Origin of the sequence: Micromonospora sp. DT53 (assembly GCF_049841535.1) — a bacterium.
Taxonomy (GTDB): Bacteria; Actinomycetota; Actinomycetes; order Mycobacteriales; family Micromonosporaceae; genus Micromonospora.
This window is the reverse complement of sequence record NZ_JBNCKM010000010.1, coordinates 1-56,538: the sequence shown is the minus strand read 5'-3', so window position 1 is coordinate 56,538 and position 56,538 is coordinate 1. Positions and strand designations below refer to the sequence as shown.

The 56,538-nt window shown below is 72.6% G+C and carries 52 protein-coding genes, 2 pseudogenes and 1 riboswitch (1 of these 55 only partly in view); of the genes and pseudogenes, 19 read left to right on the top strand and 35 right to left on the bottom strand.

Annotated features, from left to right (window positions below):
• A protein-coding gene (locus tag ACLQ3B_RS27220) for a PQQ-dependent sugar dehydrogenase (RefSeq protein ID WP_425783547.1) crosses the window boundary here: on the top strand, positions 1-1,018 show its end. 1,070 nt of this gene lie to the left of the window's left edge; the window shows 1,018 of its 2,088 coding nt (coding positions 1,071-2,088); its start codon lies beyond the left edge, outside the window; the stop codon is at positions 1,016-1,018.
• Positions 1,019-1,104: 86 nt separating this feature from the next.
• Here ACLQ3B_RS27220 and ACLQ3B_RS27215 read toward each other — a convergent pair whose 3' ends face one another.
• The 4 genes from ACLQ3B_RS27215 to pdhA all read right to left on the bottom strand — a co-directional run bounded on the left by ACLQ3B_RS27215 (position 1,105) and on the right by pdhA (position 6,553).
• The gene (locus ACLQ3B_RS27215; protein WP_425783774.1) at positions 1,105-2,784 is read right to left on the bottom strand and encodes a right-handed parallel beta-helix repeat-containing protein; all 1,680 of its coding nucleotides are present in this window, start codon (positions 2,782-2,784) and stop codon (positions 1,105-1,107) included.
• Between the two features lie 210 nt (positions 2,785-2,994).
• Positions 2,995-4,401, bottom strand: coding sequence for a dihydrolipoamide acetyltransferase family protein (locus ACLQ3B_RS27210; protein ID WP_425783773.1), 1,407 nt, complete (start codon positions 4,399-4,401; stop codon positions 2,995-2,997).
• Positions 4,386-5,390: an alpha-ketoacid dehydrogenase subunit beta gene (locus tag ACLQ3B_RS27205; RefSeq protein WP_425783772.1), complete on the bottom strand. Its 1,005-nt coding sequence runs from the start codon at positions 5,388-5,390 to the stop codon at positions 4,386-4,388. The genes ACLQ3B_RS27210 and ACLQ3B_RS27205 overlap by 16 nt, the downstream gene beginning before the upstream one ends.
• Entirely contained in the window at positions 5,387-6,553 is a 1,167-nt protein-coding gene (gene pdhA / locus ACLQ3B_RS27200) for a pyruvate dehydrogenase (acetyl-transferring) E1 component subunit alpha (protein WP_425783546.1), read from the bottom strand. Before pdhA ends, ACLQ3B_RS27205 begins: the two co-directional genes overlap by 4 nt.
• Positions 6,554-6,730: 177 nt before the next feature.
• Between pdhA and ACLQ3B_RS27195 the strand changes: the two genes are divergently transcribed.
• A complete protein-coding gene (locus tag ACLQ3B_RS27195; protein WP_425783771.1) occupies positions 6,731-7,165 on the top strand; it encodes an Lrp/AsnC family transcriptional regulator in 435 nt (144 codons plus the stop codon).
• Between the two features lie 4 nt (positions 7,166-7,169).
• Here ACLQ3B_RS27195 and ACLQ3B_RS27190 read toward each other — a convergent pair whose 3' ends face one another.
• Positions 7,170-8,141, bottom strand: coding sequence for a DNA polymerase domain-containing protein (locus tag ACLQ3B_RS27190; protein WP_425783545.1), 972 nt, complete (start codon positions 8,139-8,141; stop codon positions 7,170-7,172).
• A 46-nt stretch (positions 8,142-8,187) separates the two neighbouring features.
• Between ACLQ3B_RS27190 and ACLQ3B_RS27185 the strand changes: the two genes are divergently transcribed.
• From ACLQ3B_RS27185 to ACLQ3B_RS27170, 4 genes are all read left to right on the top strand, one after another.
• Entirely contained in the window at positions 8,188-9,459 is a 1,272-nt protein-coding gene (locus tag ACLQ3B_RS27185; protein ID WP_425783544.1) for a GNAT family N-acetyltransferase, read from the top strand.
• Positions 9,460-9,504: 45 nt separating this feature from the next.
• Positions 9,505-10,236, top strand: a complete 732-nt coding sequence (locus ACLQ3B_RS27180; RefSeq protein WP_425783543.1) for a histidine phosphatase family protein — start codon at positions 9,505-9,507, stop codon at positions 10,234-10,236.
• The gene (locus ACLQ3B_RS27175) at positions 10,220-11,089 is read left to right on the top strand and encodes an NAD(P)H-hydrate dehydratase (protein ID WP_425783542.1); all 870 of its coding nucleotides are present in this window, start codon (positions 10,220-10,222) and stop codon (positions 11,087-11,089) included. Before ACLQ3B_RS27180 ends, ACLQ3B_RS27175 begins: the two co-directional genes overlap by 17 nt.
• 79 nt (positions 11,090-11,168) lie before the next feature.
• On the top strand, positions 11,169-11,669 hold the full coding sequence (locus ACLQ3B_RS27170) for a hemerythrin domain-containing protein (RefSeq protein ID WP_196926788.1): 501 nt from the start codon (positions 11,169-11,171) through the stop codon (positions 11,667-11,669).
• Between the two features lie 60 nt (positions 11,670-11,729).
• On the opposite strand, the gene ACLQ3B_RS27165 is transcribed toward ACLQ3B_RS27170, so the two are convergent.
• On the bottom strand, positions 11,730-12,536 hold the full coding sequence (locus tag ACLQ3B_RS27165) for an SDR family NAD(P)-dependent oxidoreductase (protein WP_425783541.1): 807 nt from the start codon (positions 12,534-12,536) through the stop codon (positions 11,730-11,732).
• Positions 12,537-12,692: 156 nt separating this feature from the next.
• Positions 12,693-12,782, top strand: a riboswitch (ZMP/ZTP riboswitch).
• A 19-nt stretch (positions 12,783-12,801) separates the two neighbouring features.
• Between ACLQ3B_RS27165 and ACLQ3B_RS27160 the strand changes: the two genes are divergently transcribed.
• Positions 12,802-14,238 (top strand): glycine hydroxymethyltransferase, encoded by a 1,437-nt coding sequence (locus ACLQ3B_RS27160; RefSeq protein WP_425783540.1) that lies wholly within the window; start codon positions 12,802-12,804, stop codon positions 14,236-14,238.
• 101 nt (positions 14,239-14,339) lie between these two features.
• Here ACLQ3B_RS27160 and ACLQ3B_RS27155 read toward each other — a convergent pair whose 3' ends face one another.
• From ACLQ3B_RS27155 to ACLQ3B_RS27135, 5 genes and pseudogenes are all read right to left on the bottom strand, one after another.
• Positions 14,340-14,600, bottom strand: coding sequence for a hypothetical protein (locus ACLQ3B_RS27155; protein WP_425783770.1), 261 nt, complete (start codon positions 14,598-14,600; stop codon positions 14,340-14,342).
• Between the two features lie 88 nt (positions 14,601-14,688).
• The gene (locus ACLQ3B_RS27150) at positions 14,689-15,792 is read right to left on the bottom strand and encodes an alpha-hydroxy acid oxidase (protein ID WP_425783539.1); all 1,104 of its coding nucleotides are present in this window, start codon (positions 15,790-15,792) and stop codon (positions 14,689-14,691) included.
• Positions 15,793-15,886: 94 nt separating this feature from the next.
• A pseudogene (locus ACLQ3B_RS27145) lies at positions 15,887-16,801 on the bottom strand (alpha/beta hydrolase); the annotation flags it as partial.
• Positions 16,802-16,808: 7 nt separating this feature from the next.
• Complete coding sequence (locus ACLQ3B_RS27140) at positions 16,809-18,020, bottom strand: cytochrome P450 (RefSeq protein WP_425783769.1); 1,212 nt, start codon at positions 18,018-18,020, stop codon at positions 16,809-16,811.
• A 68-nt stretch (positions 18,021-18,088) separates the two neighbouring features.
• On the bottom strand, positions 18,089-19,366 hold the full coding sequence (locus tag ACLQ3B_RS27135; RefSeq protein ID WP_425783768.1) for an SGNH/GDSL hydrolase family protein: 1,278 nt from the start codon (positions 19,364-19,366) through the stop codon (positions 18,089-18,091).
• A gap of 312 nt (positions 19,367-19,678) precedes the next feature.
• On the opposite strand from ACLQ3B_RS27135, the gene ACLQ3B_RS27130 reads away from it, so the two are divergent.
• From ACLQ3B_RS27130 to ACLQ3B_RS27120, 3 genes are all read left to right on the top strand, one after another.
• Positions 19,679-21,238, top strand: a complete 1,560-nt coding sequence (locus ACLQ3B_RS27130; protein WP_425783538.1) for an AMP-binding protein — start codon at positions 19,679-19,681, stop codon at positions 21,236-21,238.
• Positions 21,235-22,458, top strand: a complete 1,224-nt coding sequence (locus ACLQ3B_RS27125) for an MFS transporter (protein ID WP_425783537.1) — start codon at positions 21,235-21,237, stop codon at positions 22,456-22,458. The genes ACLQ3B_RS27130 and ACLQ3B_RS27125 overlap by 4 nt, the downstream gene beginning before the upstream one ends.
• A 125-nt stretch (positions 22,459-22,583) precedes the next feature.
• The gene (locus ACLQ3B_RS27120; protein WP_425783536.1) at positions 22,584-23,507 is read left to right on the top strand and encodes an aminoglycoside phosphotransferase family protein; all 924 of its coding nucleotides are present in this window, start codon (positions 22,584-22,586) and stop codon (positions 23,505-23,507) included.
• A 21-nt stretch (positions 23,508-23,528) separates the two neighbouring features.
• Here ACLQ3B_RS27120 and ACLQ3B_RS27115 read toward each other — a convergent pair whose 3' ends face one another.
• Positions 23,529-24,104 carry a hypothetical protein gene (locus tag ACLQ3B_RS27115; RefSeq protein ID WP_425783535.1) on the bottom strand — a complete coding sequence of 192 codons (576 nt, stop codon included), beginning with the start codon at positions 24,102-24,104 and terminating at the stop codon, positions 23,529-23,531.
• Between the two features lie 240 nt (positions 24,105-24,344).
• On the opposite strand from ACLQ3B_RS27115, the gene ACLQ3B_RS27110 reads away from it, so the two are divergent.
• Positions 24,345-25,040, top strand: a complete 696-nt coding sequence (locus tag ACLQ3B_RS27110) for an SGNH/GDSL hydrolase family protein (RefSeq protein WP_425783534.1) — start codon at positions 24,345-24,347, stop codon at positions 25,038-25,040.
• A 142-nt stretch (positions 25,041-25,182) separates the two neighbouring features.
• On the opposite strand, the gene ACLQ3B_RS27105 is transcribed toward ACLQ3B_RS27110, so the two are convergent.
• The 20 genes from ACLQ3B_RS27105 to ACLQ3B_RS27010 form a co-directional block, all read right to left on the bottom strand.
• Positions 25,183-26,541, bottom strand: coding sequence for a hypothetical protein (locus ACLQ3B_RS27105; protein ID WP_425783533.1), 1,359 nt, complete (start codon positions 26,539-26,541; stop codon positions 25,183-25,185).
• Positions 26,538-27,506: an alpha-ketoacid dehydrogenase subunit beta gene (locus tag ACLQ3B_RS27100; RefSeq protein WP_425783532.1), complete on the bottom strand. Its 969-nt coding sequence runs from the start codon at positions 27,504-27,506 to the stop codon at positions 26,538-26,540. The genes ACLQ3B_RS27105 and ACLQ3B_RS27100 overlap by 4 nt, the downstream gene beginning before the upstream one ends.
• Position 27,507: 1 nt before the next feature.
• Positions 27,508-28,479, bottom strand: coding sequence for a thiamine pyrophosphate-dependent dehydrogenase E1 component subunit alpha (locus ACLQ3B_RS27095; protein WP_425783531.1), 972 nt, complete (start codon positions 28,477-28,479; stop codon positions 27,508-27,510).
• Positions 28,476-29,726, bottom strand: a complete 1,251-nt coding sequence (locus ACLQ3B_RS27090; protein ID WP_425783530.1) for a beta-ketoacyl-[acyl-carrier-protein] synthase family protein — start codon at positions 29,724-29,726, stop codon at positions 28,476-28,478. The genes ACLQ3B_RS27095 and ACLQ3B_RS27090 overlap by 4 nt, the downstream gene beginning before the upstream one ends.
• Positions 29,723-31,339: a class I adenylate-forming enzyme family protein gene (locus ACLQ3B_RS27085; RefSeq protein WP_425783529.1), complete on the bottom strand. Its 1,617-nt coding sequence runs from the start codon at positions 31,337-31,339 to the stop codon at positions 29,723-29,725. Before ACLQ3B_RS27085 ends, ACLQ3B_RS27090 begins: the two co-directional genes overlap by 4 nt.
• Complete coding sequence (locus tag ACLQ3B_RS27080) at positions 31,336-31,836, bottom strand: beta-ketoacyl synthase chain length factor (protein WP_425783528.1); 501 nt, start codon at positions 31,834-31,836, stop codon at positions 31,336-31,338. The genes ACLQ3B_RS27085 and ACLQ3B_RS27080 overlap by 4 nt, the downstream gene beginning before the upstream one ends.
• A gap of 104 nt (positions 31,837-31,940) precedes the next feature.
• The gene (locus ACLQ3B_RS27075) at positions 31,941-33,050 is read right to left on the bottom strand and encodes a beta-ketoacyl-[acyl-carrier-protein] synthase family protein (protein ID WP_425783527.1); all 1,110 of its coding nucleotides are present in this window, start codon (positions 33,048-33,050) and stop codon (positions 31,941-31,943) included.
• Entirely contained in the window at positions 33,043-33,288 is a 246-nt protein-coding gene (locus tag ACLQ3B_RS27070) for an acyl carrier protein (protein WP_425783526.1), read from the bottom strand. Before ACLQ3B_RS27070 ends, ACLQ3B_RS27075 begins: the two co-directional genes overlap by 8 nt.
• Positions 33,288-33,554, bottom strand: coding sequence for an acyl carrier protein (locus tag ACLQ3B_RS27065; RefSeq protein WP_425783525.1), 267 nt, complete (start codon positions 33,552-33,554; stop codon positions 33,288-33,290). Before ACLQ3B_RS27065 ends, ACLQ3B_RS27070 begins: the two co-directional genes overlap by 1 nt.
• A 197-nt stretch (positions 33,555-33,751) precedes the next feature.
• On the bottom strand, positions 33,752-35,101 hold the full coding sequence (locus ACLQ3B_RS27060; protein WP_425783524.1) for a class I adenylate-forming enzyme family protein: 1,350 nt from the start codon (positions 35,099-35,101) through the stop codon (positions 33,752-33,754).
• A gap of 334 nt (positions 35,102-35,435) precedes the next feature.
• The gene (locus ACLQ3B_RS27055; protein WP_425783523.1) at positions 35,436-36,263 is read right to left on the bottom strand and encodes a M55 family metallopeptidase; all 828 of its coding nucleotides are present in this window, start codon (positions 36,261-36,263) and stop codon (positions 35,436-35,438) included.
• A 328-nt stretch (positions 36,264-36,591) separates the two neighbouring features.
• Positions 36,592-36,909, bottom strand: coding sequence for an antibiotic biosynthesis monooxygenase family protein (locus tag ACLQ3B_RS27050; protein ID WP_425783522.1), 318 nt, complete (start codon positions 36,907-36,909; stop codon positions 36,592-36,594).
• The gene (locus ACLQ3B_RS27045) at positions 36,906-38,180 is read right to left on the bottom strand and encodes a beta-ketoacyl synthase N-terminal-like domain-containing protein (RefSeq protein WP_425783521.1); all 1,275 of its coding nucleotides are present in this window, start codon (positions 38,178-38,180) and stop codon (positions 36,906-36,908) included. The genes ACLQ3B_RS27050 and ACLQ3B_RS27045 overlap by 4 nt, the downstream gene beginning before the upstream one ends.
• Complete coding sequence (locus ACLQ3B_RS27040) at positions 38,177-39,451, bottom strand: beta-ketoacyl-[acyl-carrier-protein] synthase family protein (protein ID WP_425783520.1); 1,275 nt, start codon at positions 39,449-39,451, stop codon at positions 38,177-38,179. The genes ACLQ3B_RS27045 and ACLQ3B_RS27040 overlap by 4 nt, the downstream gene beginning before the upstream one ends.
• Positions 39,452-39,566: 115 nt before the next feature.
• Positions 39,567-39,974 carry a cupin domain-containing protein gene (locus tag ACLQ3B_RS27035; RefSeq protein ID WP_030492081.1) on the bottom strand — a complete coding sequence of 136 codons (408 nt, stop codon included), beginning with the start codon at positions 39,972-39,974 and terminating at the stop codon, positions 39,567-39,569.
• A complete protein-coding gene (locus ACLQ3B_RS27030; protein WP_425783519.1) occupies positions 39,967-40,722 on the bottom strand; it encodes an SRPBCC family protein in 756 nt (251 codons plus the stop codon). The genes ACLQ3B_RS27035 and ACLQ3B_RS27030 overlap by 8 nt, the downstream gene beginning before the upstream one ends.
• Complete coding sequence (locus ACLQ3B_RS27025; protein WP_425783518.1) at positions 40,719-42,149, bottom strand: acetyl-CoA carboxylase biotin carboxylase subunit; 1,431 nt, start codon at positions 42,147-42,149, stop codon at positions 40,719-40,721. The genes ACLQ3B_RS27030 and ACLQ3B_RS27025 overlap by 4 nt, the downstream gene beginning before the upstream one ends.
• A gap of 19 nt (positions 42,150-42,168) precedes the next feature.
• A complete protein-coding gene (accB, locus tag ACLQ3B_RS27020) occupies positions 42,169-42,687 on the bottom strand; it encodes an acetyl-CoA carboxylase biotin carboxyl carrier protein (protein WP_425783517.1) in 519 nt (172 codons plus the stop codon).
• On the bottom strand, positions 42,684-44,444 hold the full coding sequence (locus tag ACLQ3B_RS27015; protein WP_425783516.1) for an acetyl-CoA carboxylase carboxyltransferase subunit alpha: 1,761 nt from the start codon (positions 44,442-44,444) through the stop codon (positions 42,684-42,686). Before ACLQ3B_RS27015 ends, accB begins: the two co-directional genes overlap by 4 nt.
• On the bottom strand, positions 44,441-44,779 hold the full coding sequence (locus ACLQ3B_RS27010) for a TcmI family type II polyketide cyclase (protein WP_425783515.1): 339 nt from the start codon (positions 44,777-44,779) through the stop codon (positions 44,441-44,443). The genes ACLQ3B_RS27015 and ACLQ3B_RS27010 overlap by 4 nt, the downstream gene beginning before the upstream one ends.
• 422 nt (positions 44,780-45,201) lie before the next feature.
• On the opposite strand from ACLQ3B_RS27010, the gene ACLQ3B_RS27005 reads away from it, so the two are divergent.
• The 4 genes and pseudogenes from ACLQ3B_RS27005 to ACLQ3B_RS26990 all read left to right on the top strand — a co-directional run bounded on the left by ACLQ3B_RS27005 (position 45,202) and on the right by ACLQ3B_RS26990 (position 49,564).
• Positions 45,202-45,999 carry an AfsR/SARP family transcriptional regulator gene (locus ACLQ3B_RS27005; RefSeq protein WP_425783514.1) on the top strand — a complete coding sequence of 266 codons (798 nt, stop codon included), beginning with the start codon at positions 45,202-45,204 and terminating at the stop codon, positions 45,997-45,999.
• Positions 46,000-46,128: 129 nt separating this feature from the next.
• Positions 46,129-46,455 (top strand): annotated as a pseudogene (locus ACLQ3B_RS27000) (TcmI family type II polyketide cyclase); the annotation flags it as partial.
• Positions 46,456-46,621: 166 nt separating this feature from the next.
• Entirely contained in the window at positions 46,622-47,971 is a 1,350-nt protein-coding gene (locus ACLQ3B_RS26995) for an FAD-dependent oxidoreductase (RefSeq protein ID WP_425783513.1), read from the top strand.
• 327 nt (positions 47,972-48,298) lie between these two features.
• On the top strand, positions 48,299-49,564 hold the full coding sequence (locus tag ACLQ3B_RS26990) for a hypothetical protein (protein ID WP_425783512.1): 1,266 nt from the start codon (positions 48,299-48,301) through the stop codon (positions 49,562-49,564).
• A 646-nt stretch (positions 49,565-50,210) separates the two neighbouring features.
• On the opposite strand, the gene ACLQ3B_RS26985 is transcribed toward ACLQ3B_RS26990, so the two are convergent.
• On the bottom strand, positions 50,211-50,927 hold the full coding sequence (locus ACLQ3B_RS26985; RefSeq protein ID WP_425783511.1) for an isocitrate lyase/PEP mutase family protein: 717 nt from the start codon (positions 50,925-50,927) through the stop codon (positions 50,211-50,213).
• Between the two features lie 59 nt (positions 50,928-50,986).
• Between ACLQ3B_RS26985 and ACLQ3B_RS26980 the strand changes: the two genes are divergently transcribed.
• Positions 50,987-51,262 (top strand): TetR family transcriptional regulator C-terminal domain-containing protein, encoded by a 276-nt coding sequence (locus ACLQ3B_RS26980; RefSeq protein WP_425783767.1) that lies wholly within the window; start codon positions 50,987-50,989, stop codon positions 51,260-51,262.
• A 17-nt stretch (positions 51,263-51,279) separates the two neighbouring features.
• Here the strand turns inward: ACLQ3B_RS26980 and ACLQ3B_RS26975 are convergent, their stop codons facing one another.
• A complete protein-coding gene (locus ACLQ3B_RS26975) occupies positions 51,280-51,582 on the bottom strand; it encodes a GNAT family N-acetyltransferase (protein ID WP_425783510.1) in 303 nt (100 codons plus the stop codon).
• A gap of 131 nt (positions 51,583-51,713) precedes the next feature.
• Between ACLQ3B_RS26975 and ACLQ3B_RS26970 the strand changes: the two genes are divergently transcribed.
• The 3 genes from ACLQ3B_RS26970 (at position 51,714) to ACLQ3B_RS26960 (ending at position 55,844) form a co-directional block, all read left to right on the top strand.
• The gene (locus tag ACLQ3B_RS26970) at positions 51,714-52,406 is read left to right on the top strand and encodes a DUF1223 domain-containing protein (protein WP_425783509.1); all 693 of its coding nucleotides are present in this window, start codon (positions 51,714-51,716) and stop codon (positions 52,404-52,406) included.
• A 40-nt stretch (positions 52,407-52,446) separates the two neighbouring features.
• Positions 52,447-52,821: an MmcQ/YjbR family DNA-binding protein gene (locus ACLQ3B_RS26965; RefSeq protein WP_425783508.1), complete on the top strand. Its 375-nt coding sequence runs from the start codon at positions 52,447-52,449 to the stop codon at positions 52,819-52,821.
• 155 nt (positions 52,822-52,976) lie between these two features.
• The gene (locus tag ACLQ3B_RS26960; RefSeq protein ID WP_425783507.1) at positions 52,977-55,844 is read left to right on the top strand and encodes a glycosyl hydrolase; all 2,868 of its coding nucleotides are present in this window, start codon (positions 52,977-52,979) and stop codon (positions 55,842-55,844) included.
• A gap of 92 nt (positions 55,845-55,936) precedes the next feature.
• Here the strand turns inward: ACLQ3B_RS26960 and ACLQ3B_RS26955 are convergent.
• A partial coding sequence (locus ACLQ3B_RS26955) for a cellulose binding domain-containing protein (protein WP_425783506.1) occupies positions 55,937-56,538 on the bottom strand: 602 nt, incomplete at its 5' end.

The window sequence follows — 56,538 nt, the reverse complement described above, 5'->3', positions numbered from 1 at the left end:
CTCTCCGCACAACACCGGCAAGCGCGTGCTGCCGCCGGTCGAGCAGCCGCAGGTCTGGTACGCGGCCGCCGCCTCGGCCGAGTTCCCGCAGCTGGGCACCGGCGGCATCGCCCCGATGGGCGGCCCGGCGTACGAGTACGACGGCACCAGCACGTCGCGTACCCGCTGGCCGGCCTACTACGACGGGGTGCCGCTGTTCTACGAGTGGACCCGCGACTACATCAAGGAGTTCCGCCTCGACTCCGACGGCGACGTGCAGGACATCCGTCCGGTGGCACCGTCGCTGGTGGTGGACAATCCGATGGACATGGAGTTCGGCCCGGACGGCGCGCTCTACGTCCTGGAGTACGGCGACGGCTACTTCGCCGAGAACCCGGACGCCCAGCTGTCCCGGATCGACTTCGTCCGCGGCAACCGGACGCCGATCCCGAAGATCAGCGGTACGCCGACCGTGGGGCAAGCCCCGCTGACCGTCGAATTCTCCAGCGCCGGCACCACCGACCCGGACGGTGACAAGCTCAGCTACGCGTGGGACTTCAACGCGGACGGTTCGGTGGACAGCACCGCTCCGAACGCGACCTGGACGTTCCCGGAGAACGGCTCGTACACGCCGACGCTGAAGGTGACCGACCGCACCGGACGGTCCGCCTCGGCATCACTGCCGCTCGTGGTCGGGCCGACCGCGCCGGTCGTCGAGTTCGTCACCCCCGAGGCCGGGCAGCCGTTCCAGTTCGGGCAGACGGTCGCGTACGAGGTGAAGGTCACCGACGACCTGCCGGTGGACTGCTCCAAGGTGAAGGTCACCTACGTGCTCGGGCACGACGAGCACGGGCACCCGCTCTCCACCTCGACGGGTTGCTCCGGGACCATTCCCACGTTCCTCGACGGTGGGCACAGCGGTGCGGACAACCTGACCGCCGTGTTCGTCGCGGAGTACACCGACGCGGGCAACCCCGCGCAGTCGGGCTCGGCCACGGTCGTGCTGGACCCGACCCCGGTGGCCGGTCTGGCCGGCTGATCAGCTCCCTCAGGACAGCGGCGGCGGTCGGATCAACTCCGGCCGCCGCCGCACGTCGTTCAGCTTCGAGCCAGAAGCGGAGCCGCTCAGCTCCAGTCGCTGTCCACGTGGTTGTCCCGCCACCGTCCACCCACCGGCGGGGTGTCCAGTCGCATCCCCTCGTCGGCGTTGCCGGCCAGGTCGTTGTCCTCGACCCGGCAGTCCACGCAGCTACCACGTCCGGTGATCCACAGCCCGTGGGTCTGGGTCTGGTCGTCGTGGTTGTCCCAGATCCGGTTGCCCCGGATGGTGGCCGAGTCGAACGGCGCGTCGATGGTGATGCCGGCCCGCAGCTGGGGCGCGGCGGCCAGTTCGTACGCGCGTCCCGGCGGTGGCACGTCCCCGCTCCACGCGGAGAACGCGTCCGGGCGGACCGGGGCGAGCGTGAGTTCGTCGCCGGTGTTGGAGGCCACCATGGCAACGGTCTTCCCGACCCGCAGGACCTTTCCCCGGTGCCCGTCGTGCGGCCAGGCGGCCGACCGGTCCACCAGGCACCGCTCGCCGTAGCGGACGGCGTCACCCGCGCCCCCGGTGCCCTCGCCGTACTGCCGTCCGTTGTTGCGGATCCGGTTGTTGAGCAGCACCGCGTCGGTCATCTGGTGGTCGATCCGGACCGCGTCCAGCCCGTTGCCCCAGAACTCGTTGCTCTCGATCACCACGTCCCGGATCGAGCCCCGGTAGCCGCGCCCGAGGTCGTGCGCGTGATAGCCGTGCCGACCGTTGCCGCTGATCCGGTTGCCTCGGACGGTGTACGGGCCGGGGCTGTTGCCGAGGCTGACCCCGTCGCACATGTTGCCGTCGATGACGCAGTCGGTGAGCAGGCCGCCCCGACCGGCCACGGACGAGGTGCCCTGCGCCGACACGTCGAATCCGGTCTCCAGGTTGCCGGTCATCGTGCAGGCAGAGACGATCAGGCCGTCGGCGCCCCAGTCGGAGATGCCGAAGCGGTTGCCCTGACTGTGGCAGCCGATGATGCGGTAGCCGCGCGGTGGCGCCCAGTAGTCCTTCTGCAGTTCCAGGAAGATGCCGTTGGTGCCGTTGGCCAGGGCTGTGCAGTTGGCGATGGTCAGCCGCTCCACGTCTCCCCAGCCGCCGATGCCGATCCCGATGCCGGCGCCGCCCATCTGCTCGCCGTTGTCCAGTCGGCCGCAGCCGACCACGACCACGCCGTCGATCAGCGAGTCCTGGAGGAAGTCGCAGCCCAGCCCGGTGGCCGCGGTGTGGTGGATGTAGAGGTTGCGAAAGACGCCCCGCACCACGTACTGGAGGCCGAGGCCCTTGGCCAGGTAGTTGTACTCGGCCATGGCGACGCCGGAGCCGTCGATCTGGAAGTCGGAGAAGGTGCAGTCGGCGATGTGCCGGTCCCGGTCGGCGCCGTGCTGCACCGTGGTCCAGAAGGCCAACGGGGTGGGGTCGGCCCGGTTGCCCTCGTTGCTGAGCATGAACCGGGTCGCCGCCGGGCCGGCCCCGATCAGCGACACGCCGCTGCGCCACACCGTGCCCGCGTCCCGGATCGAGTAGATGCCCGGCGGGCAGTAGATGACCCGGGCTCGCCCGTCCGAGGCGTAGCCGGCGCCGAGGCGGTCCACGAGGGCGGCCAGCGCCGGCTGGTCGTTCGTCGAGCCGTCACCGGTCAGCCCGTACTCCAGCGCGTCGCAGTACAGCGGCGCGCCGGCCGAGGCGGGTCGTCGTACCCGGACCGAGTTCAGCAGCAGCTCGTTCGCCACGGCCACAGGCCGGCTCCCTTCGACGCGTTCGGTGCGCTCCGGCGGGGCCGACTTCCCGCTGGCACCGCCGGGAAACCCGGCCCGATGACACCGCCGGGAAACCCGGCCCGATGACACCGCCGGGAAACCCGGCCCGCTGGCACCGCCGGGAAACCCCGGACGTGCGCCGGCCCCGGCGCCGCACGGGCAGCGCCGGGGCCGGGGTACGCGTCAGACGGCGGCGATCAGCAGCGCCGGGCGCTCCACGCAGTCGGCGACGTGCCGCAGGAAGCCACCGGCCACCCCGCCGTCGCAGACCCGGTGGTCGAAGGTGAGGCTGAGCTGGGTCACCTTGCGGACGGCGAGTTGCCCGTCGACCACCCACGGCTTGTCCACGATCCGCCCGACCCCGAGTAGGGCCGCCTCCGGGTGGTTGATGATCGGCGTGGAGCCGTCGACGCCGAACACCCCGTAGTTGTTCAGCGTGAAGGTGCCGCCGGTCAGCCGGGCCGGGGGCAGGCTGCCGGCTCGCGCGGCGGTGGTGGTCGCTGCCAGTTCGGCGGCCAGCTCGGCGGTGGTGAGCCGCTGGGCGTCGCGCAGGACCGGCACCAGCAGGCCCCGGTCGGTCTGCGCGGCGATGCCGAGGTGCACCCCGGCGGACTGGATGATCCGCTGGCCCTCGGTGTCGACCCGGGCGTTGAGCTGCGGGAACCTGCGCAGTCCGCTGAGGCAGATCCGGGCCAGCAGGGCCAGGATGCTCACCGGCGCGTCGGGCGTCGCCGCGTTGATCGCGGCGCGGGTCTCCAGCAGCCCGGTGGCGTCCACGTCGACCCAGATGGTCACCTCCGGGATCTCCCGCCGGCTGCGGGAGAGCTTGTCGGCGATGACCTTGCGGACCCCGGTGAGCGGGACGATCACGTCGTCGTCCCCGACCGGCGCCGACCCGGGCTGCGGGTCCGGAACGGCGGCGAGCCGGGCGGCCGGCACGGTCAGCGCGGCCTCCACGTCGGCGCGCCGGATCACGCCGCCGGGCCCGGTGCCCCGCACCGTGGCGAGGTCGACACCGTGCTCGCGGGCCAGCCGCCGCACGATCGGCGAGATGACCAGGGCGGCGGGCGACCGCGCCGGGTCGCCCGATCCGGCACCCGCGTCGGGCGCGCCACCGGTGGCCGCGCCGGTGCCGCCGGTCGGGTCGCCTGTCGCGTCGCCGGTCGGGTCGGCGTCGGCTGGTTCGGGGGCCACCGCCAGCCGGGGCCGACGCCGACGGCGTGTGGTGTTGCCGTGGCCGGTGCCGTACCCGATCAGCACGTTGCCGGAGCCGGCCCGCTCCTCCTCGCGGTAGGTGGCGTGCCCGGCGGGCTCGTCGCCCCCGTCCAGCGGCGCGATGGTGATCAACGGTTGGCCGACCGGGCGTACCTCACCGGCCGCGCCGTGCAGGGTGACCACCCGGCCGGCGTACGGGCAGGGCACGTCGACGACGGCCTTGGCGGTCTCCACCTCGACCACGCTCTGGTCGACAGTGACCACGTCACCGACGGCGACCCGCCACTCGACGATCTCGGCTTCGCTCAGCCCTTCGCCCAGGTCGGGCAGGAGGAAGACCTGTGTCCGTCCGACGGTGGTCATGCCGCCGCCCAACGCGCGTCCGGCTGGTCGTCCCACTGCAGGCGGGCCACCGCGTCGAGCACCCGGTCCACGCCGGGCAGGTGGGTGTGCTCCAGCATCGGCGCCGGGTACGGGATGTCCAACCCGGCGACCCGCAGCACCGGGGCGTGCAGCGCGTGGAAGCAGCGCTCCTGCACCCGGGCGGCGATCTCGGCGCCGACGCCCGCGAAGCCGGGCGCCTCCTGGATCACCACGCACCGGCCGGTGCGTCGGACCGAGGCGGTGATGGTGGCGTCGTCGAACGGCACGATCGTGCGCACGTCGACGACCTCCAGGTCCCATCCCTCCTCCCGGGCGGCCTCGGCGGCCTCCAGCGCGACCGGCACCGCCGGCCCGTACGCCACAAGTGTGGCGTCGCGTCCGGGACGGCGCACGACGGCCCGGCCGAACGGTTCGGTGCGGGTCGGCAGCGACGCCTCGTCGCTGGCGAAGTAGAGCTTCTTGGGCTCCATGAAGACCACCGGGTCGGGGTCCTCGATCGCCTCGCGCAGCAGCGAGTACGCGTCGTCGACGGTCGCCGGGGTGACCACCTTCAGCCCGGGGGTGTGCGCGTAGTACGCCTCGGACGAGTCGCAGTGGTGCTCGACTCCGCCGATCCCGCCCGCGTACGGCACGCGGATGACGATCGGCACGCTCAGCGCGCCCCGGGTGCGGTTGCGCAGCTTCGCCACGTGCGAGGCGATCTGCTCGAACGCCGGGTACGCGAACGCGTCGAACTGCATCTCGACCACCGGGCGTAGGCCGGACATGGCCATGCCGACGGCGAAGCCGACGATGCCGGCCTCGGCGAGGGGGGTGTCGAAGCAGCGGTTCTCGCCGAAGCGGGCCTGCAGGCCGTCGGTGATCCGGAAGACGCCGCCGAGCGCGCCGACGTCCTCACCGAAGACGACGACCCGGTCGTCGGCGGCGAGCGCGTCGGCCAGAGCGGTGTTGAGCGCCTTCGCCATGGTGGTGGCCATCAGGCGTCACCCTGCTCGGCGTGGGCGGCGGCCAGCTCGGCGCGGACCTGCTCGCGCTGTTCGATCAGCTGCGGGGTGGGCTCGGCGTAGACGTGGTCGAAGAGGCTCAGCGGGTCGACCGTGGGCTGCTCGTTCATCCGGGTCCGCAGGTCCGCCGCGTACGCCTCGGCCTGCTCGGCGATCTCGGCGACCGCCGCGTCGTCGAGCACACCGCGGGCCCGCAGGTAGGTCTCCAGCCGGGCCACCGGGTCCCGGTCCCGCCAGGCGTCGACCTCGGCGCCGTCGCGGTAGCGACTGGCGTCGTCGGCGTTGGTGTGCGGCTCCATCCGGTAGGTGTGCGCCTCCACCAGGAACGGCCCCTTGCCGGCGCGGGCGTGGGCGACCGCGCGGGTGAGCACGGCGAGCACCGCGACCGGGTCGTTGCCGTCGACCTGCTCGCTGGGTACGCCGTAGCCGACGCCCTTGTAGGCCAGCGACGGCGCGGCGGTCTGCCGCGACAGCGGGACGCTGATCGCGTACCTGTTGTTCTGCACGAAGTAGACCACCGGCGCCTTGAACACGGCGGCGAAGTTGATCCCCTCGTGGAAGTCGCCCTCGCTGGTGGCGCCGTCGCCGATGAAGGCCAACGCGACGGTGTCGCGACCCTGGTACGCCTCGCCGTGCGCCAGCCCGGCGGCGTGCACGCACTGGGTGGCCAGCGGGGTGCACTGCGGGGCGGTGTGTACCTCGGTCGGGTCGTAGCCGCAGTGCCAGTCGCCGCGCAGGAGGGTGAGCACCTCGACCGGGTCGATGCCCCGGGCAACCAGCGCCATCGACTCGCGGTACGTGGGGAAGACCCAGTCGGTGTCGCGGACCGCGAGCACCGCGCCGACCTGACAGGCCTCCTGGCCTCGCGAGGACGGGTAGACGGCGAGCCGGCCCTGCTTGGTCAGGGCGGTCGCCTGGGTGTCGAAGCGGCGGCCGAGGACCATCCGGCGGTACAGCTCGCGCAGCACCTCGGCGGGTGGTTCGGGGTAGTCGGCACGGGCGGGCAGCGGCGTGCCGTTCTCGGCGAGCAGGCGGACCGGCTCGGCGTCCGGTAGCAACGAGCGCGCCGGGTCGGGCGGGGTGACCGTTCGACGGGCGCGCGGGGATGCCCTGCGGACCGCCTGGGGAGTGGTCGTCACGGCGGAACCTCCTGGGACGTGTGGTGAGCCTATGCTTCCGCTTGTGGATGATTGACTCAAGATCGACACGGAAGGCGGGACGGTTGGCATGCGGAGGTCCGGTCAGTGAGCCAGGAGACCGCCGACGAAGCGAGCCGGGGCGCGGGATCGGGACGATCGGCCCGAGCCCTGGACGAGGTGGACCGGCGGATCCTCGACGAGCTGGTCCGCGACGGTCGGACGTCGGTGCGCACCCTCGCCGAACGGATCCACATCTCCCGCACCAACGCGTACGCGCGGGTGGAGCGGTTGCTCCGCGACGGGGTGATCACCGGGTTCCGGGCCCAGGTGGCGCCCGAGGCGGCCGGGCTGGGCACGTCGGCGTACATCGCCCTGACCATCGAGCAGAACACCTGGCGGGAGGTGTCGGCCGAGCTGGCCCAGGTGCGCTACATCGAGCACGCCGCGCTGCTCGGCGGTGACCACGACGTGCTCGCGCTGGTGCGCGCGCCGGACAACGCGGCGCTGCGCGACGTGGTGCTGGGCCGGGTGCAGAGCATTCCCGGGGTGCTGTCCACCCGCACCTGGCTGGTCTTCGAGGAGTTCGACGGGGCGGGCAGCCCCTGGGCGTGACCGCTCAGCGCTCCGGCGGGGCCTCCAGCCCGTCGCGGTCGGCCAGCTCCAGCAGCGGTTCCAGCGAGTGCCGGTCACCGTCCAGGCCGGCGTGCGGGTCGCCGCGCTCGGCGAACCGGGCCGGCATGCTGAGCACGTCGAAGTCCTCCGGGCGGACGTGGTCCAGCTCCGACCAGTCCAGGGGTGCGGAGACCAGCGCGGCCGGCGTGGGCCGGATCGAGTACGCCGAGGTCACCGTGTGGTCGCGGGCCATCTGGTTGTAGTCGACGAAGACGGGCCGGTCCCTCTGCTCGCGCCACCAGGTGGTGGTGACCAGGTCCGGCAGCCGGCGCTGCATCTCCCGGCCCAGCGCGAGCACCGCCCGACGGCAGTCACCGAAGCTCCACCGCGGCTCGATCGACAGGTAGACGTGCAGGCCCCGACCGCCGGTGGTCTTCGGGTAGCCGGTCATGCCCAGCTCGGCGAGGAACGCCCGCACCTCGTGGGCCACCGGCACCACCTGCTCGAAGCCGACGCCGGGCATCGGGTCCAGGTCGATGCGCAGCTGGTCGGGGCGTTCCACGTCGGCGGCGGTGACCGGCCACGGGTGGAACCTCAGGGTGCCCAGGTTGGCGGCCCAGATGACCACGGCCAACTCGCTCGGCGCGACCTCGTCGGCGGTGCGGCCACTGGGGAAGGTGATGTGCGCGGTCCGCACCCACTCGGGCGCGCCCGCCGGCAGCCGCTTCTGGTAGAACGCGTCGCCCCGGTTGGTCTGCCGGGTGGCGATCGTCGCGCCCTCGAAGACGCCGCGGGGCCAGCGTTCCAGCATGGTCGGTCGATCCCGCAGCGCGCGCAGGATGCCGTCACCCACCGCCAGGAAGTAGCGGACCACGTCCAGCTTGGTCAGCCCTCGCTCGGGAAAGTACGGCTTGTCGGGGCTGGAGACGCGGACCAGCCGCTCCCCCACCTGGATCTCCGCCGGCGCCGTGGCCACGCCACGAGGGTACGCGGCGGTTGACCCGGTCGGGCAGGATGGCGTCGTGCGCCAGCAGAAAACCGGATCGGGCGGGGCAGCCACCGTCCGGATCGACGACGCGTCGACCGAGGACATCCCCGCCCTGCTCGCCCTCGACGCGCTCTGCTTCCCGCCCGGCGACCCGGCGTACGAGCCAGCGGCGCCGAGCGAGATCGAGAACGGCGTGGCGGCCGGGCACGTCCGGGTGGTCCGTGCCGGCACGCAGATCGTCGGCTTCCTCCAGTACGAGTTGCCGACCGCCCATCACCTCTACCTGAGCGGGCTCGGGGTGCACCCGGATCAGCGGCGCACCGGTGTGGGCGCGGCACTGCTCGACGACTTCGTGGCCCGGGCACGGGCGGTCGGGGCGCAGCCCCACCCGACCATCTCCACGGTGACCAGCCCGGAGAACCTGGCCATGCTCGGGTTGCTGCTGTCCCGCGGGTTCGTCGTGCGCACCATCGTGCCTGACTACTTCGGCCCGGGCCGCGACCGCTACTACTGCCAGCACAAGTCACGTGTGGAGTACGTCGACGCCGACGAGCGCTATCTGATCCCGGTTGCCGCGTCGGCGCAGATCGCCACGCTGCTGGCCGGCGAGCAGAACGTCATCACGGGACTGGTGAACCTGCCCGCCGGGCCGGCCCTGGAGCTGTCCCGGTTCGAGAAGGAAGACTTCGCGGCCCTGCAGTCCGACGAGAGCGCCGCCGGGATCACCTTCGCCAGCGGCATCCTGGCCTCGATCGCGTTCGTGCTCGGCCTGTCGTTCGCCTCCCCTGCCTATCCCGACGGGGTACGGGTGCTGCTGATGTGCTCGGCCCTGGCCACCACCGCGTCGCTGATCATCTATGCCAACACCTCCGGTGAGCTGGCCCGGCTGCGCACCAACAGTTTCGGCCGGTACACCAAGTGGGGCAACGTGCTGTCGGAGTTCGGCGGTGTCTTCCCCTTCCTCATCGCCCTACCTGTCACCTTCGCGAAGATCACCTCCTCGGTGGCCGTGGCCCTGGCGGCCGCAGCCCTCTTCGGCGCCGCCCTGCTCGTCTACGACCGGTCGACCTTCGCCATCTCGGCGCGCTTCCGACAAACCGTCAGCACGACCGCCCTGTCCCTCGTCGTCGCCGCCGCGCCGGTGCTCGGCGTCCTCGCCGTACGCCACTCCGCTCCGGCGGTCCCCTGGGCCTGGACGGGAGCGGTACTCCTGGCCCTGGCCGCCCAGTCCTTCACGTACCTCTTCCGCCGGCGCGACGAGTCGACAGCCCAGGCGGGGCCGCGTCCCTGGCAGAGCCGCCGCTAGACGGCGGTCCGATTACCGGATGCTCGCGCCGGGTAGGGGGGCCGCATGGCGGAACTGGCAACCCTCTGGATCGTCCGACACGGCGAGAGCACCGCGAACGTCGCGGCGACGCAGGCCGAGGCGTCGGGCGCGGAGCTGATCGACCTCACCCACCGCGACGCCGACGTGCCGCTCTCCCCGACCGGCGAGGAGCAGGCTCGGGCGACCGGCCGGTGGCTGGCCGACCTGCCGGACGCGAAGCGCCCGGATGTGGCGGTGGTGTCGCCGTACCTGCGCGCGGTGCAGACCTCCCGGCTGGCCCTGGCCGGCACCGACATTCCCGTCCACCGCGACGAGCGGCTGCGCGACCGGGAGCTGGGCATCCTCGACGGGTTGACCGGGCGCGGGGTGCGGCGGCGGTACCCGGACGAGGCCGACCGTCGGGAGCGGTTGGGCAAGTTCTACTACCGGCCGCCGGGCGGGGAGTCCTGGACGGACGTGGCGTTGCGGCTGCGGACGCTGCTGGGCGACCTGCGCCGCGACCACGAGGGTTGCCGGGTGCTGCTCTTCGGTCACGACGCGCTGGTCTTCCTGCTTCGCTATCTGGTGGAGGGGTTGACCGAGGACGAGCTGATGGCGCTCACCCGGCAGGACGTGATCGCCAACTGTTCGATCACCGAGTGGTCGGCGGACGACGAGGCCCGACTGAGGCTCACCGCCTTCAACGATGTCGAGCACCTGTGTCAGCAGGGTGCCCAGCCGACCAGGGAGGACGAGATCCATGCCGAGCCGGTCTGAGGTCAAGGTGATCACGCCGGGGCTGTTGCGGGACTGGGCGCTGCCGGTGCCGGTTGGTGGGAAGGAGAGTCGGGGCACCGTGCTGGTGGTCGGCGGTTCCCGCTTCACGCCGGGCGCGGTGCTGCTCGCCGGGGTGGCCGCGTTACGCGCCGGCGCCGGGGTGCTCCAACTCGCCGCCGCCGAGTCGAGCGCCGCCGCACTGAGCATCCAGGTGCCCGAGGCGCTGGTGGTCGGTCTGCCGGAGACCGCCGACGGCGCGGTGGCCGCCGACCGGGACGGCCAACTCGGTGACCTGGTCGCGCAGGCGGACGTGGTGACGCTCGGCCCGGGCCTGAAGGCGATCGACGAGACGAACCGCCTGTTGGGCCTGGTCCTGGAGGCGGCCCGTCCGGACACGTCGCTGGTGCTCGACGCGTACGCCCTCGGTGCGCTCAGCCACGCACCGGACCTGCTGGTCGGCTCGGGTCGGCCCGTGGTGCTCACCCCCAACGTCACCGAGGCCGCGCACCTGCTCGGACGGGACCCGGGCGACGACCTGGACACCGAGGCGGCCGAGTTGGCCGACCGGTACGAGGCGGTCGTGTCGCTGTACGGGCACGTGGCCGCCCCGGACGGGCGGGGTTGGCGGGAGGAGAGCGGCGACGCCGGGCTGGGCACCTCCGGCAGCGGGGACGTGCTCGCCGGGTTGTTGGCGGGGCTGCTGTCCCGGGGCGCCGACCCGGCGCAGGCGGCCTGCTGGGGCTCGTTCGCGCACTCGGTGAGCGGCCAGCGGCTGATCCCCCGCTACGGCCGGATCGGCTTCCTGGCTCGGGAACTGCTCGAGGAGATCCCCCGCACCCTGGCCATGGTCTGAGGTGGTTTCACCTGTTTCCGCATTCGGCGTGGGGGTACCGGAACTCCACCAACCGAGACTTTTCAGGGAGGTCATACCGGTGTCGACCGATGCCATCGTCCTGCTCAAAGAGGACCACAAGGAGATGCGCCGCCTGTTCAAGGCCTTCCAGGACGCCGAGGAGGGGCCGGCGAGCCAGCGGCAGAAGCTGGTGGACCAGATCCTGGAGGCGCTGACGGTGCACACCTATCTGGAGAACGAGGTGATGTACCCGGAGGTCCGCCGGCTGCTGCCCGACCTGGAGGACGACATCCTCGAGTCGTACGAGGAACACCACGTCGCCGATGTGCTCTGCGCCGAGTTGGCCAGCATGGACGCCGACGACGAGCGGTTCAACGCCAAGACGACGGTGCTGATCGAGAACGTCACCCACCACGTCGAGGAGGAAGAGGAGGAGTGGTTCCCCAAGGTCCGCGACGCGCTGGGCCGCAAGCAGCTTCAGGAGATCGGCGAGAAGATGATCGCGCTGCGCGCGGACGCGCCGCGTACCCCCACCGCGCCGAAGGCGATCAAGAAGGCGCTCGATGCGGTGACGGCCTGAGGCACCCGCTCACAGCGAAGGGCCCGGCATCCTGCCGGGCCCTTCGTCGTGCGCCGCGGGTCAGCTTCCCGATCCCGGCTCGGCCATCCTGCGGTGCTGCTCGGACTTGAGCTTGTCCGGAATGATCTTGCCGGCGGCGGTCTGCACCTTGTTCATCAGCGAGCCGGCGGTGACCGTCTGATCACCCTTCATCATCGCCTCGAAGCCCTGCGCGGCGACCTTCGCGGGGTCGTCCTTGCGGCCCGCGCCCACCCGGGTGTGCGCCATGTCGGCCCGCTCGAAGAACTCCGTGTCGGTCGGCCCGGGCATCAGCGCGGTCACCGTGACACCGGTGTCCTTCAACTCGTTGCGCAGCGCCTCGGCGAAGGACTGCACGAACGACTTCGACGCGTTGTAGACCGCCTGGAACGGCCCCGGCATGGTGGAGGCGATCGACGAGGTGAAGAGGACCCGGCCCGCACCCTGCTCGACCATCCCAGGCAGCAACCGCTTCGCCAGGTGCACCGTCGAGCGCACGTTGAGGTCGACGATCTCCAGCTCGTCGGCGAGGTCGGTGCCGCCGACGAAGGCCCCACCGGCGCCGCGACCGGCGTTGAGCGCCAGCGCGTCCAGCGGCCGTCCGGTCGCGGTGACGGCGGCCACCAGCTCCGCGACGCCCTGCTCCCGGGCCAGGTCGACGCGGATCGACCAGATCTGCGGGCCGCCGTCGCGGCGCAGCCTCTGTGCCGCCACGTCGATGCCGTCGTCCTCGGCGGCGATGACCAGGTCGAAGCCGTGCTCGACGAACTGCGCCGCCAGCTCGTACCCGATCCCGCTGGAGGCCCCGGTCACCAGCGCGAGGGGCCGGTTGGAGGTGGGTGTGGTCATGATCTTGGCTCCTTCTGTGCGAACCGTGCGAACCCTGGCCGCACCGCGGCGGTGCGGTGGTCACCTACCGAGTGCCCCGCGACGGACCGCCCAATCCCGTCGGTGGGCCGACACCCGGAGGGCGGCCCGAACGGCCAGGCCCGGCCCGGTAGGATCGGCGCAGGCCGTTACTGGCGCGTGGGGATGGACAACCATCGGGGAGCGGCCTCGTCACGTGGACGTCTGCCGAGCGCCTGGGCCTTCCCGCACGTCTGTTGGAGGTCGCATGTCCCGCAACGCCGAGTCCACCGCATTCCGTAGTGCCCTTGAGGTGATCCGGGCTGTCGAGCCGCGGGTGGCCGACGCCATCGGCGCCGAGCTGACCGACCAACGGGAGTCGCTCAAGCTGATCGCCAGCGAGAACTACGCCTCCCCGGCGACCCTGCTGGCCATGGGCAACTGGTTCAGCGACAAGTACGCCGAGGGCACCGTCGGCCGCCGCTTCTACGCCGGTTGTCAGAACGTCGACACGGTCGAGGCGCTCGCCGCCGAGCACGCCCGGGAGCTGTTCGGCGCCGCGCACGCGTACGTGCAGCCGCACTCGGGCATCGACGCCAACCTTGTCGCGTTCTGGGCGGTGCTGGCCGACCGGGTAGAGTCCCCCGCCCTGAAGAAGGCCCAGGTCCGTCAGGTCAACGACCTCACCGAGGCCGACTGGTTCGCCCTGCGCCGTGAGTTGGGCAACCAGCGGATGCTCGGCATGTCGCTGGACGCCGGCGGCCACCTCACCCACGGCTTCCGGCCGAACATCTCCGGCAAGATGTTCGACCAGCGCAGCTACGGCACCGACCCGGCGACCGGCCTGATCGACTACGACTGGGTGGCCGAGGCCGCCCGCGAGTTCAAGCCGCTGATCCTGGTGGGCGGCTACTCGGCGTACCCCCGGAAGGTGAACTTCCGGATCCTGCGCGAGATCGCCGACTCGGTCGGCGCCACCTTCATGGTCGACATGGCGCACTTCGCGGGCCTGGTGGCCGGCAAGGTGTTCACCGGCGACTTCGACCCGGTGCCGCACGCGCACATCGTCACGACCACCACCCACAAGTCGCTGCGCGGCCCGCGCGGCGGCATGGTGCTCTGCCAGCCCGAGCTGGCCGACCAGGTGGACCGGGGCTGCCCGATGGTGCTCGGTGGGCCGCTGCCGCACGTGATGGCCGCCAAGGCGGTCGCGCTCGCCGAGGCCCGCCGGCCCGACTTCGCCGACTACGCCCAGCGGATCGTCGACAACTCGCAGGCGCTCGCCGAGGGGCTGCTGAGCCGGGGCGCGACGCTCGTCACCGGTGGCACCGACAACCACCTGGTGCTCATCGACGTGTCCGGCTACGGGCTCACCGGCCGGCAGGCCGAGCAGGCTCTCCTCGACTCGGGCATCGTCACCAACCGCAACTCGGTCCCCCAGGACCCGAACGGGGCCTGGTACACGTCCGGCATCCGGATCGGCACCCCGGCGCTGACCACCCGGGGCCTCGGCGCCGCCGAAATGGACCAGACCGCCGAGCTGATCCACACCGTGCTGACCCAGACCACCGCCGGCGCCAACGCCGACGGCACCCCGTCGAAGGCGAAGTACACCCTGGACCCCGGCCTCGCCGACAAGGTCGCCCGCCAGGCCACCGACCTGCTGGCCACCTACCCCCTCTACCCCGGCATCGACCTGGCCTAGCCCCGCTTCCGTCGATCATGGAGTTGTGGTGCCCGATCCGGGCTGGTACGCGACAGTCGTCCACCACCACAACTCCATGATCGACGCGGGGGGCGCGACCGTCAGACCAGGGGGCGCTTCAGGTGGTATCGGTGGACTTCGGTGCTGCCCTGGACGTTGTTGACGTCCTCGGCGGCGGAGACGAGCTCCCACCCCTCCCGACCGGCGCGGTTGAGGTGCGCGATGGCGGTGTCGCCGTAGGCGGTGATGTCCTTACGGGACCCGTCCGGCGCGTACCAGACGAACGAGACGTGAAAATTGCGACCCTGTCCCTGATAGCGACGGACGAGCAGGGCGTACTCCCAGGCAACCATGCGGCTTATTATGACCGTCCATCCAGGACGTCGACACGCGGGTCGTCGCGCATTGCCATCCGATGAACGCGCTGTGTCAACCCGCCCGGTGCACCGCTCACCCCACCCCGAGGGTGCGCAGCTCGCCGGCCGCCACCGTGTGCGCGCAGCCGGCCAGGGTGAGCGCGTCGGTCAGCTCGGCGGCGAGCAGCGCCAACGCGTCCCGGGCGGCCGGTTCGCCACCGACGGCCAGCGCCCAGAGCAGCGGCCGGCCGACCAGCACCCCGGCCGCACCCAACGCCAGCGCCCGCAGCACGTCGGTGCCGCCCCGGATGCCGCTGTCCAACAGCACCTGGCAGCCGTCCCCCACCGCGTCGACGACCTCCGGCAGCATGGTCACGCTGGCTGGTGAGCCGTCCAGTTGCCGCCCGCCGTGGTTGGAGACGACCACCGCGTCCGCGCCGACCCGTACCGCCTCGATCGCGTCGCGCGGGTCCAGCAGCCCCTTGACCACCAGTGGCAGGTCGACCTGCTCGCGCAGCCACGCCAGGTCCGCCCAGCGCAGCGCCGGCGCGAACGACGCGGCGGTGTGCGCGGCGATCGCGGACACCCCGGGGGCACCCGAGTGCGCCAGCGCGTCACGACCGTCCGGGAGGTTCGCGGCGACCACCTCGGCCGGCAGCCGGAACGCGTTGCGCAGGTCCCGGGGACGTCGACCGAGCACCGGGACGTCCACGGTGACCACCAGCGCCCGGCACCCGGCCGCGACGACCCGGTCCAGCAGGTCGCGGACGAGAGCCCGGTCGCGCAGCCAGTAGAGCTGGAACCAGACGTCCGCGCCCGCCCCGGTGACCTGTTCGATGGGTGTGCTGCCCAGCGTGCTCGCCAGGTACGGGATCCCGGCGGCACCGGCCGCCGCCGCGAGACCCCGTTCCCCGTCCGGGTGCACGAGCCGCTGGTACGCCATCGGCGCCACCCCGACCGGCATGGCGTACCGACGGCCGAGCAGCCGGGTGCCGAGGTCGACCGTGTCCACGCCGCGCAGCACCCGGGGCAGCACCGCGACCCGGTCCAGTGCGTGTCGGTTCGCGGCGAGGGTCACCTCGGACGCGCTGCCGCCGGCCAGGTAGTCCCACACGTCCGGGGGCAGCACGGCCCGGGCGCGCTCGGCGTAGTCGGCGAGCGACACGGCCGGCGGGCCGGCCAGCACCTGCTCACCCATTGCCCGGGCCCGGCGCGGCCGCGGGCTCGGTCAGCTCAGCCGCCGCGCCCGGGCCGGTGGCTTCGCCGGCCTCGCCCGGCCCGGCCGGCAGCCCGAACCGTTCGCGGAGGAACGCCGCCGCGCTCCCCTGCGCCCGCCGCCCGTCGGTGAAGGTCCCCGGCATGGCGAAGAACCCGTGGATCATGCCCGGGTAGTGCTCCAGCCGGGTGGACACACCCGCGTCGCGCAGCCGCTCGGCGTACCGCTGCCCCTCGGCCTGGAGGGGGTCCAGTTCGGCGGTGATCACCAGCGCCGGCGGCAATCCGGACAGGTCGTCGGCGAGCAGCGGGGAGGCCAGCGGATCCCGGGCGTGGGCCGGGTCGGCCAGGTAGTGCGTCCGGTACCAGGCGATCGAACGGCGGTTGAACAGCGCCGGGTCGTCGTCGCCGGCCGGTTCGCCGCTCTGGTCGGTGTTCGGATAGACCAGCAGTTGCGCGGCGAGCGCGGGCCCGTCCGTCCGGCTGAGCAGGGTGACCGCGGCGGCCAGGTTCCCGCCGGCGCTGTCCCCTCCCACCGCCAGCCGGGTCGGGTCCACGCCCAGCCGGTCGGCGTGCCGGGCGACCCACGAGGTGGCGGCGTGGCAGTCGTGCACCGCCGCCGGGAAGGGGTGCTCCGGGGCGAGACGGTAGCCGACGGTGATCACCTGACAGGGCACGGCGTTGGCCAGGCGCCGGCAGATGCCGTCGGCGGTGTCGATGCTGCCGAGCGTCCAGCCGCCGCCGAAGAAGTAGAGCAGGGTGGGCAGCGGACCCGACCCGGCCGGCCGGTACACCCGCAGCGGCAGCTCCCCGGCGGGGCCGGGGAACCGCTCGTCGCGTACCTCGGTCACCGGCTCGACCGCGCCGCCGCCGGCGCGGATCGCGGCCAGGTCTGCGGCGCGCGCCTCGGAGAGGGTCTGCGCGTACAGCGGCGGGGTGCCGGCCGCGGCACGGGCCGCCCGGTACGCCGCGACCTCCGGGTGCAGGGCCATGTCGCTCCTATCCACGGGTGCTAACCAGTAGGTTGTCGATGCCGCGCAGGAAAAGGCTGCCGCTGTACGTCGGCGTTTCGGTGACCGTCAGCGCGGGAAACCGGGCGAACAGTCGGGGCAGCGCGAGGCGTCCCTCCAACCGCGACACCGCCGCGCCCAGGCAGAAGTGCAGACCCACCCCGAAGGCCAGCGACGGAGGGCCGGGACGGGACGGGACGAAGGTGTCCGGGGCCGGGAAACGGGCCGGGTCGCGGTTGGCCGCCCCGATCATGATCAGGACATTGTCGTCCTTCGCGACCGGCACGTCGTGCAGCACGGTGTCGGCCGGCGCGGCGCGGGCCAGGAAATGCACAGGGCTCGCCAACCGCAGCACCTCGTCGACGCAGCCCTGCGCCAGCGTGGCGTCGGTGGGCAGCGCCGCGACCGTCTCCGGGTGGGCCAGCAGCAACGGCAGCCCGTTGCTGAACATGTAGACGGTGGTCACGAAGCTGGCGTTGAACAGCACGATCAGGTTGCTGACCAACTCCTCCTCGGTCAGCTCCACCTCCCCGGAGTCGAGCGCCTCGACCAACCCGCTGAGCAGGTCGTTCCCGGGCACCCGACGGCGGTGCTCGATCAACTCCCGGTAGAAGACCCGCAACTCCCGCGCGGCGGTGTTGGCCGCGGCCAGCCGCTGCGGGGTCTTCCCCGCCACGTCCAGGAATTCGTCGATCCACTCCACCCGCTCGCGGTACCACGGCAAGTCGGCGGCCGGGATACCGATGAACTCGGCCATCACCAGGGCCGGGATCGGGTACGCGAAGTCGGCCACGAAGTCGACCACGCCCTCCCCGGCGTCCGCCATCCGGTCCAACAGCTCGTCGACCACCCGCAGGATCACCGGTTCCAGCGCGCCGAGCCGGCGCGGCGTGAAGGTGCGGGAGAAGACGTGCCGCATCCGGGTGTGATCGGGCGGGTTGACGAACATCATCGAGGTTTGGAAGGTACGCAGGATCTCCTGCTCCTCCCAGCCCGGCGGCGGCTGCTTCGTCCACTCCGGATCGCGCAGCAACCCGTCGACGAGGTCGTAGCCGACCGCGACGGCGCCCACCGTACGGTGCTCGGCGCGCGCCGGCACCGCGCTGATCGGGCCGAGCCGGTGCAGCGCGGCGTACCACGGGTACGGATCCTGCCTGCCCTCTTCGCTGTACAGGCCGGTGAGTATCTCCTCCACGTCCACGGCCAACTCCTCCCCAGGATGTCGGTGGCCGGGGGACGGCAGGGTCACCCGACGTCCCCCGGCAGTTGTCACAGGTCGAGCAGCCGCAGTGGCACGGCGTTGGCCAGTGCCTGGTTGCCGGCGTCGTTCGGGTGGATGTGGTCTCCCGAGTCGTAGGCGGGCAGCAGTTGGCCGGGCCGGGCCGGGTCGCGCAGCACCCGGTCGAAGTCGAGCAGCCCGTCGAACTCCCGACTGCCGCGCAGGTACGCGTTCACCGCCTGGCGGGTGGCCTCCTTCTGCGGCGTCCACACGCCCGGCGCTCCGTGCCCCTCGTACGGTGTCAGCGTGGCCACCAGGCTGGTCAGCCCGCGTTGCTGGAGCTGCTGGTTGATCTGCCGCAGGGTGCCGATGATCGCTTCGGGCGCGTCGTTCGACATCCAGATGTCGTTGATGCCCAGGTGGGTGACGACGGTACGCACCCCGGTCTGCTCGAAGACGTCCTCGTTGAGACGGGCCGCCGCGTTCGGGCCGAGCTGGTAGTAGCCGGGGTAGTTGCCGTCGCCCGGTTCGGTGCCCTCGTGGTTGAGCCGGTTGCCGGCCAGGCTCAAGTTGAGCACGCCCGGGGTGCGCTTGTCCGGCCGGTCGGCGAGCAACCGGTCGGAGAGCAGATCGGGCCAGCGCCGGTTGGCGTTGACGGTGCTGCCGTTGCCGTCGCCGATGGAGTCGCTGAGCACGACCAGCGCGCCGGGGCTGCCCTTGCGCTGCACGTCGACGCCGGAGAGGAAGAACCAGCAGCAGGTGGGGCGGGTGGTGAACCCGGCGCCTGCGGCCGCCCCGGTCAGATCCCCCGCGCCGATGAAGTTGGCCTGCTGGGACTGGCCGTGGAACGTGGTCGGGCCGGTCGGCGTCGGGAAGTGCAGGGTCACCACCAGGTCACTGTCGTCCGCGACCGGAAAGGCCAACGGCTCGCTGAGCAGCTCCGCGCCCCGGTTCATGATGGCCGTAGTGGCGCCGGTGAAGGTCAGCGGGCGCACCGACGCCGCGTCGATGTCGGAGAGGTCGTCAGGGGTCGCGGTGTTCGGCCGGGCGACGGTGGCGCGACCGACAGTGACCGCCTGCTCGCCGTAGAGGTTGCTCAGGCGTACCCGCAGCGCCGGGCCGCCCACCGAGACGTGCACGATCATCCGGACGCTCTGGTCGTTGAGGCCGGTGTTGGTCAACCCGACGGAGTTGCCCCGGGTGACCGCGGTGGCCCAGCTGCCCGCCCACTCGGCACGGTCGGGTCGGCCGGCGGCGGTGCCGGACGGACCGGCGCTGGCGACGACGGCGGGCGCGCCGGCGACCAACAGCGCGGTCGCGGCGGCGATGACATGCCATCTCTTCGGGGTTGCCGTTGCCATGGAACCTCCATCGTGTGGCAGCCCAGGGCCGTCCGCTGACGGCGCCCGCCTGGACGATGGTCCAGAAACCTAGCCGCCGCCGCTGACGGGCGTCAATCAACCTGATCGACGCGATCAAATGTCCGGCGGGCCGCCCGGATCGCCCGTCGGCACGGTTCCGACCAGCCGTTTCCGGCCTAGGCTTCCAGGCGGCGGCGGTGCGGTCGCCCAAGCGCGCCACCGTCGCGTCGTCACCGGGAGCTGCCCGGGACCGCCGCTTTCTCGGATGGGGGCTGCCGGATGACTGACGGACCCGCGCACACCACGACCTACGTGGACAGGGTGTTGGACCTGTTCGCCGAGTTCGGCGACCGGGAGGCGTTGGTCGGCGCCGATCGGCGACTCACCTACACCGAGGCCGCCGCGCTGGTCCGGGCGATGGCCGCGACGGTGACCCGGCACGGCGTACGGCCCGGGTCGGCGGTGCTGGTGACCGTCGCGAACGCGGTGGAGGGCCCGCTGCTGCAACTCGCCCTGCACCTGCTCGGCTGCCGGACGATGTGGGTCGCCCCGGTGACCGCGCGCCGGGAGGTCGACGAGTTCATCCGGTTGGCCCGCCCGGACGCCCTGGTCTACGACGCCCGGGACCGGGCCGGTCTGGGTCCCGAGTTGGCCGCCGCGCTGCCCGGCACGCCGGTGTGCTGTCTGGGCGCGGGCGGCGCCGGCCCCGACCTCACCGCCGACGCCGACGTGTCGGACCTGCCGGCGTCCGTGCCGGCGCCCGAGTCGTTCCTGCAGACAAGCGGCACCACCGGAAGCCCCAAACTGGTGCACCATCGGGAGAGCTTCTACGCCCAGATCCTCGCCCTGGCCGCCGACTTCCGCGCCGCCGGGTTCCCGCTGCTGCGGCACCTGTCGCACTCGCCGATGTGGCTGGCCAGCGGCCAGATCACCACATTGTTCAACCTGTTCACCGGCGGCGTGCTGTTCCTGCGCGACGACTGGGACCCGGTGGCCTTCGTGGACACCGTGCAGCGGGAGCGGATCAACTCGACATTCGTCACCCCGCCGATGCTCTACGAGGTGTTGGACCACCCGGCGCTGGTCGGGGCGGACTTCTCCGCCATGTTCATGTTCAACGTGGGCGCCGGACCCGCCGCGCCCGCCCGGCTGCGCCAGGCCATCGCGCGGTTCGGCCCGGTGCTGCGCATCGTGTACGGCCTCAGCGAGGCGGTCGTGATCACCGCGCTGCCCGGGTTGACCGATGATCCGGAGCACCCGGAGCGGCTGCGCTCCTGCGGGCGACCCTACGGCGACGTCCGCGTCGAGATCCGCGACGACGACGGCGGGGTGCTGCCGACGGGCCGCGACGGCGAGGTGTGGGTGCACACCCGACTGAGCTTCGCCGGCTACCACGGTCAGCCGGAGCTGACCGCGCAGACGCTCGTCGACGGCTGGGTGCGGACCCGCGACATCGGCCACCTCGACGACGACGGCTACCTCTACCTGGTCGACCGGGCGCACGACATGATCGTGACGCATCGACGGAACTGGGCGATCTTCTGCCGCCCCATCGAGGACGTGCTGGTCGGGCACCCGCAGGTACGGGCCGCCGCGGTGATCGGCGTACCGGACGAGACGGTCGGCGAGGTCCCGTACGCGTACGTGGTGCGCGGGCCGGGCGCGACGGTCACCGGGGCGGAGCTGATCGACCTGGTGACCGCCGACCTCAACGAGATGTGGGCGCCGGCCGCTGTGGAGTTCGTCGACCGGTTGCCGGTGAACCGGTCGATGAAGGTGGACAAGCGGGCGCTGCGCGAGCGGTACGCGGCCGGTCGAGCGGCGGCGGTCGGGGCGTGACCCCCCGCCGGCAACTGGTCGTCCTGGTCAGCGCCGACCTGATCTCCAACCTGGGCACCCGCATCTCGGTGGTGACCATTCCGTGGCTGGTGCTGGTCACCACCGGCAGCCCCACCAAGATGGGCCTCGTCGCGTTCGCCGAGACCCTGCCGTACCTGCTGTCCAGCGCGTTGGGCACACCCTGGGCGGACCGGATCGGCCTGCGCCGTACCTCGATCCTCTGCGACGCGGGCAGCGCGGTGGCGATGGTCGTCGTCGCGCTGACCCCGTGGTTGGGCTTCGTACCGCTGGTGGCGCTCGTCGCGGTGGCCGGGGCGCTGCGGGGCATCGGGGACCGGGTGAAGCACGTGATGTTCCGCCCGGTCGCGGAGGCCGCCGGGGTGCCGCTGATCCGGCTGACCTCCGCGTACGACGGGCTCAGCCGGGTGGTGACCCTGTTCGGCGCCGCCGTGGGCGGCCTGCTGATCGCCGCGTTCGGGGTGACCGAGGCGATCCTCATCGACGCGGCCAGCTTCGGCGTCTGCGCCCTGCTCATCGGCGTCCTGGTCCGCCCGCCGGCCGCCCCGACGCGACAGGCCCAACCGGAGAGCTACGGGCGCGCGCTGCGCGGCGGCTTCAGCTACCTGGGTCGGGATCGGCCGCTGCTCGGCATGCTGATCGTCGTGTCGGCCCTGAACATGGTGGCCAACGCCAGCGTGGCCGTGTACATCCCGGTCTGGGTGGCCCGGGAGCTGCACGGCCCGAGCGGGCTCGGCCTGGTGCTGGCGGCGTTCTCGGGGGGCGCGCTGCTGGGCAACCTGGTGTTCACCACGCTCGGAACCCGGCTGCCCCGGCGGCTGACGTTCCTGCTCGGCGCGCTGGTCGCCGGCACGCCCCGGCTGGTGGCGCTGGCGATCAGCGACGAACTGCCGGTGGTGCTCGTGGTGACGTTCCTGTCCGGAATCGGCATCGCCGCGGTCAACCCGCTGCTCGGGACGGCGCTCTACGAACGGGTGCCGGCGGAGCTGCAGACCCGGGTGATCGGCATCTCCGGTTCGGTGGCCTTCGTCGGGTTGCCGGTCGGGGCGCTGCTCGGCGGCTGGTCGGTGGACGCCCTGGGGCTCACCCCGGCCCTGCTGACCATGGCGGCGGTGTGCCTGATGGTCACCGCGTACCCGCTGGTGAACAGGACGTCCGGCCCGGAGACGCCGGCGCGGCCCACCCCCGTCACCACGTCCTGACGGGCCCCGACCTGCCTCGCGAGGTCGTACCGCACCTGTGCCCTCCAGGCCCGGCACTGCCGTCACCACCCGGACGGTCGGCAAACCGGTTGCGGGGTGTCCCCGGCTGCCGCAGGCTCGGACCGATGAACGCGCAGCCGCCGCCAGGCGTCCCCGTGACAAACGATGCCGTGGCCGACCGGATCGACGTGGCCCTGGTCCGCCGACTGGTGGCCGAGCAGTTCCCCCGGTGGGCGGAGTTGCCGGTACGCCCCGTCGATGTCGACGGCTGGGACAACCGCACCTTCCACCTGGGCGAGGAGATGAGCGTGCGGCTGCCCAGCGGCGCCGGGTACGCCCTCCAGGTCGCCAAGGAGCAACGCTGGCTGCCGGTGCTCGGGCCACAACTGCCGGTGCGGGTGCCGGCCCCACTCGGTCACGGCCGGCCCGGGGCGGGTTACCCGTACCCGTGGTCGGTCTACCGGTGGATCGACGGGCGGACCGCCAGCGGTGAGCGGATCGGCGACCTGACCCGGTTCGCCACCGACCTCGCCGCCTTCCTGCGCGCCCTGCGCGGCGTGGACGCCACCGACGGCCCGACGGCCGGCCCACACAGCGCCTGGCGGGGTGGCCCGCTGTCCACCTACGACGCCGAAACCCGGGCGGCGATCGAGACGAATCGCGAACGGGTGCCCGTCGACGTGGTCACCGGCATCTGGCAGGCCGCCCTCGACGCCACCTGGACCGGGCCGGCGGTCTGGTTCCACGGCGACGTCGCGGACGGCAACCTGCTGGTCCGCGACGGCCGGCTCGCCGCCGTCATCGACTTCGGCTGCTCCGGCGTGGGCGACCCCGCCTGCGACAGCGTGATCGCCTGGACCCTGCTGCGCGGTCCCAGCCGGATCGCCTTCCGCGCCGCGCTCGGCCTGGACGACGCCGCCTGGGCCCGAGGACGAGGCTGGGCGCTGTGGAAGGCACTGATCACCCTGGACGATCGGGACCCCGCCAAGGCCGAGTGGGCCGGACGAGTGCTCGGCGAACTCCTCGCCGAGCACAGCGTGGCCCGCTGAATCAGCACCGGCCGTGGCCCGTCAGCCCCCGGCCGCGGCCGGGGTGGCGTGTTCGGTACGACAACGCGGACAGCGCAGTCGCGCCCCCGCAGCCGTCCGGGGCACCCGCAGCCGCTGACCGCAGCCGCAGGTCAGCACCGGAGCCGACGCCCGTAGGTATTCGTCCCGCTCCCGGCGGGGCCACCGGCCGTGGCAGCGGGCACACCACTTCGGTGGGTAGCTGTGGTAGTGGGCCAGGCCGAACGCGCCCGCGACCATCAGCGCGGCGGGGACCAGCAGGCCGAGTGGCGCGAGCAGCGCTGTCGGCACTCCCCCGACGCCGTCGGACACCAGCGCGCCGACCACCGTGAGCACGACCACCGGCACGCCGAGCAGGGTGAACCCGAAACCCCAGGCGAAGGCCAGCAGGGACGGCAGGAACATCCACAGGCCGCCGGGCGCCCACCGGCGGACCCCGTACCCGCCGCAGCGCGGGCAGTTCGGTGCGGCGGCGTGCGGCACCGACCGCAGCGCCTTCGGCGCCAGCCACTGAACCAGAAGCTTGAGGATCTCCTCGACCAGCTTCGTCGCGAGAGCCTGCAGGAACGAACCGAGCATCGTCGGTCACCTCCTCCGCCACCGGGCCCGGGGCTCCCACCGTGCGGTCGGCCCACCCTCCATCGTGAGCGGCGGGCGCCAACACTCCACCCCAGCACGCCGACGCCGCGGCCCTCACGACGCCAATCCGACACCGCCCCGGTCCCGGCGCGTTGTTCGTCGGGCGTTCGGCTGCCGACCGGCTGACCAGCTGACCGGCTGACCCTGGCCGGCCGCCCGCCGGTCGGTTAGCGTGCCCGCATGCCATCGACGCTCACCGAATCGACGGACCCGTACTGTCTGCGCCCCGGGGAGGCCGGCGAACTGCTGCACGGGCACCCGTGGCGGCGGTTCGTGGCGCTCGGCGACAGCGTCGTGGAGGGCATGTGTGAGCCGACTCCGGGCTACCCGGACGTGCAGTGGGTCGACCGGGTCGCGGCCGAGCTGACCGCCGTCCGCCCCGAGCTGGCGTACCGGAATCTGGGTCGACGCGGGCTGCGCGCGCACCAGGTGCGGGCCACCCAGCTCGCCCCGGCGCTGGCCTTCGCACCGGACCTGGCGCTTGTCGTCTGCGGCGGCAACGACGCCTTCCACCCTGCGTACGACGCGGAGGCGGTGGACGCCGAGCTGACCGCGATGATCAGCGCCCTGCGCGACGTGGGCGCCGACGTGATCACCGTGGGCATGTTCGACGTCTCGCACAGCCCGGCGGTTCCCGCGCACCTCCGGCCCGGCCTAGGGGAACGAATGCGCCGCCTGTCGGCACACACCGCCAACCTGGCCGCGCGCCTGAACACGATCCACGTGCACCTGACCGACCATCCGCTGACGGCCGACCCCACCCTCTACAGCACCGACGGCCGCCACGGCAGCGCCCGCAGCGACGCCATCGCAACAGCCCAAACCCTCCGCACCCTCTCCCCCCACCCCCACCCCCGCCCCGGTCGACCCGGTTGATCATGAAGTTATTGTCACGACACGCCGCCGCGAAGGGCAATAACTTCATGATCAACGAGGGTCAGGGAGGGTCGACGAGGGTCAGGGAGGGTCGACGAGGGTCAGGGAGGGTCAGGGAGGGTCAGGGAGGTCAGGCCCGGGGTTAGTCGGTTAGGAGGATTCCGGTTAGGAGGACGCCGTGGGCCAGGTTGAGGATTCCGTCGCAGCCGGGATAGCCGACGCGGGCCAGGCCGCCGGAGGCTTGGCGGCCGAAGAGGTACGGGGCCAGGGAGTACGGGACGTCGGCGGTGACCGTGTCCCCGGTCTCGATCTGGACGAAGTCCATCGACACCCGGTCGGTCGGCAGGTACTCCTGCAGAATGGCGCCGCCCTGGTCGACGGCGGCCCGCACACCGTCGGCCCAGTCCGCCACGCTCAGCTCCGGGCCGAGCAGCACGCCGTGCCCGGCCGAACCGTCGGCCGGTTTCGCCACAAGCGTGGCCTGCTCGGCGATGGCCCGGTCGAGCACGGCGGCGGTCAACGGCACCGTGTACGGCACGTGTCGGCGGATCAGCGCCTGGTCGTCGGCGGTCAGGCCGTCCACGTCCTCCCACAGCCAGCCGAACGTGGTCTTGTTGCCGAGCAGCCAGGCCGCCGCCGACACGAACATCGGTAGGGTGCCGGCGGCGAGGGCCAGAGCCACCGCGTCCAGCCCGGCGGTCGGGGTGACCCGGTTGGGCACGAACAGCCGGAACAACGCGTCGACCGGCGCGCCGTCGACCACCAGCCGGTTGTCGGCGTCCACGGTGGCGGTGGAGACCGGGGCGATGACCAGGTCGATGCCGAAGTCCCGGGCCCGTACGGCGAGGGGGTCGAGGATCCGGATGAACGTCTGCGGGTCGTCGAGGCCCGGGTAGTCGGCGTCGAAGTCCATCAGCAGCGCCACCCGGGCGCCCTCGGGCAGCCCCAGCTCCTCGCGGATCGCCACGAACCTCTGGTCGAGCAGGGACGGCGCGGCCCGTACCGGCAGGTCGTCGAGGATGCCCTGCTCCCGGTAGAGGCCTGCGAACCGCTGGATGACGGTGTCGGCGTCGAACCCGCCGCCGAGGCTGCTGTCGATGTTGTACTCGACGAACTTGGGCACCCCGGCGGAGAAGATCACATCCGGGCGGTACGCGGCCAGCAGGGCCTCGGTCAGCGGCTCGGCCTCGTCCAGCAGCCGGGTCTCCCCCGCCGGCACGCCGAGCAGCCGGCGCAGCTCGCCGGCGGTGTCGGCCCGACGACGGCAGGCGTCGAGGATGAGCTGGGCGAGCCGGTCGCAGACCTCGTTGAGTTCCCGCCAGGCGTCGGCGGTGAGGACCGGGGGGCGGGCCAACCGCCACTGCTTGTTGTAGGTGGCCCGGCCGTGGAAGACCTGCTCCCAGGCGGCCGCACCACTGGCCACCATGGCCCGACGGGCCGGCTCCGGCAGGTCGGTCCAGGCCCGGTCGGCGGCCGGCCACGGGTAGTTCGGATCAGTCATGAGCCGTCCTTCATGGTCAGGTGGATGGCGGTGGCGAGCTGGTCCCGGCCGGGCTGGACGGCCCGGTCCAGTGCCGGGGCGAACGGCAGCACCGCCCCGTCCGGTCGGGTGACCCGGCGCGGCGGGGCGAGCAGCCGGACCCGTTCCACCACGCTCGCGATGATCTCGGCGGCCATCCCGCAGGAGCGGTTGGCGTCGTCGAGAACCACGAGTCGCCCGGTGCGGGCGACCGACTCGGTGAGACCGTCGATGTCGAACGGGTACAGGGTGCGCGGGTCGAACACCTCCACCGAGACCTGGTCGGCCAACTCCTCGGCGACCGCGAGCGCGTCGTGCACGAGGTGCCCGATCGCGACCACCGTGACGTCGTCGCCGAAGCGGTGGATCCGTCCCCGACCCAGTGGCACCGGCGCCAGGTCGTCGACGTCGTCGCGCACGTCCATCGCGGCGGCCGGCGCGAACACCACCACCGGGTCGTCGTGGCGGATCGCGGTGACCAGCAGCCCGTACGCGTCGGCCGGGGTGGCCGGCACGACGGTGACCACTCCGACGTGGGCGAAGAGGCTGTACGGGTGGTCGGAGTGCTGCCCGGCCCACCCGGTACGCGAACCGGAGCCGGGCACCAGGTAGGTGACCGGAACGCTGCACTGACCGCCGGTCATCAGCGGGAACTTGTGCGCGTGGTTGACGATCTGCTCGAAGACGAGGAACAGCAGCGACGGAATCTGGAACTCGATCACCGGCCGCAGCCCGGCCAGCGCCGCCCCGGTGGCGAAGCTGGTGAACGCCTGCTCCGACAGAGGGGTGTCGCGGACCCGTTCGGTCCCGAACCGCTTGGCCAGCCCGGTGGTCACCAGCGACGCCCCGACCTGGACGTCCTCGCCGAGCAGGAACACCGCCTCGTCGCGCGCCAACTCGTCGGCGAGGGCCCGGGTCAGCGCCCGGCGGTACGACAGGCGGGGCACCTCAGCCACCTCCGGTGCGGGCGGTCAGGCCGCTGGCGTACAGGTAGGTCAGCGCGTCGGCCGGGTCGGGTTCGGGGCTGGCCAGGGCGAACCGCACCGCCGCGTCGAGGGTCGCCTCGACCTCGGCGTCCACGGCGGCGCGGTCGGTGTCGCAGAGACGTTCACCCTGGATGCGCACCGGGTCCCGGGCCCGACCACGGGTCACCTCGTCGGGCGGGCGGTAGTCGAGGCGTACCGCGTGTTCGAAGGTGTGGTGGGCGTCGAAGCGATAGGTCCGGGCCTCGATCAGCTCGGGGCCACCCCCGGCGCGCATCCGGTCGACGGCGGCGGCCGCGGCGACGCGTACCGTCTCGGGGTCCTGGCCGTCGACCTGGACGGCCGGGAGGTCGAACGCGGCGGCCCGGCCGGCGATGCTGCCGGCCACCGCGCCGGTGACCGGCATGGTGGTGGCGTAGCCGTTGTTCTCGCAGACGAACAGCACCGGCACCCGCCAGAGCGCGGCCAGGTTGAACGCCTCCAGCAGCATCCCCTCGTTGACCGCGCCGTCGCCGAAGAAGCTCACCCCGACGGTGTCGCGGCCCCGGCGGCGGTGGGCCCAGACCGCGCCCGTGATGATCGCCCCGGAGGCCCCGACGATCGCGTTGGCGCCGAGCACGCCGATGCTCAGGTCGGCGGCGTGCATCGAACCGCCCCGGCCGGCGTTGAGGCCGGTGACCCTCCCGCACAGCTCGGCGAGCATCCGGGCCGGGTCGGCTCCCCGGGCCAGCACGTGCCCGTGGCCACGGTGGGTGCCGGCGAGCACGTCGTCGGGGCCCAACGCCGCGCAGACGCCGGCGGCGATCCCCTCCTGACCGAGGTACGGGTGGATGCCGCCGACGATCTGCCCGCCGTGGACCAGCTCCACCGCCCGTTCCTCGAACCGGCGGATCAGCCGGACCGTGCGGTAGAGCCGGACCGGGTCGGCGTCGCTCACGTCAGCCTCCCCGCCCTCGGCTCGGCGACACGCGCGAGCAGCAGGCTCACGTTCTGGCCGCCGAACCCGAACGAGTTGGTGACCGCGTACTCCGGGTCGGCCTTGCGGGGTGTGCCACGGATGTGGTCCGCCCGGCAGGCCGGATCCGGATCGTCGAGGTGGTAGGTCGGCGGCAGGAGCCCTCGGCCGAGCGCCAGCGCGGTGGCCGCCGCCTCCAGCACCCCGGAGGCGCCGAGCAGGTGACCGCTGAGCGCCTTGGTGGAGCTGACCGGCACACCGTCGACGCCGAAGACGTCGGCCAGGGCTGTGGTTTCCGCGATGTCACCGACCTTCGTGCCGGTGCCGTGCGCGTTGACGTAACCGACGGCCACCGCCGGCACACCGGCGCTGCGCAGCGCCCGCCGGATGCTCGCCGCCGCGCCGGCGCCGTCCGGGCGGGGCGCGGTCGGGTGGTACGCGTCGGTCGTCGCGCCGTAGCCGGCCACCTCGGCGTACCCGGCGACGCCCCGCGCCGCGGCGTGCTCGGCGCGTTCGAGCACCAGCAGCGCGGCGCCCTCGGACAGGACGAACCCGCTGCGGGAGGTGTCGAACGGCCGGCTCGCCCGGCCCGGGTCGGTGCCGGCGCGCGCCAACGCCCGCGCGTTGCCGAAGGTGTCGGCGAAGGTCGGAAAGAGCGGCGCCTCGCTGGCCCCGCAGAGCACCACGTCGAGCTCTCCGGTCGCGATGAGCCGCACCCCGTCGGCGACCGCCTGGGCACCGGAGGCGCAGGCGGTGCCGACCGACGAGCTGTAGCCCCGGATGCCGTGCGCGATGGCGATCCGCGCCGCCGGCATGTTCGGCAGGATCCCGGTGAGCAGGTACGGGCTGACGGCCGAGCGACCCCGGGCCGCCCGGGCCAACACCTGCGACTCCAGGGTGGCCATCCCCCCGACCCCGCCGACGATCACACCGATCCGGTCGGGGTCGACGTCGCGGCCCACCTCGATGCCGGCGTCGGCGAGGGCGTCGGCGGCGGCGAGCAGGGCGAGGACGACGACCCGGTCCAACACCCGGGTCTCCGGCCCGGACACGACGGTCCGCGGGTCGATGTCGGGCAGCAGGCCGGCGACGTCCAGCGACTCCCTCGCCGGGTGCCCCTCGGGCGGGCGGGTCAGCCCGGACCGGCCGGTGGTCAACGCGTCGAAGGTCTCCTCGACGCCCCGCCCGACCGGGGTGAACAGACCCATCCCGGTGATGAAGGCGGTCATGAGGTCGCCTCGGTGAGGTAACGCTCGCGCAGGACCACCTTGCGGACCTTGCCGGTCACGGTGACCGGGATGTCGGCGGAGCGCACCGGCACGACCCGGCGCAGTGTGGCGCCCACGTCCGGGCCGAGGGCGGCGCGGACCCGCCCGGTACGGTCCTCGGCCTCGTCGGCGCCGCCGGCCAACTCCAGCAGCACGTCGGTGACCACCGCGCCGGCCTCGGCGACGATCACCACGGTGCAGTCGGTGACGTCCGGGCAGGCGGCGAGGATCCGCTCCTCGGACAGCGCGGTGTAGAAGCGCCGCCCGGCACCGGCGTCGACCGAATCCACCGCACGGTCCAGGTGGTAGTAGCGGCCGTCGGCGTCGGCGCGGACCAGGTCACCGGTGAGGTACCAACCGCGTTGACGGAAGCGGTAGGTGGTGACCGAGTCGTTCCAGTAGCCCCGGAACAGCGACGGCGAGTCGATGCCCAGGAAGCCCACCTCACCGACCGGCACCGGTTCGCCGTCGGCGTCGAGCACCGCGACCTTGGCGAACTGGTACGGGCGGCCGATGCAGCGGCCGTACCTGTCGGTGTCGGCGCGATGGGTGATGTGGAACATCGAGTGCCCCATCTCGCTGGAACCCAACCCGTCGATGAAGACCGAACCGGGCACCTTCGCCACCCCGTCCCGGGTGACGGTGTCGTGCCACCCGACCGCGACGAGGCGGCGGATGTGCGGTTCGTGCGAGGCGTCACCGGTGTTGAACCACAGCCGCACCGAGTCCAGGTCGTACCCGGACAGGTCGAAGCGGGCCAGCTCCGCCCAGGTGACCGAGAAGCCGAACACCCCGTCGGGGCGCCAGCGTTGGATCGCGTCCAGCACCCGCTCGCCGCCCTGCTCGGACAGCAGGAACATCTGCGCGCGGTTGCCCAGCGCCTGGTTGACCATCAGCACCGTGGCGGTGTGCGGCGCGGGCAGCGCGTTGAGGATCCGGGTGGTGCCCTGCGCCTGCGGCATGCTGAGCAGGTGCCGGGTGGCCGCGAAGAGGCTGGCGTGCGAGTGCAGCACCGCCTTGGGCACCCCGGTCGTCCCGGAGGTGTGGGTGATCACGATGGGGTCGTCCGGGTGGTGCCGGTAGTCCGCCGGGGCAGCGGCCGGGTCGCCCGTGCCGGCCTGCGCGGGGGTGCCGAGCAGCGGTACGCCCAGGTCGTGCCCGGCCAGCAGCGCGGTGTGGGCGTCGTCGGCCAGCACACCGACACCCCGCAGGCGGCGGATGTACTCGGCGGCGATCTCCGGGCGGAGTTTGCCGTTCATCAGCGCCGGGATCGCCCCGAGCCGGGCCAGCGCCAGGAAGCTGAGCACCATGTCGGCGGCGGCGGTGGCCCAGACGGCGACCGGGTCGCGGGGGCGTACCCCACGCTCGTGCAGCCAGGCGGCGCGGGCGGCGACCCGCTCGTCGAGCCGCCCCAGGGTCAGTGGCGTCTCGGCGGGGTGCCCGTCGACGGCGGTGTCGAAGGTCAGGCCGGGCCCGTCCGGGTCGGCGCCGTGCGCCAGTACCCGGGCCAGCACGTTGCCCGCGCCCAGCTCGGTGTCGGCGGCAAGCGTGCCGCGCAGTCCCCGTGTCCTCATGGTCGTGCTCCTCCCCCCAGCAGCACCGCGACAGCCTCGGTCGGCCGGTCGAGTGCCTGTTCGATCAGGATCAGCAACACCTCGTCGGCGTCACCGTCGTCGCGCAGCAGGTCGGCCTCGGCGACGCCGTCGGTGTACGGGTCGCCGGTCGGGCTGAGACAGACCACCGGGCCGCGCAGGTCCCAGCGGGCCGCGAGGTGCCCGGCGACGCTGTTGGGCACGGACTGGAAGAAGAACAGCGGGCCAATCCTCCCGCCGGCCTCGACGGTCGCCCGTACGTGCTGGGCGCTGGCGAGGTCCCCGCTGGCACTGACCAGCACGATCCCCGTCCGCACCCCGGCGGGCACCCGCTCCGACCCGTACCCCCGCCGCAGACACCGCTCGGCGACGGCCACGACCACTGGCGCGAAGTCCGAGTGCACGAACCCCGGCACTCCCGGCACCCCGTCCCCGACACCCCCACCCTCCGGCCACCAGGCCCGCGCCCTCTCCCCCACCGTCTCCCTCTCCCCCGGCGATCTTGCGGTTTCGGTTGACGTTTCGGGTGCTTGGTCGGATTCGTCGGGACAGCAAGTGCAAGATCGCGGGGAATCGGGGGCGGTCACGGGGCGCCGACCAGGAGAGCGGTGTTGGCGCCGCCGAAGGCGGAGTTGAGGGTCAGGGCGTGCGTTGCCGTCGTCCTCTGGAGACCGTCGGTCACCACGTTCACCGGGCAGGAGTCGTCGGGGCCTAGCCAGCCGGCGTTGACCGGCAGCTCGCCGTGGCGCAGCGCGAGCGCGGTGACCACCAGTTCGAGGAGCCCGGACGCCTCCAGCGCGTGCCCGTGCACCGACTTCGTGGAGCTGACTGGGACCCTCCTGGCGTGCCCGCCCAGGGCCCGGTGCAGTGCGGCCGCCTCGGCGGCGTCGCTCTGCGCGGTACCTGTGGCGTTGGCGTTGACGTAGCCGACGGCCTGTGGAGGCAGCGCGGCCCGACGCAGCGCGCCGTCGACCGCGCGGGCCAGCCCGGTGCCGCCGGGCTCCGGCTGGCAGGGATGGAACGCGTCACCGGTCCGTCCCCAACCGGCCACGGTGGCCACCGGATCAACACCGCGCCGTCGTCCCGCGCTCGACTCCAGCACCACCGCGGCCACCCCGTCACCCAGCAGCAGCCCTCGGCGGCCGGCGCTGAACGGGCGGACCGCGCCGTCGACCGCGAGGGCGCGACCGGCGTCGAAGAGCGCGAACTGGTCCGGCTCCACCAGGTAGCCGGCCGCCACCACCACCCGCTCCACGTCACCCCGGGTGATCTGGGCTGCGGCGTCGGCCACCGCCGTGCTCGCCGACACGCAGGCGCTGGTGTAGACCCGGGTGCGACCCGAGAGCCCACATCGGGTGGCGAGCTGACCGGCGAGCACAGTCGGGGTCGGACCCGCACCCGGGGCCGGGCCGCCGTGCACGGCGAGCAGCAGGGCGCACGCCGCGCGCTGCGCGCCGTTGAGGCCGGCCGCCCGGCAGGCCGCGTCGATCGCGGCGGCCAGCTCGTCGGGGAGCGTACCGACCTCGGGCAGGGTGGCCGCAACGGTGACCCGGCGGGCGGCGGTGTCGAATCGGCCCACCGGCCCGAACGCCGGCACACCGGCCAGCACACCGGCGAGCTGCGCGTCGGCGCCCCGCCCCAGGGCGCTGACCGCGTGCATGCCGGTGAGCTGGGCGACAGGCGCCTCAACCATCTGCGGAGGCGGCCAGCGACGCCCGCAACACCACCAGGGCGTCATCGACGGTACGGATCCGGGCCAGGTCGTCGTCGGCGAGGTCGAGCCGGCGTTCGTAGCGCTGCTCGACGAGGTGCACCAGCCAGGCGAGCTCCATCGAGCCGATCCGGTCGGACACCTCGGCAGCCGGTTTCGCGGCGAGTTCGGCGAGCATGGTCATCAGGTCAGCTCGCCCCAGTTCGGGCTGACCGCCCATCAGGCTCTGTCGCTCGTCGCCTCGGTGACGCGATTGGCGACCATTGTGGTGAACTCCCCCACCGTCATGAGTGCCAACCGCTCCGACTCGTCGTCGGCGAACGTCAGGCCGAAACGGTCCTCGACCCGGACGGCCAGGTCGGCCAGCGCGAGAGACTCCAGGTCGACGCCGGAGGGGCCGAGTGTGGTGTCGTCGTCGAGCCCCTCGACGTCGTAGTTCATGTCGACGAGCTGCTCGACGACGAAGGCGCGGACCTCGGCTCTCATGGATACCCTCTCTGCGTGGCTCAGCCGACGGTGTCCGGTCGGGACACCGCCTACGTGTGGGTCGGCCGGGACACCGGCGGTCAGCCGGATCCGGCCGCTGCGCTGCTCCGCCCGCTGCCGGCGCTCGCGCTGGCCCGCCGCAGGTTCCCGCCCGCCGGGCTGGCGCCTGTCGACGTCGAGGTGGTGCAGTGGCCCGCTCACGGTGTGACCGCCGAGCGCAGCACGTCGGTCGAGCGGACCAGCTTTCCGGTGGTCGTGCGGGGCAACTGGTCGAGCAGGCGGAGCGCCCGGGGGCGTTTGTAGCCGGCCAACCGTTCGGCGAGGAGCTTCTCCAGCGCCGCCTCCGACAATGGGCCGTCGGGTTGGACGTACGCGGTGATGCCGTCGTCCCAGACCACCACCGCGGCGGCCACCCCGGTCAGCCCGGCGACGGTGGCCTCCACCTCGGTCAGGTCGACCTTCATCCCGCCGACGGAGACCTGTGAGTCGAGTCGACCGCGCACCGTGACCAGGCCGGTGTGCTCGTCGACGGTGCCGGCGTCGCGGGTGTGCAGCCAACCGTCGGACCAGCGGGTCGGGTCGCTCAGTCCGACGTACGGCGACGCCGGGCAGGACACCCACAGCTCACCGCCGGACTCGCGGACCTCGATGCCGGGCGCCGGGACGATCGACGGGCGGTGCGCCCCGTACAGGTCGGTGCCGATCACTCCGACCTCGGTCATCCCGTACATGTTGCCCAGCGGCACCCCGTACCGGTCGGTGAACGCCCGGGCGACGGCGGCCGGCACCAGTTCGCCGCCGGTGGTCATCCGTCGCAGCTGCGGCAGCGGGCCGGTCGGTCGGGTGGAGGCGAGCAGTCCGATGTGGAACGGCACGCCGAGCACGGTGGCGGGCGTGCCGTGGGCGCTGATCGCGGCCAGCACCGCGTCGCCGCTGAGCCGCTCCGGTGGCACCAGCTCGACCCCGGCGTGCAGCCCGTAGAGCAGGCCGCCGACCAGGCCGAGCACGTGCACCATCGAGGGCAGCAGGATGATCCGTTCGCCGGGCAGCGCCACCCCGTCGATCCGGGTGTAGCGGTGCACCTCGGCGACCAGGTCTGCGGCGGTACGGCCGATCACCTTGGACGGGCCGGTGGAGCCGGAGCTGAGCTGGATCACGGCGTGGCCGCTGACCGCCGGACGGTCGGCGTACCGGGTGACGCCCTCGGTGACGTCGACGAAGATCTTCAGCGCGCCGCCGCCGGTCCGCGATGGGGCGACCACCACCTGCGGGGTCAACCGGGCCAACGCCCGGTCCACCTCGTGGTCGGTGAGCCGGTGGTCGAGCAGGATCGCCTGCCCCCCGGAGCGCCAGGTGGCCAGCAGGTTCACCACGTACGCCAGTGAGGGCGGCAGCCGCAGCGCCGCGGCGCCACCGGGGCGCAGCCCGGCGGCGGTGAGCCGGTCCTGTGCGGCGGTGACCAACCGGTGCAGGGTGGCCCGGTCGATGGGCTCGGGCAGTCGCAGACAAACGTCGGTCGGGTGGCCGGCGAACAGGACTTCGTCCACCCATCCGGGGCCTGTCGCCGCAGGATCTTCTGCCACCACTACCGTTCACCGCCCAGCATGAAAGAGGGTGAATCCGCCCATCACGTACGCTTGTCGGGGTGCTGCGGGGAACCATACGACGCCCACAGGAGCATTGCTAGATGCGAATGGATGGATCAAAAGGAGCGGCCGGCCGGATTGCCGACAGCCCGTTCGGCGGGCAGGATCGGGCGGGCGATTCGGCAGAACGTCACCGAGGCATGACACCTCGTACAACCGGTCGCGCGGGCCCAGCCGGACGGCCGATGGCGTCATGGTCACCGGGTGAGCCCGGCAAGGGGGCGATTCGCGCGCGCTAGCTCGGTTTGATGCTGGCGAGCTGGACGAGCAACTGCACCAGCCGGTACGCCTCGGCGACGTCGGCGGCGTGGAAGGCGACCGTCCGGCCGCCGCCGACGCGGGTCACACCCGGCACCAGAGCTGCGAGATCGACCATGTACGGGCCGTACAGGTCGACCTCGACGTCCAACGGCCCGGCCATCGTCGTCGGGGATATCGAGGCGCGCCGGGCGATGGCCTCGGCGGCGGCGTGGCGCAGCCGCTCCCGCGCCTCCTGCGGATGTAGGGCCACCGCGGCGGCCTGACCCAGGGTCTGCTTGACGGCGACGGTGACCGCCGAGGGCACCAGCTCAGCGAATTCGGCGCAGGCGCTGTCGTCGCCACTGAGCAGAACGACAGGCGCTCCGAGGTGCCCCGCCATGGCGACGTTGAGGCCGATCTCGCCCAGCGATCGTCGGGCCACCCGCACGTCGAGGATGGCGTCACTTATCGTGTGGGCCAGGACGGCGGGCCCGGCACCGGCCCGAGCGTGATAGCCGACGAACAGAACGGCGTCCGTGTGCTCGTCCAGCCCCGCGAGCATGCCCAACGGGCGGGGTTTGCCCCGCACGAGGTGAGCACGTCGGTCGAGGTCCTCCGGCAGGATGTTCCGAAACGTTCCGTGCGCGTCGGCCACCCACACCACCGCGTCGGGTTCGGCATCGAGGACCCCGGCGATCACCGCGTTCGCCTCGGCCGTCATCAATGCGCGGCCGCGCTCGTAGTCGTACCGATCGGGATTCGTCTCGGCGGTATGCACGATCCCCGAGATGCCTTCGAGGTCCACCGAGATCAGCACCTTCATGGCTACAGAACCCTACGCGCACCTGCCGCAATGTCGACCCCGCGAGGCGCAGGGCCGCAGCCCGGTCCCGCCCTGCCGCGCCGATCTTGCAGTTCCAGTCGCCGAAACGCGTCAAATGCCCGCCATGTAGCAACACCAAATGCAAGATCGCGGGGAGGGTCCGTCGATCATGGAGTTGTGGTGCCTTACTCATCCTGGTAAGGGTGCTTTGTCACCCACCACAACTCCATGATCGACGGGGGCGGGGTCGGGGCGGGCAGCGTGGAGCGCCGGGGGCGGGGGTCGGGCGGGCAGGGCGGGGCGAGGGCGGGCGGGCGGGGCGAGGGCGTCAGGGTAGGGCTGGGGTTTGGGCTTGGATGTGGAAGCGCAGCGAACGGGCGTCGGTGAAGCACTCCCGCATCGGGCGCACCAGCTCCCGGTGCTCGGGGCTGCGTTCCCAGTCTTCGAAGTCGGCAAGGCTCGCCCACTCACTGGTGATCAACCACTGCTCCGGGTCGGTCGCCGACCGGCACACCTGGTCGACCAGGTGCCCCGGCACGCCGCCGGCGACCAGGTGCCGCACCTGTTCGTACGCGGCGAGGAACTGCTCGGTGCGCGGCGCCGGCACCCGTACCAGAAAGACCACCCGGGCTCGTTTGTCGCTCATGACGCCTCTCCCCTCATCGGCGCGGCCCCGCGCAGGACCAGCGCGCTGTTGAACCCGTCGAAGCCCCGCGCGCAGACCAACGCCAGCCGGTTACGCGGTCGGCGGTGTTCGCGCAGGAAGTCCAGCTCGCAGCCCTCGGCCACCTCCTCCGGTCCCGCCGACGCGGGCAGTGTGTCGTGGGCGAAGGCGAGCAGCGCGGTGGCCACGTCCAACGCCGAGCCACCCTGGTACGCCCGACCGGTCAGCGGTTTCTGCGTGGTCACCGGGGGCGGCCGGTCGGCGAACACGGCACGCAACGCCTCGGCCTCGCTGCGGTCGTAGCGGGGCACACCGAGCGCGTCGGGCAGCACCACGTCGATGCCGGCCGCGGCCACGCCCGCCCGGTCCAGGGCCAGGCGCATCGCCCGCGCGTACTGGGCCGGGTCGCCGGTGCTCTCCGCCGTGGTGTGGGCGGCGTCGTGGGTGGAGCCCCACCCGCTCACCTCGCCGTAGACCCGGGCGCCCCGAGCCAGGGCGTGCCCCAGCTCCTCCACCACGAACACCGCTCCCCCCTCGGCCGGCAGGTAGCCGCTGGCCGTGGCGTCGAACGGCCGGTACGCCCGCTCCGGGTCGGCGACGTCGCTGAGCAACCCCGAACGCAGCTGGCAGGCGAGCGCGTACGGGCTCAACGGGCATTCGGTGGCCCCGGCGATCACGACCGGGGTGCCCCGACGCACCGCGCGGGCGGCGTGCGCCAGGCTGTCCAGCCCGCCGGCCGACTCCGCGACCAGCACCCCGCTCGGGCCCTTGAACTGGTGGTGGATGGAGAGCTGCCCCACGCTGGCCGCGTAGAACCAGGCGATCGACTGGTACGCCCCGACGGTCCGCGACGTGCCGCCCCACAGCCGTTGCAGCTCCCGCTGACCGAACAGGTTGCCCCCGGACGAGCTGGCCAGGGTCACCGCGTAGCCGTACGGGTCGGGGGCCCGGTCGGGCAGGCCGGCGTCGGCCAACGCCAGCCGGGTGGCGGCGAAGCCGAGGTGCGTCCACCTGTCGGTCTGCACCAGTTGTCGACTGTCGGCGTAGGCCTCGGCGGTGAAACCGGGCACCTCCCCGCCGAACCGGGTCGGATAGCCGGACGGGTCGAACAACGTGATCGGCCCGGTCCGGCGGGTGCCGGCGAGGACCGTACGCCAGTGCGCGTCCGCGCCGATGCCGCTCGGTGCGACCACCCCGATGCCTGTCACCACCGCCCGGGCCGTCGCGCCGCCACTGTGCGGAGCGGCGCTCACGCCGCCACCGCGCCGAGCATCCGACGGAAGACCATCGCCGACTGGAAACCGCCGAACCCGCTGCCCACCGAGAGGGCAACGTCGACCGGGACCTCCCGCGCCTCGTTGGGTACGTAGTCCAGGTCGCACTCCGGGTCCCGGTTGCTCCAGTTCGCCGTCGGCGGCACCACACCGAACTCGATGGCGAGGGCGCACGCGGCCATCTCGATCGACCCGATCGCGCCGAGCGAGTGCCCGACCATCGACTTGATCGAGCTGATCGGTATCCGGTACGCGGCCTGACCGAGCGCCCGCTTGAACGCGGCCGTCTCGTGTCTGTCGTTCTGCCGGGTGCCCGAGCCGTGCGCGCTGATGTAGGAGACCTGCTCGGGCAGGATCCTCCCCTGCCGGAGCGCGTCGGTCACGGCGAGGCTCATCTCCAACCCGTCCGGTCGCAGTCCGGTCATGTGGTAGCCGTTGCTGCGGCTGGCATAACCGGCCACCTCGCAGTAGATGTGCGCCCCTCGCCGCCGGGCGTGCCCGGCCTCCTCCAGCACCAGCACCGCCCCGCCCTCGGCCAGCACGAACCCGTGCCGGTCGGCGTCGAACGGGCGGGAGGCGTGTGCCGGGTCGTCGTTGTCCGGGCTGGTCGCCTTGATCGCGTCGAACGAGGCGACGGTGACCGGCGAGATCGGCGAGTCGGCGGCGCCGGCGAGCATCACGTCCGCCTCACCGTCCACGATCATCTGATGGGCGTACCCGATGGCGTCGATGCCGGAGGTGCAGCCGGTGGACACCACCTGCGCCGGGCCGTGCAACCCGTGCCGGCAGGCGACGTCCGCCGCGAGGCTGCTGGGCACCAGCGCCTGATAGAGGTACGGGCCACCGCGCGTACCGTCCACCAGCCAGCGCCGGCCGTGCTCGCTCACGGTGACGTACTCCTGCTCCAACGCCATCGTTCCGCCGACGGCCGTGCCCAACACCACCCCAGCCCGGTCCCGTTCCGCGTCGGTGAGCACCAGTTGGGCGTCGGCGACAGCTTCGGCGGAGCAGGCCAGCGCGAACTGCACGTACCTGTCGGCCCGACGTCGCTCGGCCTCGCTGAGCCCCGCCGCGACCGGGTCGAAGTCGCACTCCGCGGCGATCTGCGACCGGAACGCCGACGGGTCGAAGAAGCTGATCCGCCGGGTGGCGGTCCGCCCCTCGGTGATGGTCTTCCAGAAGCGGTCCCGGCTGGCGCCGCCCGGGGCGACCACCCCAATCCCCGTCACTACCGTGCGGCGCCCGGTCATCGCGCCACCTCTGTTCGCGACTGCGGGGCTCGCAAACCCGGCTCACTCCTCGCGCTCACGATGCCACCGATGGTTCGCGACTGCGGGGCTCGCAAACCCGGCTCACTCCTCGCGCTCACGACGACCCGCCCCGTTGTTCGACAAGTTCGGTGTCGACGTGGCCCAGCTCGGGCCGGGGAGCGAGCGGCCCCAGGTGGAAGACCACCTCGGCCGGTTCGACGCCTGTGTTGCGCAGTCGGTGCCGCACGTTCACCGGCACGAACAGCCCCTCGCCGGCGGCCAGCAGCGTCGGCTGGTCGTCCAGGTCGACGGTGATCGCGCCCCGCACCAGGTAGAGGAACTCCTCGCTGTACGGGTGGTAGTGCTCGGCGATCCGCTCCCCCGGCGCGAGCGTCGCCACCCCGAGAAAGCCCGAGGTGCTGCCGACGGTACGGGGGCCGAGCAGCACCCGCAGCTCGCCGCCGCGGCGGCGGTCGGCGGGTACGTCCCGGGCGGCGATCGGGCGGGTGCTCAGGTCACTCATCGTCGGCCTCCGTCGGCTCGCCGCCTGCGGTCGGGCTGCCCTGGTCGGCACGTTGCCAGGCGATCCGCTCCACCCGGTCCTTGATCACCGCGAGTTGGATCACGCTGTTGGTGTTGATCCGCTCGGTCATCGCGGCGTTGTCGACCGGCGCGGTCGGCTTCATCGAGAAGTCCTGCGTCCAGGTCATCCGGGTGCCACCGGCCTCCTCGGCGTAGCGCCAGTGGATGCGCATGTACTCGAATGGCCCGGTCTCCACCCGGTGCGCCCGGACCTGCCTGCTCACCGGGTCGGCGGTGCGCTCGCTGACCCAGCTCCAGGACACCCCGTTCTCGTCGGGGTACATGGTGAGCCGGAACCGCACCGTGTGCCCCTCGCGGTGCAGGATCTCCACCACGGCGTACTCGGTGAACAACTCGGTCCAGTTCGCCACGTCGTTGGTGACCTCCCAGACCAGTCCCAGCGGCGCGTCGATGACCACGCTGTTCTCGGTGTGCCCGGGCGGATCGGCGCGGCGGGCGACCAGGTCGGCCACCGCCGGGATGCTCAACTGCCCGGCCTGCTCGGGGATGCTCACCCGCCAGCGGTCGGCGACGACCGCGGAGAGTTCCAGCAGGGCGAGCGAGTCCATGCCCAGTTCCTCCAGCGACGCGGCGGGCGCCCGGGCCGCGGCGTCGGCGTCCAGCCCGCAGTGCGCCACCAGGATGTCGGTGATCTCGGCGGTCAGCGGGCGACCATGGGTGACGGTCATCGGGTCCTCCTGTGAGTTGCGTCGGGATCGGCGGCGGGCGCGGTGCGCGGTGCGGGGGTGGCCGCCGGCCCCCGCGCGGGCGCGGCGAGCAGGCGGTCGACCAGGCCTGTGGTGTAGCGGCCCTTGCGGAATGCGGCGTCGTCGAGCACCCGCCGGACGAACGGGATGGTGGTGTGCACGCCCGGACCGGCGATGTCGAACTCGTCCAGGGCACGTTCCAGCCGGTTGAGGGCCAACTCCCGGTCGGGCGCCCAGACGATCACCTTGGCCAGCAGGGAGTCGTACCAGGGGCCGACCAGGTAACCGGCGCTGGCATGGGTGTCCACCCGGGTGAACGGGCCGCCGGGTGGGGTGAACCGCTCCAGCCGGCCGGGGGTGGGGGCGAAGCCGCGCTCGGGGTCCTCGGTGTTGACCCGGCACTCCACCGCGACGCCGTGCAGGCGGATCTCCTCCTGCCGCCAGCGCAGCGGCACCCCGGCGGCGATGTGCAACTGCTCGTGCACCAGGTCGATCCCGGTGACCATCTCGGTCACCGGATGCTCCACCTGGATCCGACAGTTGATCTCCAGGAAGTGGAACTTCTCCTCGGCGTCGACCAGGAACTCCAGCGTGCCGGCACCGACGAAGCCGACCTGGAGCGCACCCCGCAGGGCGGTCTCGGCGATGGTGTCGAGGACGGCGGCGGGCAGCGACGGGGCGGGCGCCTCCTCGACCAGCTTCTGGTGCCGGCGCTGCACCGAACAGTCCCGGGTGCCCAGGTGCACCCCGTTCCCGTGGGCGTCGCAGAGCACCTGCACCTCGACGTGCCGCGCCTCGGTGAGGTAGCGCTCGACGTACACCCGGTCGTCGCCGAAGGCGGCCTGCGCCGCGGCACGGGTGCGGGTGTACGCCCGACGCAGCTCGCCCGGAGTGTGCACCACTGTCATCCCCCGGCCCCCGCCCCCGGCGGCGGCCTTCACGATCACCGGGTAGCCGACGGCCTCGGCCACCTCCGCCGCCGCGGCGGCGGTCGGCACCGGCGCGACGCTGCCCGGCGACAGCGGCAGGCCGGCGCGGCTCATCAGTGCCCGTGCCGAGGACTTGTCGGCCAGCGCGGCCATCACCGCCGGCGGCGGACCGATGAACGTCAGCCCGTTGTCGGCGCAGATCTCGGCGAAGTCGGCGTCCTCGGAAAGAAAGCCGTAGCCGGGGTGCACGGCCTGCGCGCCCACCTGCCGGGCCGCCTCCACGATGGCGGCGGCGTTGAGGTAGCTGCGCCGACTCGATGCCGGTCCGATCCGGACGGCCAGGTCGGCGAGGCGCACCGCCGCCGAGTCGGCGTCGGCGGCCGAGTAGACGACTGCCGTTCGCACGCCGAGTTCCTTGCAGGCGCGCAGCACCCGCAGCGCGATCTCGCCCCGATTGGCGATCAGCACGGTCTCGAACATGGTCAACCACTCCGCGTTGTCATGCCGGGTCCAGTTCGACGAGCGGCTGGTCGTACTCGACCGGCTGGCCGTCCTCGACGAGAATCGCGACCACCCGTCCGGCCCGGTCGGCGGTCACCTCGTTCATCAGCTTCATCGCCTCGACGATGGCGACCGGCTGGCCCGGGCGGACCAGGTCGCCCACCGCGACGAACGGTCGCGCGCCGGGCTCCGGCGCCCGGTAGAACGTGCCGACGATCGGTGCCCGCACCGCGGCGCGCCCGGGCACCGATGGCTGGATCACCGCCGGCACGGCGCCGGGGGCCGACGCCGCCTGGGCCGGTACGGCGGGCGCGTCCGCCCGGGTCACGTCTTCGGGGTGCCACTCGACTTCCAGCACCGCCGGACCGCTGCGCAGCCGGATCCGGCGCACCGGCCCGGCCAACTCGGCGATCAGGTGCTGCGCCTGCCGGCGTAGCCCGGCCAACGCCTCCTCGCCGCGCGCCCCGACGTCGTCGGACGCGTCCACCGTCGACAGCGACCCCTCGCCGGCGGTCATCGCAGGCCCGCCCGGGCGCCGGCGCGGTTCGCGCCGAACCGTCGGAAGCGTTGCCGACGCAGGCGGACGAGCATGGCGGGCGGCACGTCCAGCAGCGGCAGGAGGTTGGCCAGCAGGGCGGCGCGCAGCCGGTCGGCGGTCTCCGCCGGGTCGTCGTGCGCGGCGCTCGACGGCTCCGACACGACCTCGTCGACCACCCCGAGCCGGCACAGGTCGGGCGCGGTCAGTCGCAACGCGCGGGCGGCCTGCGGCGCCGCGGACCGGTCCGGCCAGAGGATCGCCGCACACCCCTCGGGGCTGATCACCGAGTAGACCGCGTTCTCCAGCATCAGTACCCGGTCGGCCACCGCCAGCGCCAACGCGCCGCCGCTGCCACCTTCCCCGGTGATCACGGCGAGCACGGGGGTGGGCAGCACGGTGAGGGTGAGGATGTTCTCCGCGATGGCCGCGGCCTGGCCCTGCTCCTCGGCGCTCACCCCCGGGTCGGCGCCGGGGGTGTCCACGAGGGTGATCACGGGCAGGCCGAGCCGGGCCGCGAGGCGCATGAGCCGCAGCGCCTTGCGGTGCCCGGCCGGGCTGGCCATGCCGAAGTTACGGGCGACCAGCTCGGCGGTGGTGTGCCCCTTCTGGTGCCCGACGACCATCACGTGCCGGCCGGCCAGCCGCGCCAGCCCACCCACGATGGCCGGGCAGTCCGCGCCGAGCCGATCACCGTGCAGCTCCACGAACCCGTCGAAGACGGAGTCCAGGTAGTCCAGTGTGGTTGGTCGCCCGGGGTGCCGAGCCAGCCGAACGGTGTCCCACGCGTCGCGTACCGCCGGGGTGTCGCCCGCGGCCGGGGTGGCCGCGCCGGCCGCAGGGCCCGCCGGTCGCGCCAGGGCCGCGCCGTCCTCGGCGAGGCGTTCGCGGCGCGGCGCCGGCTCCTGCCGGGGTACGGGCGGACGCGCCGGACGGCCGGCGCGGGTCGCGGCGAGCAGCGCCACCAGCCGTCCACGCAGCGACCGGCGCTGCACCACCATGTCGACCTGCCCGTGCCGGAGGAGGAAGTCGGCGGTCTGGAAGCCCTCCGGCAGGGCCCGCCCGGTGATCTGGCGGATCACCCGGGGGCCGGCGAAGCCCATCCGCGCGCCGCTCTCGGCGAGCACCAGATCGGTGTTGGTGGCGAACGAGGCGGCCACCCCTCCGTAGGTCGGGTCGGTGAGGACGCTCACGGTGAGCAGCCCCGCCTCGCGCAGCGCGGCGATGGCCTGGCTGACGGTGGCCATCTGCATCAACGACAGCGCGCCCTCCTGCATCCGCGCCCCACCGGAGGCGGTGACCAGGACGAGTGGGGTGCGATCGTCCAGCGCCCGTTCGGCCGCCCGGGTGATCAGCTCGCCCACCGCGCAACCCAGGCTGCCGCCGAGGAAACGGAAGTCCATCACCGCCAGGACCACCGGGTGCCCACCGATGGCGGCCGTGGCGCAGACGACCCCCTCGGCCAGGCCGGTGCTGGCCCGCGCACCGGTGAGCCGGTGCGGGTACGGCAGCACGTCGACGAAGTCGATCGGGTCCGCCTCCGGCAGCCGGTCGGGTAGCAGGCGCAGCGAACCCGGGTCGACCAGTTGGCGCAGACGTTCCGGCGCGCCGAGTCGGGCGTGCTTGCCGCACTCCGGGCAGACGTCGAGGTTGCGGCGCAGCCGTTTGCGGTAGAGCAGGCTGGCGCAGCCCGCGCATCGGGACCAGAGTTGCTCCTCACGCGGCGCGGTGGCCGTCACGACCGCCGCCCGACGTCCGGGGCGTCGAACCGGTAGAAGCACCGCGCCATGGCGTCGCGCGGCGAGCGCCAGGTCGACAGGTACGGCGACACGTACGGACGCAGACGGTCACTGACCCGGATGAACTCGGGGTGGCCACGAGCGGCCTCCACCGCGCCCTCCGCCGGCTGCGCGGTCTCGAGCAGGTGCACATAGAGGTCGTGCAGTCGGTACAGCGAGCGGTGCCGGACACCAACCAGGCGTGGCAGCTCCGTCGCGTCCGACTCGGCGAAGATCTCGGCGACCCGCTCCTCGGCGGTCGGATCCACCTTCGCGACGATCAGCGATCGGTCCATACTGGGCCTCCCCCCACAGCGTCCGGCCGGCGACGGGTGGCCCCGGACGCGCTGGACGACTGCCGACACGATGCGCCGATCCTCGTCACGGCGGCGTCACCACGTCGGGACGACCAGCGACGCATGACGGTGACGCTGCGTTGACGCAACCTGTGTATGAGCTATGCGTCCGGCGTGCTTCACGCGCTAATGTTTGTGCAGTTCAGAACCGATCTCGGGTTGACTGTCGCGAATAGAACGCCCATGCTTGCGTTGACTCAACGTGACCATCATTGATAATCTTCAGCTTGGTCAGCCCGGCAGCCTCGGCGGGCGGGGCCACGCCTGGCCACGCCGCGATCGGCGGGGTCGACAGTGGCGTCGCGGGCGACCGATCCGGGACAGCAGACAGTCGGGACGAGCGTTCCGCAGGGGGTGCCGCCGTGGCCGCTGATCCGTCCGTGCCGACCGCCGGAGACCCGCCCGAGGAGGGCGTCTCACTGCACCTGCTCGGAGGCTTCCGACTGCTGCGCGAGGCGGTGCCGGTGGTGGTGCCACGCGGGCTGCAACGGGTGATCGCGCTGATCGGGCTCCGTCCCGGCGCCACCCGCAGCCAGCTCGCCGGGCTGCTCTGGCCCGACGCGTCGGAGGAACGGGCGCTGTCCTCCCTGCGCACCGCCCTGTGGCGGCTCCGCCAGGACCCGTGTTGCCCGATGACCGTAGCCAGCGACACCGTGCGCCTCGGCCCGGCGGTCCGGCTCGACGTGGACGACCTGGTCGGCACGGCGGCCCGGGTCCGGGACGGCGACGACCCCCGCACCGCCGCCGGGGCGCTCGCCGCCGGACGACACGACCTCCTCCCCGGCTGGTACGACGACTGGGTGCTGCTGGACCGCGAACGGCTGCGCCAACTCCGCCTGCACATGCTGGAACAGGTGGCCGGGCACCACCTGGCCGCGGGACGGCACGGCGAGGCCCTCGAAGCCGCCCTGGAGGCGATGGCCGCCGAGCCGTTACGGGAGACACCACACCGGCTTGTGGTCCGCATCCACCTGGCCGAGGGCAACGCCTTCGAAGCCGTACACGCCTTCTACGTCTACCGGGACCTCCTGCGTCGGGAACTGCGCCTGGAGCCGAGCCCCGCCATGAGCGCCCTGCTCGACGACACCCTCGCCCCGATTCGCCAGGCCAGCCGCGACGCCATCACCGACGGCCCGTCACCAGCCGGCCGACGTACCTGACGGCGCCGCCCGTCACCGGCCGACCGGTGTACGTGACGGTGACGTGACAGGCGCTGCGGCACGGTGGGCGCACAGAGCACGTGGCACCGATCCACGAGGGTCGGGCACGCCACCGGCGGAAGGGGTCCCATGAGTCGTCTACTGATCGTCAGCCGGATCATCCCGGGAGCGGAGGGGCGGGTCGCGCAGATCTTCGCCGAATCCGACGCCACCGAACTCCCCGGCCTGACCGGCGTCACGCACCGATCCCTCTACTGCCTGCACGACCTGTGCGTACACCTGCTGGAGACCTCGGACGACGTCGACCCGGACGCGCTCGCGGCGGCCCGCAACCACCCGCTCTTCCAGCAGGTGAACGAACGGCTGTCCGCGCACACGTCGCCGTACCTGCCGACCTGGCGCTCCCCCCGGGACGCGATCGCCGGCTGCTTCTACCGGTGGGACGCGCCCGACGCGCGCCCAGCCAGCACCGACGTGCCCACGGCGCGCCCAGCCAGCACCGACGCCCCCACGGCGCGCCCAGCCAGCACCGACGTGCCCGCGGCGCGTCCGGCCGACACCGACGTGCCCGCGACGCGCCCGGCCGGCACCGAGGCACCCGCCGCACACCCGGCCGGCTGACATGTCCGCCGCACCACCGCACGTCCTGATCATCGGCGCCGGCACGGGCGGACTGTGCCTGGCGCACGGTCTGCGCCGCGCCGGGATCAGCGTCGCCGTCTACGAACGGCACCGCGACCGCGCCGAGGGGCTGCTCGGCTACCGGGTCGGCATCGGCCCCACCGGTATCAGGGCGCTGCGGGAGTGCCTGCCCCCGGAGTTGTTCGCCACCTTCCTGGCCACGTGTGCCCGGCCGCCGCACTACTTCAACGTCGTCACCCAGGGGCTCCGCCAGACCGCGTCGTTCGCGCTGCGGCCGAGCGCCGACCCGGTACGCACCGAGCACTCGGTGGCCCGGATGGTGCTGCGCCAGGTGCTGTTGACCGGCCTGGATGACGTGGTGCGCTTCGACAAGACCTTCACCCGGTACGAGCAGCGCGACGACGGCACGGTCACCGCGCACTTCACCGACGGCACCAGCGCCACCGGCGACCTGCTGGTGGCGGCCGACGGCACCCATTCCGCCGTACGCCGCCAGTACCTGCCGCACGCCGTCACCCGCGACGCCGGGACGATCAACATCGCGACCCGGATCCCACTGACCCCGTACACCCGCGGTCTCATTCCGGAGCGGGTCCAGCAGGGCATCTCGCTGATCTTCGGCGTCGGCGGGATGATGGGCGTGCTGCACGTCATGGAGTTCAAGTGGAACGCCGAACGGGAGGTCAAGCCCGGCGTCAGTGCGGCCGACGCCGCCCTGCTCCGAGACTGGCCCGGCCTGGCCCACGACACCACCACCGACAACATCAACCTGATCATCTGGAGTGCCGCCAACCGGTTCCCCGCCGACGTCATGGAACGCCGCGGCGAGGACCTGGTGCGGGTCGCTCTGGACCTCACCTCGAACTGGCACCCGCACCTGCGGGAACTGCTCACCCACGCGGACCCGGCCAGCGCCCTACCGATCAAAGTGTCCACGTCCGAGCCGGTGCCGCCCTGGAAGAGCAGCACCGTCACCATGCTCGGCGACGCCATCCACACCATGACCCCGGGTCGCGGCGTGGGCGCGAACACCGCGCTGCGCGACGCCCGCCTGCTCCGTACACAGCTCAGCCACGCCACCGCCGGCGACAAGACCCTGCTCCAGGCGGTCGCCGACTACGAGGCGGCGATGGCGCCGTACGGCTTCGCCCGAGTCGCCGAGTCGTTGAATCGCAGCGGCACCAACGGCGACGACCGGATGTACCGGCCGGTGGTGGGTCGACTCGCGCTGCTCGGCGCGCGCGGCTACTTCGGAGTGACCAGCCGGGTACCACGGCTCCGTCGCCGGTTCGTCGACGACTTCCACACCTACGAGGGCGACCGGGACTGAACCCCGCACCGCCCGACCCGGGCTCGGCGTCCATCGCCGGGCCCGGGTCTCGTCGTGTCCAGCGTGCTTCTGCGCAGAGTCGGTCTCGTCGGGGCCCGCGTCTTCACGGGGCCGGTCTCATGGGTCCGGTTTGGGGGCGATTGGGCGACGCTGTGTTACCCGGCGGGCACCGGCTGAGGTGGCCGGCCCACCCGCGACGCTGACGGCCGATCCTGCCTGTCGTCGGCAATACGCGTGTGCGAAGCTGCGGCGAGTTTTTCTCGTGACTTTTCCATCGAGCTGAGAGGGAGGTTCGCCGTGGCGTGGTCTTTCGGACACTCGCTGATAGTGGTACTGGCACTGTTGCTGGGCCTGGCCGCCGGGTGGCTGCTGCGCGGCCGGCGGGGCGTACAGGGCAATTCGATTGTGGATGGTGACCCCGTCGCCGGCCTGGCCGTGATCACCACGCCCACGCCGGACGCCACCACCGACGAGGCCCGTCCCACGGCCGCCGTCGACCCGGCGCCCACCGCGGTCGCCGACGAGCCGGTACCTGTCGACACGGTCAGCGCGCCCGCCGCGATGACCGAACCGGACGGTCCCACCCCGGTGCCCGTGCCGGCGGACGCCCCCAGCGGCGCCGACCCGGCGGACATGGCGCTGACCGAGGAACCGCCGCCCGTACCGGCAACCGAGCCGTCCGACGCGGAGCTGCGATCGGAGCCGGTCGCTGTCGACGAGCAGCCCGCCCCGGCGGCCGTGGTCGCACCCCGCCTGCCCGCGGACGACCTCCCGACCGTCGACACGGCGGAGCTCGACACGACGCCGGCCAACGACGCGCCGGCCAACGACGCGCCGAGCGACGACGCGCCGGTCACGGCCACCCTGGCCGACACCACGCCCACCGACGACGCGGCCGACACCGCACCCGTCAACGCCACGCCGATCGACACGACGTCGGACGACGATGCGACGGCCGACACCGCGCTGGTCGGCGATGCGCCGGCCTCCGTCGGTCCGGCCGACGACTCGGAGCCCACGGCCACGACCGTCGGCGCCACGCCGGCAGACGCGTTTTCCACCACAGGCCCGTCCGACACCGAGCCGGTGCACGCCGACTCCGTGAACGCCGAGCCGGTGCACGCCGACTCCGTGAACGCCGAGCCGGTACAGGCCGACTCCGTGAACGCCGAGCCGGTACAGGCCGACTCCGTGAACGCCGAGCCGGTTGACGCCGAGCCGGTTGACGCCGCGGGGGCCGAGCGGTCGGCGCTGGCCACGCCTCCGGTACGGGCGACCACCGGCGCGACTCCTCCGGTCCGTTCGTCCGCCGACACGGCGATCAGCAGTGTCGACGCCGACCCGACGGGTCCGGCCGACGACTTCCGCCGGATTCAGGGGATCGGACCGAAGATGGCGGCCGCGTTGCAGGACTCGGGTGTGCGCACGTACGTCCAACTCGGCGAGTTGGACGAACCGGCGCTGCGCGACCTGATCCGGGCCGCCGGCCTGCGCGCCGCACCTGGGTTGGCCAGCTGGCCGCAGCAGGCACGCGTGCTCGCCGGCGCCGGCGCCGAGATGGCCGCGGTTCTGCCGAACGGCAACCAGGCCTGACCGTCTGCACTCGAGCCCGCCTGCACTCGAGCCCCCGGCAGCCGTCCATCGCGACGGTCCGCCGGGGGCTCGGCCGTAGCTGCCGACACTCCCCCGCAGCCCGCTGCCGGCCGCCCGCCCGCCCGGATGATCGACTCGGTATTCAGGAATCCGGACGATCCACCCGACTTGGATACCGCGGCTTGCAGGAACCCGAGTCGATCACCTCGGGCCCACCCCGGCCGACCACGCACACCACGAAGATCCACTCGGCATTCAGGAAACCGCGCCAACCGCCCGACCCAGACACCCCGACTTCCAGGAACCCGAGTCGATCGCTCCGCGAGCGGCCGCACACCCGCGCCCCCGACGCAAAGCCAGCCGGCGCAGGGCAGCCCACGCACGCCAGCCGGCGCAGGGCAGCCCACGCACGCCAGCCGGCGCAGGGCAGCCCACGCACGCCAGCCGGCGCCGACCGCCCTACGGTGGTGGGCGGAGACACCTCGCCTCAAGATCGTGCTCGATCGTGGATGTAGTGGTGTCGAGCACGGCGGACGCCACTACATCCACGATATTGCGCGATCTTGCCGCGGAAGCGGCTGCGCCCGACCTGCCGCGCGGCGGGACGGCGGGACGGCGGGACGGCGGGACGCGGTGACGTCCGACCTCAGGCGCGTAGCTCGTTCGCGAGGTCGCCGATCGCGCTCATCGCGTACCGCTGCATTCCCGGGCCGAAGGTGATGCGTGTGGCGCCTTGCCTGCCCAGCTCGGTGACGGACTCGCGGTCCGGTCCGGCGGCCATGTTGATCGGCCCGGAGATGCCCTCCCGCAGCTGCGGGAGCACCTGCGGCGGCGCCAGGATGGGGTAGACGCAGTCGGCGCCGGCTGCCACGTAGAGGCGGGCGCGTTCCACCGCGTCGGCCGGGTCACCCGCGCCGATCAGGAACGTGTCGACGCGGGCGTTGATGAAGAGGGCGTCACCCGCCTCCGCGCGCACCTCGGCCAGCCAGTCCGCGTGCCGCCGCGGGTCCTTGAGGGTGGCGTGCCCCTCCGAGTCCTCCAGGTTGCAGCCCACGGCGCCGGCCTCCAACAGCCGCCCCACCAACTCGCGGGGGGCGAGGCCGTAACCACCCTCGACGTCAGCGGAGACGGGCACGGACACGGCGCGGACGATGCGCGCGACCGCCGCGAACATCTCGTCCGGCGGGGTCGCGCCGTCCTCGTAGCCGAGCGAGGCGGCGACACCCGCGCTCGGGGTTGCGAGCGCGGGGTAGCCGGCGTCGGCCAGCACCCGGGCGCTGGCCGCGTCCCAGGGACCCGGCAGGACGAGCGGGTCGCCGGCGGCACGGTCGTGGTGCAGGGCACGGAAGGTGGCGGCTGTCATCGTTCGTCTCCCGACAGGGCTGAGCAGGTGCGGGCCTCACCATACGTTTGGTGGACCGCATGGCCAACAGCACGTACGAGCTCGCCACCACCGACCCCGATGTGGTCGCCGAGGCGCGGCGCACCTACGAGACGACGACCGCCCTGGTCGCCGAGTGCGTCGGGCGGGCGCAGGACGAGGGTGACCTGCCACGCGACGTCGACCCGGTCGAGACGGCGCGCGCGCTGCTCGCCGCACAGCAGGGGCTGGTGTTCATGGGGCGGACGGGGCTGGACATCGACACCCTGGCCACGACGGCCCGCACCCTCGCCGCCAAGCTCCTACCGGACGCCTGACACCGCCCGGAGGGCGTTTATTTGATCTTGCGGGTGGACCGGACCACGATGCCCTCGTACTCCGGGTGCTTGACCACCCAGTCGGCGATGAACGGGCAGATCGGCACGACGGTTCGACCCTTGCCCCGCGCGTCGTCCAGCACGGCACGCGCCAGCGTCGACCCGACGCCCCTGCCCTCGTACGCCGGATCGACCTCGGTGTGGGTGTAGGCGATGATCGAGCCGGTCAGCTGGTAGGTGACGAACCCGACGACCGCACCCGCCTCGTCGCGCGCCTCGAAACGCTCCCGCGCCGGCGCGTCTGTCACGGTGAACTGCACCCGACCATCCAACCACCCGACCCGCCGGCGCCGACCGCGAGGCCGGCAGGGGACGCGGCCCCATGCGCATTCTCGTTGCCGAAACGGGAACGCAGCGCCGCCGGGCACCCCGTGGGAGGAGACACGCCACCATGACGAATCCATCGGACGGCGGCTTCGCCGTCATCGAGATGTTCACGTCCCAGGGCTGCAACAGTTGCCCTCCCGCGGAGGAGTTGCTGAGCGAGATCGAACGCGATGCCCGGGAACGGGGACAGAACGTCTTCGCCCTCGGGTTCCACGTCGACTACTGGGACGACCTGGGGTGGCCCGACCAGTTCGCGGACGCGGCGTACACCGCGCGGCAGGAGGCGTACGCCCGCGCGTTGGGCACGCGAGGTCTGTACACCCCGCAGATGGTGGTCAACGGCACCGTCGAGTTCGTTGGTTCCGATCGCCGACGCGCGGCCGGAGCGATCATGTCAGCCATGGCGTCGACGGCCACCACACCACTGGCGCTCTCCATCACCAACCGCGGTGCGGACCGGGTGATGGTCGACTACCGGGCCGAACGGCCGCCGCAGCGCGCGGTGTTGCACGTGGCGGTCGTGGAACGGGGCTTGGACAGCGAGATCGCCCGGGGGGAGAACGCCGGGCGGACGCTGCGGCAGGACAATGTCGTACGCGCCTTCAGGTCGGTGGGCCTGGACGCCGAGCGGGGGCAGGTGGAGCTGGCGACACCACCTGGCCTCGATCCGCAGAGCGCGAGCGTGGTCGGCTACGTCCAGGAGAACGGCGACCGCGCCATCGTCGGCGCCACCGCCATCGAGCTGTCGACCGCGTAATCTCGGCGCATGCGGATGGCGCGCGGTGCGAGGGGGTTCGGTGGCTGACGCGGACGACGTACGCCGGGTGGCGCTGGCCCTGCCGCACACGGTGGAGATCTCCAGTGACGGCTTCGACTTCCGGGTGGCCGACAAGGGCTTCGTCTGGTCCTATCCCGAGCGGATACCGGGCAAGCCGCAGGTGATCCGGCTCGACATCGCGGTGCTGTTCGTCGGTGACGAGGCCGAGAAGCAGGCTCTCCTGCTCGGGGAGCCCGACATCTTCTTCACCACACCCGGCTACGACGGCCTGCCCCTGGTGCTGTTGCGCCTGGCGGCGGTCGACCTGGACCGGCTGACCGAGCTGGTGACCGACGCGTGGCGGATGCGTGTGCCGGACGCGCTACTGGGCGACCGTGCGGGCGTCGGCAAATAGCGACATCAGCACGCAACGGGCCGGACACATTGACGAGGATCTCGGTACTCGATTACCGTGGCCGAGAGAGCGCTCTCTCACCTGACCTTCCCCCCAATTCAGACGCATCGCGCTGGACCCGGCAAGGGCCGCACCCGGCGCGCGATGGAGGCACGATGAAACCTCCCGTCCCCCACCGCCGATGGGCCCTGGCCGCCGCCACCGCGCTGGCCCTGGCCGTCGGCGGCCTCGCCATCCCCGTCACCCGCGCGGCCGAAGCCGCACCCGTCGGCGCCGGCAGCTACACGACCACCCCGGTCGGCCCGCTCCCCAGCGGCTGCGGCGCGATGTCCAGCAACCCCCGGCAGTTCGCCACCGCCAACGCGCCCGCCGGGCCGATACCCACGAACGACTGGTGGTCCTCGCTGCTGTGGAAGCGCACCGACTGCTCCTTCAGCGAGCCGCTGCACGCCCACCCGATCTCGTACGACACCTTCGGTGACGGGCTCGGCTTCTCCGCCAACTCCACGCCCGCCATCAGCGGCACCGCCACCGGCGTCGGCGAGTTCCACTACCCGTACGTGCAGGACATCCGGGTCGGTGTCGCCGGGCTCGCCGCGCCCCAGGTGAAGGTCGACGGCTGGACGGACTGGACGGTCAGCCCGCACTGGAGCGACGGCACGCGCACCATGCGCGCGACCATCGGCCACGGCCTGCCCTTCGCGTACTTCCAGACCACCGGCGGGAACGCGCAGATCAGCACCGCCGGCACTCCCGACGTCTGGTCCAACAGTGGCGCCACCATCGGCTTCCGGGTCAACGGCCACGACTATGTCGGGTTCGCTCCCAGCGGCGCCAGCTGGACCGTGGCGTCCGGCCGGATCTCGTCCACCCTGGCCGGTCGAGGCTACTTCTCGGTCGCCCTCCTGCCCCCGACGTCGAGCGCGACCGAGCGGGCCGACCTGGCCGCGACCTACGGCCGGTACGCCCACGCCCACGTGACCGGCACCCAGGTGTCGTACGCCTACAACCCCGCGACCAGCGGCCTGACCACCACGTACGCGTTCACCACGACCGCTCGGGAGGGCACCGCCACACAGACAGTGGTCAGCCTCTACCCGCACCAGTGGAAGTCGCTGAGCGGTTCCACCGCGATCACTCCGACCTACCCGTCGGCACGCGGCCGGATGAAGGTGCTCACCGGCGTCAACCAGTTCCGCACCGCCATGAAGTTCCAGGGCATCCTGCCGGAACTGCCGGCCGTCGGCGACGGCAGCGGGGGTGACCTGTCGACGCTCACCGGACACCTGGCCGCGACCCGCGCCAACCCGATGGACCAACGCGGCAACGACACCTACTGGACCGGCAAGGGGCTCGGTCGGGCCGCGCGGATCGCCGAGATCGCCGACCAGGTCAACGACACCACGACGCGCGACAGCGCGCTGAACGCGATCCGCAGCACGCTCACCGACTGGTTCACCGCGTCCAGCGGCAAGACCAGCCGGGTCTTCTACTACGACAACACCTGGGGCACCCTGATCGGCTACCCGGCGTCGTACGGGTCCGACCAGGAGCTCAACGACCACCACTTCCACTACGGCTACTACATCGCCGCCGCCGCGACCCTGGCGAAGTTCGACCCGACGTGGGCGGCCACCAGCCGTTACGGCGGCATGGTCGACCTGCTGATCCGGGACGCCAACAACTACCGTCGCGACGACACCCGCTTCCCGTACCTGCGGGACTTCGACATCTACGCCGGCCACGACTGGGCGTCCGGGCACGGCTCGTTCGGCTCCGGCAACAACCAGGAGTCCTCGTCGGAGGGGATGAACTTCGCGAGCGCCCTGATCCAGTGGGGGCAGACGACCGGCGACACCGCCGTTCGCGACGCGGGCGTCTTCCTCTACACCACGCAGGCCGCGGCGATCCAGGAATACTGGTTCGACGTCAGCGACCAGAACTTCCCCGCCGCGTTCGGGCACTCGACGGTCGGCATGGTCTGGGGTGACGGCGGCGCGTACGCCACCTGGTTCAGCGGCGAGCCGGAGATGATCCAGGGCATCAACCTGCTGCCGGTCACCGGCGGTCACCTCTACCTGGGCAACAACCCGGCGTACGTGCGGACCAACTACGCCGAACTGGTCCGCAACAACGGTGGGCAACCGACGGTGTGGCAGGACATCCTCTGGCAGTTCCAGGCCCTCGGCGACCCCGACGCGGCGCTGGCGAACCTCCGCGCGAATCCGGGCTACACCCCGGAGGAGGGCGAGAGCCGGGCGCACACGTTCCACTGGGTCCGCAACCTCGCGGCCCTGGGCAATGTCGACACGACGGTGACCGGCAACCATCCGTTGTCGGCGGTCTTCTCCCGCAACGGGGCCCGCACCTACGTGGCGTCGAACCCGACGGCGACGCCGATCACTGTGACGTTCTCCAACGGCACCACACTCACCGTGGGAGCCGGCAAGACGGCCACCACCGGGGCGTACACCTGGAGTGGTGGCAACGCGGCCGGCGGCGTTCCCCCGACGACGCCGACGGACCCCCCGCCGACGACCACCCCGCCGCCGGCCACGGGCGGTCCGACGCGTTACCTGCTGCCCGGGGGTGGATTGGGTGCCGCCGGCAGCGCGGCCACGACGGCTGTCGCGGCGGCGAACGGCAACCACGACGGTACGCCCACCAATGCCCAGGTCTTCACGGCAACCGGCCTCAACCTCGCCTACGCAGGCGGGCAGACGGCGTTCGACCTGTTCGTGGACGCCGGGTCGGCAGTCGGCAACGGCGTGCAGGTGCGGATCTCCTACGACCTCACCGGCAACGGCAGTTGGGAGCGGGTGGAGACGGGGCGCTACTTCGCCACCGACCCGGTCGCCGGCTACGAGCACTACACCCAGAACGCCGGGTTGTCCTCGGCCACCGGCGCCTTGGGCGCGTTGAGCAACGGCACGGTACGGGTGGAGGTCTGGTCGGCGATCGGCAACAACCCGAGCACGGTGGGCATCGGCAACCAGTCGGTGCTGCGGCTTCCGTACTCCTGATCGATCCGTTCGTCGCGAGGCGATGTCGGCCGGTGTGCAGGACCAGGATTGGTCCCCCACACCGGCCGACGTGTGCGGTCAGTAGGGCTTTCTCAGGAGGCGACGCAGGTCGGCGTGACGCCGGACGCGCTGCCGGTGCCCTGGAAGCCGAACTCGGTGACCTGGCCCGCGCCGAGCCGGCCGTTGTAGTTCACGTTGGCGAACCGCACGCTGCCGGTGGAGCCACTGGCCGTCGCGCTCCAGGTGTTGGTGATGCTGGCACCACTCGGGAGCGTGAAGCCGACGTTCCACCCGCTCGTTCCGGCAGAGCCGGCGGTCACCTTCACGGTGGCCACGAACCCGCCGTTCCACGAGTTCAGTGACACCGATGCCGCACAACCAACCGTCGGCGGGTCCGTCGGCGGGTCCGTCGGCGGATCGGTCGGCGGATCGGTCGGCGGGTCCGTCGGCGGGTCCGTCGGGATGGCCGGGCCGGCGTTGAGGGCGTTCAGGACGCTTGTGTACGCGGCCTTCTTGTTGCCGTTGCAGTCGAACAGCAGAGCGTTGTCGGACCCACGCCACGAGTCGCAGTCCCGCACACCCCACGTCGTGATGCCGGTGCAACGCGAGACGTTCATGCAGGCGCGGGTGACGGCGCCGTAGATGTTGGCCTGGTTGCCGCCGGTCATCACGTCCAGCTCGGTGATCTGCACAT

Coding starts and splice junctions, on each gene's coding strand:
- ACLQ3B_RS27180 (WP_425783543.1), top strand. CDS start 9,505: ATGGCGGAACTGGCAACCCTCTGGATCGTCCGACACGGCGAGAGCACC.
- ACLQ3B_RS27175 (WP_425783542.1), top strand. CDS start 10,220: ATGCCGAGCCGGTCTGAGGTCAAGGTGATCACGCCGGGGCTGTTGCGG.
- ACLQ3B_RS27165 (WP_425783541.1), bottom strand. CDS start 12,536: ATGACCACACCCACCTCCAACCGGCCCCTCGCGCTGGTGACCGGGGCC.
- ACLQ3B_RS27160 (WP_425783540.1), top strand. CDS start 12,802: ATGTCCCGCAACGCCGAGTCCACCGCATTCCGTAGTGCCCTTGAGGTG.
- ACLQ3B_RS27150 (WP_425783539.1), bottom strand. CDS start 15,792: ATGGGTGAGCAGGTGCTGGCCGGCCCGCCGGCCGTGTCGCTCGCCGAC.
- ACLQ3B_RS27130 (WP_425783538.1), top strand. CDS start 19,679: ATGACTGACGGACCCGCGCACACCACGACCTACGTGGACAGGGTGTTG.
- ACLQ3B_RS27120 (WP_425783536.1), top strand. CDS start 22,584: ATGAACGCGCAGCCGCCGCCAGGCGTCCCCGTGACAAACGATGCCGTG.
- ACLQ3B_RS27115 (WP_425783535.1), bottom strand. CDS start 24,104: ATGCTCGGTTCGTTCCTGCAGGCTCTCGCGACGAAGCTGGTCGAGGAG.
- ACLQ3B_RS27110 (WP_425783534.1), top strand. CDS start 24,345: ATGCCATCGACGCTCACCGAATCGACGGACCCGTACTGTCTGCGCCCC.
- ACLQ3B_RS27105 (WP_425783533.1), bottom strand. CDS start 26,541: ATGACTGATCCGAACTACCCGTGGCCGGCCGCCGACCGGGCCTGGACC.
- ACLQ3B_RS27090 (WP_425783530.1), bottom strand. CDS start 29,726: ATGACCGCCTTCATCACCGGGATGGGTCTGTTCACCCCGGTCGGGCGG.
- ACLQ3B_RS27085 (WP_425783529.1), bottom strand. CDS start 31,339: ATGAGGACACGGGGACTGCGCGGCACGCTTGCCGCCGACACCGAGCTG.
- ACLQ3B_RS27075 (WP_425783527.1), bottom strand. CDS start 33,050: ATGGTTGAGGCGCCTGTCGCCCAGCTCACCGGCATGCACGCGGTCAGC.
- ACLQ3B_RS27070 (WP_425783526.1), bottom strand. CDS start 33,288: ATGGGCGGTCAGCCCGAACTGGGGCGAGCTGACCTGATGACCATGCTC.
- ACLQ3B_RS27065 (WP_425783525.1), bottom strand. CDS start 33,554: ATGAGAGCCGAGGTCCGCGCCTTCGTCGTCGAGCAGCTCGTCGACATG.
- ACLQ3B_RS27055 (WP_425783523.1), bottom strand. CDS start 36,263: ATGAAGGTGCTGATCTCGGTGGACCTCGAAGGCATCTCGGGGATCGTG.
- ACLQ3B_RS27050 (WP_425783522.1), bottom strand. CDS start 36,909: ATGAGCGACAAACGAGCCCGGGTGGTCTTTCTGGTACGGGTGCCGGCG.
- ACLQ3B_RS27040 (WP_425783520.1), bottom strand. CDS start 39,451: ATGACCGGGCGCCGCACGGTAGTGACGGGGATTGGGGTGGTCGCCCCG.
- ACLQ3B_RS27035 (WP_030492081.1), bottom strand. CDS start 39,974: ATGAGTGACCTGAGCACCCGCCCGATCGCCGCCCGGGACGTACCCGCC.
- ACLQ3B_RS27030 (WP_425783519.1), bottom strand. CDS start 40,722: ATGACCGTCACCCATGGTCGCCCGCTGACCGCCGAGATCACCGACATC.
- ACLQ3B_RS27025 (WP_425783518.1), bottom strand. CDS start 42,149: ATGTTCGAGACCGTGCTGATCGCCAATCGGGGCGAGATCGCGCTGCGG.
- accB (WP_425783517.1), bottom strand. CDS start 42,687: ATGACCGCCGGCGAGGGGTCGCTGTCGACGGTGGACGCGTCCGACGAC.
- ACLQ3B_RS27010 (WP_425783515.1), bottom strand. CDS start 44,779: ATGGACCGATCGCTGATCGTCGCGAAGGTGGATCCGACCGCCGAGGAG.
- ACLQ3B_RS26995 (WP_425783513.1), top strand. CDS start 46,622: ATGTCCGCCGCACCACCGCACGTCCTGATCATCGGCGCCGGCACGGGC.
- ACLQ3B_RS26985 (WP_425783511.1), bottom strand. CDS start 50,927: ATGACAGCCGCCACCTTCCGTGCCCTGCACCACGACCGTGCCGCCGGC.
- ACLQ3B_RS26980 (WP_425783767.1), top strand. CDS start 50,987: ATGGCCAACAGCACGTACGAGCTCGCCACCACCGACCCCGATGTGGTC.
- ACLQ3B_RS26970 (WP_425783509.1), top strand. CDS start 51,714: ATGACGAATCCATCGGACGGCGGCTTCGCCGTCATCGAGATGTTCACG.
- ACLQ3B_RS26960 (WP_425783507.1), top strand. CDS start 52,977: ATGAAACCTCCCGTCCCCCACCGCCGATGGGCCCTGGCCGCCGCCACC.